Here is a 56,995-nt window from a genome sequence, read left to right on the forward strand (position 1 = left end):
CGGGAACGAGGCGACGAGACGCAAAGCCGGCGGTAGTGGCCGGCCGGTGGTTCCCCTGCATAACGTTCACAATGGTGACGGCGGCCGGGATGAGGACGGGGGACAGGATCATCAGGAAGATGATGAATGGCAGCAACATGGCTTTACCTACATTTCTCCGCAAAGGGCTCGGTTGTGATGTGTTGTCGCATTTGCTAATTCGGGATTAGCTGGTGGTCCAGAACGCTGCGTTGCGTTCGTGATGAAAAGGTATCGGCACTAGGTCGGTGCGGCGACGTCCTCAACCAACCAACTTCCGGCGGATCGTTGTCTTCCGGCGACAAAGCCGCGTCTAAGGCCTGGAATGGCCCTATCGGTCGTGGCGGCGGCTGGTCAGGGCAGGCGCTGCTCGACCTCGAAGGCCAGACAGAGTTCGGACATATCCTTGGGCCGTGAAAGTGACCGGCCGGTCAACTCCTCGATACGGCGAAGACGGTGCCGCACGGTGTTGGGATGACAGAAGATCTTCGTCGCAGTGTCGTTGGCGGAGCCGCCCTCCTGCAACCACGCTTGGAACGTGTCGAGCAGGATCGTGCGTTCCGCGGGCGGCAGTTCGTCTAGTCGCCATAGCACCGACGACCTGATTTTCGCCATGACGTCTGGGGCGCTGACCGCCGCGATGGCGAGAGGGGTGTCGTCGAACACCGTGACCAGCGAGTCCGCCGACGGCCTCCCGGTCACCGCCAGCCGGGCGAATCGCAGCGCGTCGCTGGTTTCGGCCAAGTCATGAAACGGCGGGCTGACGCCGACCCGGACGGTCGCCGCCTGGCGGAGCACTGAAATCAAAGTGCTGACTGTCTCGCGTATCCGCACGTGGACGATGCCGACGTGTAAGTCCGGCAGCAGCCGCCACGCCGACCGGATATCGCGGGTGGCGAGCTTATTTTCGATCGCGGGCAAGCCCAATTTCCCAATGGTCGGCAACTCGGCTGCGACGACGACATACGGTCCGGTGGTGGGCAGCCGGAGCAGGTCGGCCGCCTCCCAGAGGCTCTGGGTGTCGGTGATCCGCCGACACAGCAGCGCTTCGACCAACGCCGACCGTTCTTCCTCCTGCTCCAGGATCTGCGCGGTCAGCTGCTGCCGATAGGCGCTGGCCATCGCCTGAGTGAAGGTGTCCTGCGCAAGGAAGACGCGTGCGGTGGCGTCCTGCACCGATTCGGTGGGTATGCTCGCCGCCCGCGCGGCGTCGAGGGTCTCCTCCCACATGAAGCGGAACCCGATCCGGTAGGCCGTCATCACTGCCGGTAACGGCAAACCGACAAGCGCGCGGGCGGTTCCGGTGTGCTCGGCAGGCGAGACATCGACGTCCGCGTGCCCCGAAAGTGCGTGGAAGACGAACGTCAGGTTTGCCTCACAACTTGCCCGTAGTTCGTCTTTCGTGACGACGGTGCCGTCGCCGTACGCGTCGATCTCGCTGAACAGCCGATCGGCCAGCGTCTGGCCCAGTTCCGGGGCACGGGCCAGCATGAGCTTGCTGAGCTCAACGACATGCGGATCAGGTTCGGCCCCGCGCCGGACGCCGCCGGCGTGCGATACCGCGCTCATACCCCGAAACCTTATGCCCGGGCACCGGCGGATGTGAGTGCTCACCCAAAGCGGTCTGTGGGGCAACAACTGTTTCCCACGCTCAGCCTCACCCGTACGGTCGTTGCGATCAGGCACAGGCGGCAGCCTCAGATCATGTCACGGCGTACATAGACTTCCAGCACGCTTTGCCGCGGTCGTGTTGCGAATGCCTGGTCGTCGACGTCAGCCGATGCGTGCAGCCGAGACGTTGTATACGCCCGCGATCCGTAGCGCGAATTCGCCGTAAAGATAGGCGAGCTGGTTGGCGCATGGGGTCGAATGGCTCATGTAGGGGCGCTCTTGCGGGAGATGATGTAGAAGTAGCCGTCCTCGTCGACCAGGCCGATGTCGCCAGTCGAAAACCAGCCGTCGACAACGGCGCCCGTAGCGACGTCCGGCAGGTTCCAGTAGCCCTTCATCACGTTGCGGCCGCGGACTTGAATCTCGCCGGGTGTCCCGGTCGGTACCTCGGTGGCGTGTTCATTGACCACCCGCATCTGCACGCCGTCGATGGGTGTGCCGATCGAACCGACCTTTCGTATCGCGTTGGGATGGTTGGAGCACGCCACCCCCGACGTTTCCGGTAGCCCGTAGCTTTCGAGGACCACGCACTGGAATTCGTCTTCGAATTTACGTAGCACCTCTACCTGCATCGCAGCGCCCACGGAGATGCACACCCGTAGCGAACCAGAGTCCAGGTTGTGGCCGGCCACGGCCCCGAGTATCGCTGTGTACGTGGCGGGTGAACCCTCGAAGACTGTAACCCGTTCGGCCGCAACCATTTCCAACGCTCTGTTGGCATCAAAACTGGGAAGTAGCGCCAGTGTCGCGCCGGACGAGATCGCCGGCCCCAGACCGTATGCCATCCCGAACGCGTGGAACAACGGGAAGCAACTCAGCACTACGTCGTCAGGCCCAATGTTGAGCAGGCTGCGCGCAATGACGGCTTGGCTGCTTACCAAGTTGCCGTGGGTGAGTTGGGCCCCCCTGGGCACCCCCATCGTGCGTGACGTGTTCAGGATCACCGCGTTGTCGTTGTTCGCGCGGGTCACCGGCCAGGCGCGCCCGAGAAAGTCATCGGTCAGCTGCTCCAGCGTGTGCTTGCCGAGACCGATTGGGAGAACTCCGGCGGTCCGTGCCCCCGCGGTGGCGGCAGGCCAACACGACAGCGCGAAAACCAATAGGCGTGCACCGGCATTGGTTAAGGCGGACGCGACTTCGCGGGCGGTTCGCAGCGGATCCATCGGCACCACAACGGCTCCGGCGTGCAGCACCCCGTAGAAAACCATCGCGAACTCGGGACGGTTGGCCAGCATGACCCCCACCCGGTCACCCGGGCGAAGACCTCGGTGGCCGAGGTAGGCGGCGAACCGTGCGGCGTTGTCGGCCAGCTCCGAAAACGTCGTTGTGGCCCCGTCACAGCGCAGCGCGGGGCCATCGGGGTACATGTCTGCCGACTCGACGAGATACAGGCTCAAATTCGTCATGAAAACATCCCGGGCGGACTACCTCGCATGATTTGACCATGGGGCTGCCGTGGCCACCTGTCGATGGAAGCAGCGACAACGAGCAGCACCAGGTGGTGTTGCATTCAACAACGCCTCCGGTGGCGCCGATCTGGGGGTCGATAACCTCGTCAGGCGGCAACCAGACGTCGACGCCTGAGCTTGCCGTCGACGGGGCCATCTTGGCGCACGAACAACTCGTGCGACGAACCGCTGATGGCGCGTCGGGAGCCACCCGAAATCCAAGAATCTAGCGTCGTATTCACTCAGAGGATCCGAGCGCTTGGGCTTATTGGACGAGGTCTGGGTCGCTGCCCAGGATCTGATCGAACAGCGGTTGGGCCTGGAACCATCCGGCCGCGGGAGTCCCAATGAGCTCGCGAGTGGCGAGGGCCACGTCGTGGGGTATGAATTTCGGTGTTCCCGCCGCCATGGCGACCAGCTGTACCTGACATGAGCGTTCCATCGTGATGAACCACCAAATAGTTTCGGCGACGGTGTGGCCGACGGTGAGAAGGCCGTGGTTTTGCAGAACGGCGGCCTTGTTCGGTCCGAGTGCCTTGGCCAGACGGACTCCCTCGTCCATGTCGTTGACGAGCCCGTGATAGTCGTCGTACACAGCGTGGTCTTCGTAGAACGCACACGCGTCCTGGGTAATCGGATCGAGCTTGATTCCCAGAGTGGAGAATGCCCGTCCGTACATCGAATGGGAATGTGCCGCTGCTAGAGCATCGGGACGAGCCTCGTGCACCCGGGAATGGATCACAAACGCTGCACGATTGACGGCACGAGAGCCTTCGATCACATCGCCTTTGTGATCGACCAAGACAAGATCGGACGCTTTGATTTTAGTGAATGCCATCCCGAATGGATTCACCCAGAAATACTCGGGGTGTTCCGGGTCGCGCACCGTGATGTGGCCCGCGACGCCCTCGGAGAAGCCGAACTTGCCGAAGAGCCGGAACCCGGCGGCGAGCTGCTGCTTACGGTAGTTACGCTCGGCGTCGACCGAGTCAAACACAGGCGGTTGCGGGAGTCCGCTTCCAGCGGGGGCCGGGCCAGTGACGGCGGCTAGGTTGGGATCAAGGATGCTTGTCATCAATTCCTCCTTGCGGAAACGGCCGCCATGACTTGAGTTATGCACCATGCGTTTACGTGTGCAGTCTGGCACCGCGCAGGTCGGGCGTCGATGTGCCGACGCACACGAATGCGGGCACTGCAGTGTGGGCTTGCACAATGCATTACCAGCCGGGTCGCCGCTTACGATGAGAATGCACGCCTGTCTACTGGCCAGGGCGTATACCAGCCGCCGCCCTTCGGCGACCAGTCTGCGACCAGCTGTGCGCCGTCACACCGAAGCGGCCAGGTCGTTGTGCCCCCCGACATTGTTGTGCGAGATCGCCGAGAGGACGATTGTGTTCCTCAGGAAAAGCCCAAGAACCAGGCACCCAATTAGATCCCAGAGGTACACATGACCAGCCTGAGCACCAATCTCATCGCATCCAAAGAACGCAACCCCAACCGCGTTGCGCTGCGTTGCGACGACCTGCAGTTCACCTTCGCTGAGTTCGACGCGGCAGCCGCCCGGGTGGCGACGCTGCTTGAGCAAGCCGGAGTCGAGCCGGGTGACCGGGTGGGCGTGATGCTGCCCAATACGCCCGCATTCGCCATCGTGTTTTACGGGATCATCTATCGTGGTGCCGTCGCGGTCCCGATGAACCCGCTGCTCAAGGCGCGAGAGGTGACCTTCTACCTGTCCAACAGCGGCGCCAAAGCGCTGTTCGGGACACCCGCCTTCGCCAACGAGGCCAGCGCCGGTGCCGACGAAGTGGGCGCCCAGTGCTGGATTGTCAACGATGCTGGGCTGGCCAAGCTGACCGCCGACCTGCCCAGGCAGGACTCACCGGTGGAACGCGACGACAACGACGTCGCGGTCATCCTGCACACCTCCGGCACCACCGGCAAGCCCAAGGGCGCCATGCTCACCCACGGCGGCCTGGGCCGCAACGCCGATATCTGCGTCCGCACCCTGGCCGAGACCGGGCCGGACGACGTGGTGATGGGCTGCCTGCCGCTCTTTCACGTCTTCGGCCTGACCTGCGGGCTCAACGGTTCCGTCCTCGCGGGTGCAACGTTGACGCTCATCCCCCGGTTCGACCCGCGCAAGGCTCTCGAGGTGATCGAGCGCGATGCCGTCACCGTGTTCGAGGGCGTGCCGACGATGTATTCGGCGCTGCTCAGCGTGGCAGACGAAGCCAAACCCGAGGCGACGCACAGTCTGCGGATCTGCATCTCCGGCGGCGCAGCGCTGCCCGTACAGGTTCTCTTCGACTTCGAAAAGGCTTTTGGCTGCGTGGTTCTCGAGGGCTACGGGCTTTCGGAGACCTCTCCGGTCGTGTCGTTCAATCATCCGCGCCGGCCGCGCAAGGCGGGCTCGATCGGCACCCCGATCGAAGGGGTGGAGATGCGGGTGGTCGACCTGGACGGAGTTGAGGTCCCCCAGGGGGAGGTAGGCGAGATCCAGATCCGCGGCCACAACGTAATGAAGGGCTACTGGAACCTCCCCGAGGCCACCAAGGCCGCGATCACCGCCGACGGGTGGCTGAATACCGGCGACATCGGACGCGTCGACGAGGACGGCCATTTCTACATCGTCGACCGCGCCAAGGACATGATCATCCGCGGCGGCTACAACGTCTACCCACGCGAGATCGAGGAAGTGCTCCACGAGCATCCGGCGGTGGCCGAAGCCGCCGTCATCGGCATCCCGCACGAGTCCCTCGGCGAGGAAGTGGCCGCCGCAGTCGCGCTCAAGAAGGGCGCTGCGGTCACGCCCGACGAGCTGCGCGAGTACGTCAAGGCCCGGGTGGCTGCTTACAAATATCCGCGCCTGGTTTGGCTGATCGACGAATTGCCCAAGGGTCCCACGGGCAAAGTCCAGAAGCGCGACATCACCGTTCCGGCGAAGGAAAGCACCAGATAACTATGGCAAGACCCGCGAATCCCCCGACCAAAGCAGCCGATGAGCTGGCTGCGCCGCTGGACCTGCTACTTACCAGCGCTACCAAGCCATTCGCCAGCCGGATGATGCCGAACACCACCTGGGCCCGCTTCGCCGGCAACCTCGCTCAGCACCCCGGCGCGGTGGCCGACCGGGTTGGCGCGCTGACACGTGAGCTCGGCAGTATCGCCGCGGGCAAGTCGCACCGCGCCCCGGCACGCGCCGACAAGCGGTTCAGTGACCCTGCGTGGCAGCAGAACCCGCTGCTGCACAGAATCATGCAGGCCTATCTGGCAGGCTCCGAGACGGCCGAGGGGTTGCTCGCGGACGCGCAGTTGGATTGGCGCGACAAGGAGAAGATGCAGTTCGTTATCCACAACTTTGTGGAGGGCCTGGCGCCCAGCAACAACCCGCTGATCAGTCCGCTCGGCTGGAAGGCGTTGATCGACACCGGCGGTCTGAGCGCAATACGGGGGGTGAGGGCCTTTGCCCGAGACATGCTTTCGAAGCCTCGCGTGCCGGCGATGATCGAGCCGGACGCCTTTGCGGTGGGGGAGAACCTGGCTGTCACCAAAGGGGCCGTCGTACTGCAAACCTCGGTGTTCGAATTGATTCAATACGCCCCGCAGACAGCCAAGGTGTGCGCGATTCCATTGCTCATGGTGCCACCGGTGATCAACAAGTTCTACATCATGGATATCGCGCCCGGGCGCAGCATGATCGAGTACTTCGTGCAGCAGGGCCAGCAGGTCTTCGTGATTTCGTGGCGCAATCCGCAAGCCCGCCACCGGGATTGGGGCTTCGACGCCTATGGCGCGGCCATCGTGGAGGCGATGGACGCGGCGGAGAAAATCACCGGGACCGACAGCACCCACCTGTTGGCCACCTGCTCGGGCGGCATTCTCGCGGCGATGACCGCGGCCCACCTCGCCGACATCGGCGAGGGCGATCGGGTCGCGGGCCTCAACCTGGCGGTCACCGTGCTGGATGAGACCCGCGCGGGGTTCGCGGCGGCGGCGATGAGCGATCGCGCAGCGCAGGCCGCGATTCGAGTTTCGGCCAGGAAGGGCTACCTCGACGGGCGTGACATGGCGGAGATGTTCGCCTGGCTGCGGCCCACCGACCTGGTGTGGCGGTACTGGGTGAACAACTATGTGCAGGGACGGGGGCCGGCGCCGTTCGACGTGCTGTTCTGGAACGCCGACACCACCCGGATGGCCGCCGCGCTGCACCGCGACCTGGTGCTGATGGGGCTGCGTAACGCGCTGGTCACCCCCGGCGGGGTCAGCATGCTGGGCAGCCCGGTCGACCTGTGCAAGATCACCTCCGACGCCTACATCGTCGGCGGCGTGGCCGACCACATCTGCCCGTGGCAAGCCACCTATCGCAGCGCGCGCCTGCTCGGCAGTAAGGACAATCGCTTCGTGCTGTCCACCAGCGGTCACATCGCGGCACTGGTGAACCCGCCCGGCAACCCCAAGGCGTCGTTCCGCACCGGCCCAGTCGACGTCGAGGATCCCCAACAGTGGCTGGAATCTGCGCAGAAGTTCGCTGACTCCTGGTGGCCGGACTACATTAGCTGGCTCGCTGAGCGCAGCGGCCCGGAGGTCGACGCTCCGAAAACGCTTGGCGGGGAGGACCTCCCGCCGCTCGGTCCGGCCCCGGGCAGTTACGTGATGGAGAAGTGACGACATGATCGGAGAAGCCATTACCGCACCGCCCGAGCTCGCTGACCAAGTCGCCACTATCCGTGGCGTGTTCGCAAGCGGACGCACACGGGCGGTCGACTGGCGACTGCGCCAACTTCGAGGAATCGAGCGACTTCTCGACGAGAACGAGGATCAGATCGCAACAGCCCTCGCCCAAGATCTCGGCCGCCAACGAGCAGAAGCTTGGCTGGGCGATATCGCGTCCACGAGGGGCGAAGCGGAGTTCGCGCGAAAGCACTTGCGCAGGTGGATGAAGCGAAAAAAACAACGGGTGCCGTTAAGCCAGCTCCCCGGCACGGCTTGGGTGCAGTACGAACCGCTGGGCGTGGTCCTCGTCATCGCACCGTGGAACTATCCGGTCTACCTCTCGCTCGGCCCTCTAGTGGCCGCCGTCGCGGCCGGCAACTGTGCGGTGCTCAAGCCGTCGGAACTGGCCCCCGCTACCTCGGCGCTCCTTGCCCGGCTGATCCCGCAGTACCTCGACCCGGATGCGATCGCCGTCGTCGAGGGCGCTGCCGACACCACACAGCAGCTGCTCTCATTGGGCTTCGACCACGCCCTGTTCACCGGCGGCACCGCGATCGGCAGCAAGATCATGGCCGCGGCGGCCTCGACGCTTACCCCGGTCACCTTGGAGCTCGGCGGCAAGAGCCCCGTCATCGTCACCGCCGACGCCGATCTCGCTGTGACGGCACGGCGGATCGCGTGGGGAAGGCTGCTGAACTCCGGGCAGACTTGTGTCGCACCGGACTACGTACTGGCCGATAAGTCCATCAAGTCAGAACTCGTTCGGCTGATCGTCGATAACGTGGCGGCTTTCCGTGCCGGAAATGACATGGGTATGCGGATCGTCAACGAGCGCCAATTCGACCGGCTCGTCGGCTATCTCGAAGCCACAAAGGGCGAGATCGCCGTCGGCGGCCACAGCGACCGGGATTCACTCACGATCGAGCCGACAGTCATCGTCGACCCTGATCCTGACGAGCCCGCGATGACCGACGAGATCTTCGGCCCGATCCTTCCGGTGATCGAAGTGGATTCGGTGGATCAGGCGATCAGCTTCGCCAACGGGCGGCCGAAGCCGCTCGCCCTGTATGTGTTCTCCGGCTCGAAGGCCACCGGCCGCAGGATCGTCGATTCGGTTCCGGCTGGCGGCGCGGTGCTCAACCACGTGGCGATGCACCTGTTGGTGCCGCAGCTGCCATTCGGTGGCGTGGGGCACAGCGGCATGGGCTCCTACCACGGTGAGTGGGGATTCCAGGCGCTGAGTCACCGCAAGGCGGTCCTCGCTAAGACGACGAAGCCAGATCTGAAGCTCCTCTACCCGCCGTACACCGACAAGGGACTGAAGATCATGCGCAGGATTTTGGGATGACCCCATACAAGTCACAAGCTGCCGACAAGCGTCAATCGACCCGGGAACGGCGACTTCTTCGTGCGCTACCGGTGAGTCAGTTCGGTGAAGAGTGCTACGTCGCCACCGGTGGACAGCGGATCCGGGTGAACGTGCGGTGGGGAACGGGTGTGCCGCTGGTGTTGTGCAATGGCATCGGGGCGAGCCTGGAAGTGCTGGACCCATTGGTGGAGCAGCTGGATCCGGATACCACGGTGGTCCGATTCGATGTTCCGGGAGCGGGTGGCTCACCCACATCCCTTGCACCGTACGGATTCCCGTATCTTGCCTGGGTGCTGGGCCGGGTGCTGTCCGAGCTGGGAATCGGCGTAGTCGATGTGCTGGGGCTGTCCTGGGGTGGGGCGCTTGCGCAGCAGTTCGCCTTTCAGAACCCGCGCCGGTGTCGCCGCCTGGTTCTGGTGGCGACGGGTACCGGTGCGCTGATGGTGCCTGCTCATCCGCGTGTGCTGGCGAAAATGGCTACCCCCCGTAGGTTTTCGGATCCGGACTACGCCGCATCCATTGCCGGTGAACTATACGGCGGTACTGTCCGCGCTCACGGGGAGGATGTGGCGCGATTGTTTCTTCACCAGTTGCACGCCGGATCGAAGATGGGCTACCTACACCAGCTTCTCGCGGGTTCGGTGTGGACCAGTCTGTTCGCGCTGCCCGCCGTGCGGCAGCAGACGTTGATCGTGGCGGGTACCGATGATCCGATCATCCCATTGATCAACGCGCGCATCATGAACGCCCTGCTGCCGCATTCGCGACTGCACCAACACAGCGGTGGCCACATCGATCTCGTGCACAACGCGGCCGAACTCGCACCCGTCGTCGAGACGTTCCTGCACGAACTTGGCGAGCGGCCGTGAGCGACACCAACATCGATACCTCGGACGTCTGCCTACACACACCCGGGAACAACCATGACAACGACGCCAAAACCGCTCAGCTCGTTTGAGACGCGAGGCGCCAAGGACGCCGATCCAGCCACCGCCTGGCTCGTCGAGGACATCGGCCTTGCCCGGGAGACCGACTACTTCCTGATGAAGGATCAGCTGACCGACCGGGAAAAGGAGATCTTTGCCGAGGTCCGGGTGTTCGGCGAGGCCGAGATCCTGCCGATCGTCAATGAGTATTGGGAACGCGGCGAGTTCCCGTTCGACCTGATACCGAAACTTGCCGCGCTGAACATTGTCGGCGACTACAACCTGGGCGACCACGGGTGCACATCGATGAGCGCGGTCGCCGCCGGCCTCGTCACCTACGAGCTGTCCCGCATCGACGGGAGCATAGCCACGTTCTTCGCCGTACACCTCGGGTTGGCGATGCAATCGATCAACATCCTGGGCTCCGAGGAACAGCGGCAACGCTACCTGCCGGCGATGGCGCGCATGGAAAAGATCGGCGCGTTCGCCCTGACCGAGCCCGAGCACGGTTCGGACGCCGTCATCCTTGAGGCCACCGCGGAGCGGCAAGGCGATGAATGGGTGCTCAACGGCCGAAAGCGCTGGCCGGGCAACGCCGTGTGGTGCGACTACATCGTCGTATACGCCCGCGACACCGCGGACAACCAAGTCAAGGCGTTCGTCGTGGAGAAGGACAACCCTGGATACGCGGCGACCAAGATCGGCGGCAAGATGTCGCTGCGGATGGTACAGAACGCAGACATCACCCTCACCGACTGCCGCGTGTCCGAAGACGCCCGACTGCAGAACTGCAACAGCTTCAAAGATGTGGGCAAGGTGCTCGCGGGCACTCGCAATTCCGTCGCGTGGGGGTCGGCCGGACACGCAGTCGCGGCCTACGACATCGCCCTGAACTACGCCCTGCGGCGAAAGCAGTTCGGCAGGCCAATCGCCAGGACCCAGGTCATCCAGTCGATGCTCGTGGAGATGCTCGGCGATCTCACCTCGATGCAGCTGTACGCCATCCGAATGGCCCGGCTCATCGATGAGGGCAAGGTCGAAGAAACGATGGCCGCGCTCGCAAAGTACTACTGCACAGTCAAGGGCCGAAACGTGTGTCGATTGGCCCGCGACGTATTGGGCGGCAACGGTGTCTTGCTTGACTTCCATGTCATGCGCCACCTGTGCGACATGGAAGCCCTGGTCACCTACGAAGGAACTGCTGAAATCCAGTCCCTGATCGTCGGGCGGCACATCACCGGGCAGAGCGCGTTCGCCTGACCAGGCAATCTCAGGCCGGCGACGGCATACACCCGGTGTAGGCCGGCGCATCGGCCAGCGGATCGAGCCGCCGCCGGTCTGATTCCGTCGATCACCATTGACAGAGGATTCCTCGGTGGCAGTAGATTATTTCTCGTGCCAAGTGCCGATCGTTCTGGCGCGCGGGGGCGGCTGCTGGAGGTGGCCCGCCGCCGGTTTGCGGCCGACGGCGCCATCGCGGCGACGCTCGACGAGATCCGGCGTGACGCCGATGTCAGCGTCGGGGCGATGTATCACCATTTCCCGGACAAACCAGCGCTGGCCGCTGCCGTCTACGCCCAAGTCATGGGCGAATACCAGGCGGGATTCCTCGCCATGTTGCGCAGACACGCCACCGCCGAAGGTGGGATCCGCGGCGGCGTCGCGCATCACCTGCGCTGGGTGGCCGCCAACCGCAGCGAGGCGGCGTTGCTGCTGGGTGATCGGCTGGACAGCGTGGAGCTGCGTGACTGTAACCGGGAGTTCTTCGCCGCCGTGCGGGACTGGTGGCGTCCACACCACAGCTACGGCGCCTTGCGGCCGATGCAGGCCGGAATCACGGCAGCCTTGTGGTTCGGTCCGGCACAGGAATTCAGCCGGCACTGGATTGCCGGTGACGAAGCCAAGATGCCGCGCGGGGTGGTCAAGACCTTCGCCGATGCCGCGTGGAAGGCATTGCGGGCCAACGATATCGAGGAGGACGCGGGATGAGTGCAACAGGATCGCTATACAACAGCATGGTCGCCGATGGTGATGACCCCGAAGCGCCGCGCCGGATCCGGGTCGAGCATCGCGGTGACCGGGCGGTCGTGACCTTCGACGAACCCGACCGGCTCAACGTGCTTTCCGCGCCGTTGGTGCGGCAGTTACGGCGCGCGCTCGAGGCTCTCGTTGCCGATAGTGGCGTTCGCAGTGTGGTGCTCACCGGTGCCGACCCGGGCTTCAGCGCTGGCGGCGACTTGAAGATGATGCGCGCGGCGACCGAGCAGCTGACCCAACCGGAGGGTGTCGCCGACGTCTGGCGCTGGATCCGCCGCGAGTTCGGGGGTATTGCCCGGCTGATCGCCGGTTCGGACACCATCTTCGTGGCCGCGCTCAACGGCGCGGCGGCCGGAGTCGGCCTGGCGTGGGCGCTGACTTGCGATCTCACCATCGCCAGCGAGCGTGCGGTGATCGTGCCCGCGTTCGGTCGTCTGGGTCTGATTCCCGAGGTCGGCACCAGCTGGGCGCTGACCCGCCGGCTCGGCTACCAGGGCGCGCTTGCTTACTACCTGAGCGGAGATCACATCGACGCGCACACCGCACAACGGCTAGGCCTCGTGCAGCAGGTCGTCGAGCACGACAGTCTGCTCGCTACTGCCGACGATTGGTGCTCACGAGTCGCCGCCATGCCGGCACACGCGGTGGCGATGACCAAGCCGTTGCTGCGGGCCGCGGCCGACGCCGGCTGGAACGACGCGCTCACCATCGAGGAATTCGCCGAACCCACCTGCTTCACCACCGCCGCGTTCGCCGACAGTGTGCACACCATGCTGGCCGGTCGTTGATTCGATACGACCGACCCGGACGCACGTATTCGGCGACGCGCCAACCGGATCCACGGATCGGCACGCTCGTCGAGCAGGCGCTACAGGGTATGGCCACGATCGCGAACATCGGCGCCGGGACCGGCTCCTACGAACCGTCGAACACCGTCGTCGCCGTCGAACCCAGCACGGTCATGATCAGGCAACGCAGGGGCGGCGCCGCGCCGGTGGTGCGTGCTGTTGCCGAACACTTGCCTATTTGCGCAAACGCCGTCGATGCCGCGCTCGCAGTCCTGACCGTCCACCACTGGTCAGATGTCGACGCCGGCGTCGCCGAGATGATCCGCATCGCCCGCCGGCGCATCGTCATCCTCACGTGGGACCACACCGTCTTTCGTCAGTTCTGGTTGCTGCGCGAACACCTGCCTGCCGCCGCGGAGATGGACATGCATCTGGCCGTGCCGATTACCAAACTGCTGTCGCTGCTGGGCAATGCATCGATCCAGACGGTCCCGATTCCTTACGACTGCGCTGACGGATTCGGCGGCGCATACTGGCGTCGCCCACACGCCTATCTCGAGGCCGAAGTCCGTGCCGGGATCTCGATGTTCGCACTGATGGCCGAACCTCCACTGCGAGAAGGATTGTCGCGGCTAGGCTCCGACCTCGCCACGGGCGCGTGGACAGATCGCCACGCCGATCTTCTCGACAAGCCGCAGCTCGATCTCGGATATCGCCTTGTCGTCTCGGATCTCGAACTTCCGCTCAAGCCTGAATCTCGGCGGTGACCGCGCCGGTAAGCCGGAGCAGATCAGCGGGCGCAACCGCGACGTCCCATCCGCGTCGGCCCGCACTGCAGTACACCCGGCCCCAGGCCAGCGCGCTGGAGTCGACGACGGTGGGCAGCAGCGCGCGCTGCCCAAACGGCGATACAGCACCGAGCACATAGCCGGTGGCCCGCTGTGCGGCGGCGGGTTCGGCCATGCTGGCTTTGGTCACCCCCAAGGCAGCAGCGGCCGCCTTCAGCGACAATTTCGACGACGCCGGCAGTATCGCGACGCCGAATCCGTCCGGCACCGCGATGATCAGGGTCTTATAGATCTGCCCTGCCGCGATGCCGCCATCCGTGGTCAGCGCGTGGACCGCCTCGACGCCGAACGAGCGTTCTCGCGAATCGTGATCGAACTTCACCAGCTCGTGCGGCACACCGGCAGCGATCAAAGCCGCAAGCGCCGGTGTCGCAGCGCCGGCCGCCACGTCTATTTAGCGTCGTGATCCGCTGCGCCCGGCTTCGCCGCGCTTGCGATCACGACGTATTGATCGTCGTGACCCCGCTGCGCCCGGCTTCGCCGCGCTTGCGATCACGACGTATTGATCGTCGTGACCCGCTGCGCCCGGCTTCGCCGCGCTTGCGATCACGACGAGGCCTGCTTGTACCCCGGCGGGTTGACGCCGTCCACCCAGAAGTCGACGCCGAGTTTCGAACCTGGGATGCAGTCGTACACCGACAAGTCTTTGACACCGGAATCCACCAGCACGTCTTCGCACAGCAGCGTGTTGCCGGTGTACTCACGGGAGGGCTTGTTGAGGATGACGTAGGCCGCGTCGGAGTACACCTCTGGCTTGCGGGCGCGGCTCATCGCCTCGTCGCCGCCGAGCAGGTTCTGCACCGCAGCGGTGGCCACCAGCGTGCGCGGCCACAGCGTGTTGGACGCAATGCCGTCGTCACGCAGCTCCTCGGCCATGCCCAGCGCGCACAGCGTCATGCCGAATTTGGCCATCATGTACGCCGTCGGCTTCAACCACTCTTTTCCGAGCAGCACCGGCGGCGAGAGCGTCAGGATGTGCGGGTTCTCACGGCCCTTCAGATGCGGGATACACGCCTGAGACACCGCATACGTGCCGCGCACCTGGATGCCGTTCATCAGGTCGAACCGCTTCATCGGCACCTCGCTGATGGAGCCCAGGTTGATGGCCGACGCGTTGTTCACGCAGATGTCGATGCCGCCGAACTGCTCGACGGTCTTGGCTACTGCGGCCTCGACCGAGTCCGGGTCGCGGACGTCACCGACGATGGGCAGCGCTTGGCCGCCGGCCTCTTCGAGCTCTTTCGCGGCGGTGAACACCGTGCCCGGCAGCTTGGGGTGCGGTTCGGCGGTCTTGGCGATCAGGGCGATGTTGGCGCCGTCCTGGGCGGCCCGCTTGGCGATGGCCAGGCCGATTCCGCGACTGGCACCCGAGATGAACATGGTCTTGGCTTTCAGCGACATGAGCGTCACAGTAACGCTGCTCACAACCGGCCTGAATCGGCGGCCCTGATTGAGTCGTCGACGCCGGTGGAAACGGACCGGAAATAGCGAGGCGGTTATTGCTGTTGAGTGGTGCGAAGCAGACACTGTCGGTCGCAGCCTTTAGATTGGGGAAGGGGAGTCGGATGTCAACGGCGACGAGCCTCATCGGCGAAGAGCGGTTGGCCCGGTGCCAGACGGGTCCGGTGTTGATGGACCTGTTCAGCGGCATCGCGACAGAAGGGACTGCGTTACTCAACATGGCCGACATCGATGGCGCGACCGAGTCGGAGATCGCGGACGCCTCAGAAGTCTCAGCCGTCTCGGAAGTCTCGGACACCGCTGGGCGTAGCCGCCGGGACGAGACCGACGCGGAGCTGACCGCGCGCTTCGAGCGCGACGCGATTCCGCTGCTGGATCAGCTATACGGCGGCGCGCTGCGGATGACCCGGAATCCGGCCGATGCCGAGGATTTGCTTCAGGAAACCATGGTCAAGGCCTACGCGGGATTTCGGTCGTTCAAAGAGGGCACCAATCTCAAGGCGTGGCTCTACCGCATCCTGACCAATACTTACATCAACAGCTACCGCAAGAAGCAGCGGCAGCCGGCGCAGTATCCGACCGACGAGATCACCGACTGGCAGTTGGCGGCCACCGCTGAGCACTCCTCAACCGGCTTGCGCTCTGCCGAGGTCGAGGCGCTTGAGGCGCTGCCGGACACCGAAATAAAAGAGGCGCTACAGGCATTGCCCGAAGAATTTCGGATGGCCGTGTACTACGCAGACGTGGAGGGTTTCCCGTACAAGGAGATCGCCGAAATCATGGATACACCGATCGGCACGGTGATGTCGCGACTGCATCGCGGCAGACGCCAACTCCGTGAGTTGCTGACCGATGTGGCCAAGGACCGGGGTTTCATCCGGGGCGATCAGGCGCCCGAGGAGGTGTCGTCATGACCGAGTTTTCGCCCACCTCCGGCCCGGGCGACCCCGCGGCGGGTGCTGATGCGCGCATGAAGGCCGAGTGTGCCGAGGTGATCGCCGAGGTATGGACATTGCTGGACGGCGAATGCACCGCGGAGAATCGGGAAAAACTACGGAAGCACCTCGAGGAATGCCCGCCATGCCTGCAGTTCTACGGTCTGGAGGAGCGAATCAAGGTGTTGATCGCGAGCAAGTGCCGCGGCGAGAAAGCCCCGGAGGGCCTGCGTGAGCGGCTACGGCTAGAGATCAGCCGTACCACGATCATCCGATGGTAGCCGCCCCGCCTGACTACGAGTTGGGGCGCTTACCGTGGTTGGCCTTGTTGTACTTGCGGTCACGCTTCTTGCGGCCTCGCTTGGCCATAACTGATCCTCCTCGCAGATGTATCTGCAGGTCAGTCTTTCATGCGTCAGGTGTTGCGTAGCTCGGGGGCTACGCAATCGACCCCGTGCCCACTGGCATGACCCCGGCAGGCTGCACCGGCAAGGGCTGCCCTGGCATCACCGTTGTCTGTCCGGGAATCCCCGCTGTCTGTCCAGGCACCGGCGGCGTCTGCCCAGGTAGCGCGGGCGTCTGCCCCGGTAGCGCGGGCGTCTGGCCGGGCAGCCCGCCGGGCGTCTGTCCTGGGAGGCCGCCGGGGTAACCGGGGGTCTGGCCGGGCAGCCCACCGGGCGTCTGTCCTGGGAGGCCGCCGGGGTAGCCAGGGTTCTGGCCTGGGAATCCGCCGGGGGTCTGGCCGGGGAGCGCGCCGGGGTAGCCGGGCGTCTGTCCTGGGAGGCCGCCGGGGTAGCCGGGGTAGCCGGGCACGCCGCCGAGGGTTTGTCCGGGGAGGCCGCCTGGCAGGCCGCCGGGGTAGCCGCCTGGGAGACCACCGGGCACGCCGCCGGGCATTCCGCCTGGGAGGCCACCGGGCATTCCGCCCGGAAGACCACCGGGCATTCCTCCGAGACCGCCCGGCGTGAGGGCACTGCTGGCCGGCATCAACAGGTCCCCGCTGCCGGGGATGATGTTATTCATCAAACCGCTCAGTGAGCCGAAGAGCGAATTGGCGATGCTCACGGCACTGCCGGCGCCGCCGTCGGCCCCGCCGAGGCCTGGAATGGGCAGTGGGTCGTCGACAAGGAATGGTTGCTGGGGACTGGCCGCGGCGATCCCCGCGCCAAGCCCGATGGTGGCGATCGCTGCCAGCGCAACCCCGATGCCGGCTTTCACTCGGGTCAATGGGCGTCGACCGGTCGGATTCGCAAACATGTTCTCGGACAACGGAATTCCCCTCAAATTCGGCTGAGGCACTAAGTGTGCATCAGGCACTCCAATCACTCTGGAAACAATGCTGCTCAAATGTCACAATAACAACACGACACGATCACAGGACGAACTCTATAGGTTCGCTTAGTAATCTTGGAGTTTGCTTACTGATATCTCCGCGATATCAGCCGGCCCCTTTCTCCCGCGCGCAACAGCGGCCGACCTGCACTGTCGGCGCCGCCACGACCCGACGGTAGGACTCACTCCCTCGCGTCCAGGTGAACTGGTTGTGGTTCGATGGAACGGCAGCATTGCGAAAACACCGGCTGGTTGACGAACGGGGTGATGATGGCCGAGGACGTCCGCGCAGAGATCGTGGCCAGCGTGCTCGAAGTCGTGGTCAACGAGGGCGACCAGATCGGCGAGGGTGACACCTTGGTGCTGCTGGAATCGATGAAGATGGAGATCCCGGTCCTGGCCGAGGTTGCCGGCACGGTCAGCAAGGTCAGTGTTTCGGTCGGAGACGTCATCCAGGCCGGCGACCTTATCGCCGTGATCAGCTAGCCATTGGCTCGTCTGCACGTCTTGGCGGGAGTCGCCGATGTCCACACTTGGTGACCTTCTCGCCGAACACACCATGCTGCCGGGGAGCGCCGTCGACCACTTGCACGCGGTGGTCGGCGAGTGGCAGCTGCTTGCAGATCTTTCGTTCGCTGATTACCTGATGTGGGTCCGCCGCGATGACGGTTCGCTGGTGTGCGTCGCGCAGTGCCGACCGAATACCGCCCCGACGGTTCTACTGCGGGACGCAGTCGGTACCGTCTTCGCCGCCGACGAGATGCCGCTCATCGCAGCGGCGTTTGAGTCCGGCACTATCGGTCTGGAAAGCGATGCAGGCCAACAGTATTCGTGGCAGCAAACTGGACTGAACATCGAAGCCGTGCCGGTGCGGCACGGCGACATGGTGGTCGCGGTGCTGACGCATCAGAAGGCGGTCGGGGACACTCATAAATCCAGCCCATTGGAGACTGCCTACATCGACTGCGCTGCGGACCTCGTCACCATGCTCTCCGAGGGCACCTTTCCCAACGTGGGAGACCTGGTGATGTCGCGCTCCAGCCCGCGAGCCGGTGACGGCTTCATCCGACTCGACGTCAATGGAGTCGTCTCCTACGCCAGCCCGAACGCGCTTTCGGCCTATCATCGGATGGGCTTGACCTCGGAGTTGGAGGGCCACAACCTGATCGCGGTCACGCGTCCGCTGATCTCTGATCCCTTCGAGGCCCGTGAACTCGCCGAGCACGTGCTCAACTCCCTGGCCGGGGGTGCCAGCATGCGTATCGAGGTCGACGCCGGTGGTGCCACCGTCCTGCTGCGGACGCTGCCGCTGATGGTCCACGGCTCGGCAGCCGGCGCTGCGGTGCTGGTTCGTGACGTCACCGAAGTCAAGCGCCGAGACCGCGCGCTGATTTCCAAGGACGCCACGATCCGGGAGATTCATCACCGGGTGAAGAACAACCTTCAGACCGTCGCGGCGCTGCTGCGGCTGCAGGCCCGCAGGACGACCAACGCCGAGGGTCGAGAGGCGCTCATCGAGTCGGTACGCCGGGTGTCGTCGATCGCGTTGGTCCACGACGCGCTGTCGATGTCGGTGGATGAGGAAGTCAACCTCGACGAGGTGATCGACCGGATCCTGCCGATCATGAACGACGTGGCGACGGTGGACACGCCGATCCGGATAGACCGGACCGGCGTGCTCGGCGTCCTGGACTCCGATCGTGCGACCGCGCTGATCATGGTGATCACCGAGCTCGTCCAAAACGCCATCGAGCATGCGTTCGACCCGGCAGCGCGCGAACCTGGGGCCGGCGTGACCATTCGTGCCGAACGTTCGGCGCGTTGGCTCGACGTGGTGGTCCACGACAACGGTCGCGGGCTGCCCGAGGGGTTCAGCGTTGAGCAGTCCGACCGGCTAGGTCTGCAGATCGTGCGGACACTGGTGTCCGCGGAACTGGACGGCTCGCTGCACATGCATGGCGCCCCCGAAGGCGGAACCGACGTGGTGTTACGCGTCCCGATCGGTCGTCGCGTCCGGGCCGCGCACTAGTGCCGCACACAACGGTGCGGCCCCGACAGTTCGTCGGGGCCGCACCGTTGACGCGACTGAAACCCGGGTCAGACCCCGCTTCGGGCCTTTGTCCGGGCATTGCGACGCTTCAGTGCACGTCGCTCGTCTTCGCTCATTCCGCCCCATACACCGGAGTCCTGACCGGTGTTCAGCGCCCAAGACAGGCACTCGGTGGTCACCGGACAGCGGTTACAGACCAGTTTCGCGTCAGCGATCTGCGCGAGCGCCGGTCCGCTGTTCCCGACGGGGAAGAACAGCTCCGGGTCCTCATCGCGACACACCGCGTTGTGGCGCCAATCCATAAGTCGTTACTCCTCACTGTGTGCGCAGCAGGGCGCACGAGTATTTTTCTTCGGCTGTTAACGCAGGCACAAGAAATGTTTCCGTACCGTTGCAAGTGTTCATTCGATCGTTTCACAGGCTCAACAGATGTCAAGAGAGCCCGTTGGTCCGTGGGCAATCTCACTTTGGCGATCTGTTACCAAATCCCTTAATCGTTTGTACTACATTTCGACCCTTCTGACCAGCCTTTTTTGTGTCAGTCCGGTGCTTATCGCAGGTCAGAGCCTTAAGTTGGCCTTATGTTGCGGGGTGGAGTGACGACGTCCAGCGCGTCCGGAACCGCGCGGAACGTCATCTGCTCCCGCACGCCGAGGTAGTCGCCGTCGAACTGGCTGGCCATCGGGGGGTCGGCGCAGGTGACCCGCACGCAGGCGGCATCGTCGTCGCGGACGAGCTGGTTGCCTTCGAGCCTCGGCTGCTTGGAGAACATCTGCCCGACCAGTCGCAGGCTCGGCACCACCTTCAAACGGGTGACGCCGAACACTCCCAGGCCTGACTCGAAGGTGGTGCCGGGATTGGTGTACATCGGCCGGTCGTTGGCGAAGGTCCACGGGCTCGAGTTGGACACGAAGACGAAGTAGACCCCCGAGATCGGCTCCCGCCCGGGCAGATGCACGGTCAGCCGCGGTTCACGACGGGAGTAGGCCACCGTAGCGCGCACCGCCGCGCGGATATAGCGCGCTGGTGTGACCTTGACGCCTTTGTCCCGTTGGGCCTCCACGGCGGCGACTGCTTCGGCGTCGACGCCCATGCCGGCGTTGAGCACCGCCCACTGCTCACCGCAGTCGATCAGCCCGATCCGGCGCCACGCCTTTTGCTGTCCGTATCTGTCCAGCAGCCAGATCAGCTGGTTGGTGGCGTCAACCGGGCCTGGTGGGATTCCCAGTGACCGCGCCGTCACGTTCGCCGAGCCACCCGGGACTATCGCCAGCGCCGGGACATGGCCGTTAGGCAACTCACCGGGAGGGCCGAGCAGGCCGTTGACCACATTGCTGACCGTGCCGTCGCCGCCGTGCACGACGACCAAATCCACCCCGTCCTTCACGGCGGCCTGTGCGATTTCGCCGGCATGGCCGCGGTGCGTGGTGTGCTCGACGGTCAGCTCGAGGCGGCTCTTGAGCGCGTGTGCCAGCAAGTCGCGCCCCGCTGTGGTGGTCGACGTCGCGGTGGGGTTGACGATCAGCACGGCGCGCATGATGCCAAAGCCTACGGGAGGCGGTGATTACGCTGGCGCTGTGCGTATCCGCCGCAAGCAGGTGGGCCCGCCTGCTCCGGCCCCCATCCGAGGCGCCGGACTGATCGTTGCTCTGCAGGGCGCGACCGGGTTGGTGGTGGCCGCGGTTCTGCTATTCCGGGCGCTCGGCGGTGCAGATCAGCGGGTGGTCAACGGCTTCGGCACCGCAGCGTGGTTCGCTCTGGTCGGTGGGGCTGTTCTCGCCGCCGGGTGCGCATTGCTGGTCGGCAGGCGCTGGGGTCGCGGGCTGGCGGTGTTCGCCGAGCTGTTGCTGCTGCCGGTGGCCTGGTACCTGGCCGTGGGTTCTCATCGGGTGCTGGTCGGGATCCCGGTGGGCGTCATCGCGCTGACCGTGTTGGCGTTGCTGTTCAGTCCGGCCGCCGTGCGCTGGGTCTCCGGCGGGTCATAAGCGCCGCTCCTCCTCATCGCTCCGCTCTGCATCGTCGCCGGCGGGTCATAAGCGCCGCTCCTCCCCATCGCTCCGCTCTGCATCGTCGCCGGCGCGAATCAGCGGGGCCCGGCCAGCTCCGACAGTTTCGGGCCGGACAGCCGATAGGTGGTCCACTCGCTCTGCGGCCGACCGCCGACGGCCTCATAGAGGGCAATCGCATCGGTGTTCCAGTTCAGCACCGACCACGACAGCCGGGTGTAGCCGTTGTCCAGGCACTCCCTTGCCAGTGCCGTCAGCAGCCCGCGGGCCAGGCCGAGACGGCGAAATCGTGGACGCACGTACAGGTCCTCCAGATACACGCCGTCGACGCCGTCCCAGGTCGAGAAGCTGAGGAACCACAGGGCCATCGCGGCGACTTCGCCATCTACCTCGGCGACGTGTGCCCGTAGCGTGGAGGTATTACCGAAAAGTGCTGTGCTGATTTGCGTTTCGAGAACAGTGCATTGATCGGCCGCTCGTTCGAAGCGGGCCAGCCCGTGGATCATCGCGGTGATCGCGGCGGCATCGGCAGGTATGGCTCGGCGGATGTGCGCGGTCACGGATCAACTCCCAGCGCGGACAAAATAGTGAGGAATTTCGTTGTGGTCTCCGCAACTTCGTCATCAGGATCGGACTCGGCGACGATGCCGCCACCGGCATGGGCGAGCGCAGTACGGCGGTCAGCTGCGAGCTGCGCGCAGCGGATGGACACCACCCACCGTCCGTCACCGCGCGCGTCGCACCAGCCGACAGCGCCGGCGTAGAAGCCGCGGTCGCCCTCCAGCGTGCTGATCAGTTCGGCGGCGGCGCCGGCGGGCACCCCCCCGACCGCGGGTGTGGGGTGTAGCGCCAACGTCAAATCCATTGCCGTCGTCGATGTGTCGCGCAGTCGCCCATTGATGGGTGTGCTGAGATGCCAGAGCGCCGTGGTGCGGCTCAACTCCGGCGTAGGGGCGATCGTCAACTCGCTGCACAAGGGACGCAAGGCGTCGACCATGGTATCGATCACCAATTGGTGCTCGTGGCGATCCTTGGCGGAAGCGGCCAGTGCGGCGCCGGCAGCAGCGTCGAGCCCGGGATCGGCGGCACGCGGCGCAGAACCGGCGAAGGGCCGACACGTCACCCGGTCGCCGTCGCGTGCCACCAGCAGCTCCGGGCTGGCGCCGACCAAGGCCATGCCGGAGTACTCGCCGCCCGCCGCTGACAGGTCGACCAGATATCCGTAGGCGGCAGGGTCCTGCACGACCAATCGGCGCAGGATGATCCTGCCGTCCAGTGGAGCATCGGCGGCCAGCCGCAACGCGCGAGCCAGCACCACCTTCTGCAGGGTGCTGCCCGCAGCGGTCAGCCGCTCGCGGGCGCGTCGTACTCGGGCGCGGTGCTCCTCGGGCGTGGGAAGCGCCCCGGCGACGTGCACGGCCGGCAGCGGGCCGGTCGGCCAGTCGGGCAGTCCGTCAGTGCGTCGCACCGAATGTGGCACCATCAACGCGGCGGGACTGTGGACGTCAAAAGCTAACGCGCCCAGCACTATTGGCACTGCCCCCGAGCGCAACGCCGATTGCGCGCCGACCACGTCGCTGTAGCAGGTTCGCACGCCGTCGGCGACGACAGCGCCGGTCGGCCCGCACAGCACGAACGGTGGTTCGGTGGTGCTCACCCGGGTGCGATTGCCTGCGGGAGGCCGGTCAATCCGAGCGCAGCGAGCTGTCGCACGCCATGCTCGAACCCGCACAGGGCGATCGAGCCAGCGAGCATCCAGAAGCGGCTGCCCTCGACGAGCGGCAGCTCGACCCAGCGCGTGATTACCGAACGGGAAAAGTGACTATGGCCCACGAACAATACGTCGCGCGAGATCATGTGCTCTAACGCCAATGCGACGGCCCGATCAGCGCGGTCGCTGACTTGCGCCACACTCTCGCCGCCGGGGCACCCGTGGGTCCAGATCAGCCGATCAGGAACCGATTCTTGGATTTGCTGGGTCGTCAACCCTTCGTAGGAACCGTAATCCCATTCGGCGAGCAGGGGAGACACCTCGTCCACGGCGAGCCCGGCCAACTTGGCTGTGGTCAGGGCACGTATACGCGGGCTGCTGATCACAAGCGGGTCAGCGAGTTTCAGTTCACGCAGAACGCGCCCGGCAAGCTCGGCCTGGACTCGGCCGGTATCGGTCAGTTCGATGTCGGTGCGGCCGGTGTGCTGGCCGGATTTCGACCAGGCGGTCTCGCCGTGGCGGAGCAGTACAAGTCGGTGGTTGTGCAAGGCCATGCCGACTGATTCTGCCGGAGACATGCGGGCCCGTCGCCCTTAGCGCACAACCCCGAACATGCCAGGATGGACACTGTGACTAACACCCGGGTACTGGCGGTGGCCAACCAGAAGGGCGGGGTGGCCAAGACGACAACGGTGGCCTCACTGGGCGCGGCGATGGTGGACGCGGGATGCCGCGTGCTACTCGTCGACCTGGACCCGCAGGGCTGTCTGACTTTCTCACTCGGCCAAGACCCGGACAAGTTGGCGGTGTCGGTGCATGAGGTGTTGCTCGGTGAGGTGGAGCCGGACGTCGCCCTGGTCGACACAGCGGAGGGGATGACGCTGCTGCCGGCCAACATCGACCTGGCCGGCGCCGAAGCGATGCTGCTCATGCGGGCCGGCCGCGAGTACGCGCTGAGACGCGCGCTGGACAAGCTCGGTGACCGCTTCGACGTGGTCATCATCGACTGCCCACCGTCGCTGGGCGTGCTTACGCTCAACGGGCTCACGGCCGCCGGCGAGGTCATCGTGCCGTTGCAATGCGAAACGTTGGCGCATCGCGGCGTCGGCCAATTCCTGCGCACCGTCGCTGACGTCCAGCAGATCACCAACCCTGCCCTGCGGTTACTCGGCGCGCTGCCGACGCTGTACGACCCGCGCACCACCCACACCCGCGACGTGCTGCTCGATGTCGCCGACCGCTACGACCTGCCGGTGCTGGCGCCGCCCATTCCGCGCACGGTGCGTTTCGCCGAGGCCAGCGCGTCCGGCTCATCGGTGATGGCCGCGCGCAAGAACAAGGGCGCGTCCGCCTACCGAGAGTTGGCCGAGACCCTGCTCAAACACTGGAAGTCGGGTAAGGCACTGCCGACGTTCACCATCGACGCCTGACGTCGTACGCCTAGCCCGACTCTCCCCCGCAAGCGGGAGGTGCCCCCACCTCGGGCCGTTCCGGCCCGCATCGTCGTCGGGCGCGGCTTAGCCCAGCGCGACGAGGGTGTTGCCGCGCTGCTCGAGCACCTGCGAACCCGAAACGGCGGGAATCACCGGGGAATTGCCCGGCGGCCGGGTCACCGGCAGATAGCCTTCGCCTTCGCCGGTGACCGGATCACAAACGGCGATGCCACCTGTGACGGGGACGAGCAACTTGCCCGCCATCGTCGCCGCGGGCCCCACCGGAACCGAAGGCCCGGCGGCCCCAATGAAAAAGCGGTAGGTCAGCGTTGCCCCGTCGAAGACCATCACCTTGTCGCCGGTCCACCACGTCACCAGGTTGCCGGTCCGCGACACCACGCTCGACGTCGACGGCGGCTTGGGCAGCAGCGTGCTGGCCACGGTCACCCCGGATTCGTCGACCACGTCGACTCTCGGCTGCGGCGCCGGTAGGTAGATGAGGGTCTTGGTCTCGGCCACTGTCAGCACCCGGGCACCAGAACCCACGCCGATCCCCGGTTCGGGCACGTCGCGCAGCTCCGGCTCGTCTTCTTCCTTGCTGGGGCGCAGCAGCGTGAGCCGCAGATCCGCTTGGCTGCCGCACGCGCCGAGCACCGAGACCGCCGCCGAGCTGGCCGCCGCCGAAACGAAGCGGCATCCGGTGTGCAATCCCTTCGAGGAGGGCTTCACGCGGGCGTCGATCTCGCCGTAGGAGAGCATCCGGACCATGTCGGAACGCCACAGTTCCAGCCTGGTGTCCCCGGCCGACAAAATCGTGATGCCGTCGGAGGACAGGTTGACACGATCGTCGGCGTAGCTGCTTCGGGCGGGTCCGCGGCTGCCGGTGGATCCGTCGATCGTGCTGACCTGACCGCAGCCCCGGTCGTCGCGGTAGACCGCGACCGCGTAGCGGTAGACCCCGGCGACCCCGCACAGATCGCTGCCGCGCGAGTAGCTCCACCGCACCTGGCCGGTGACCGGATCACGGCCCTGGACGGCACGCCCGTCGGCGGTGACGACGGTTCCGGCGACCGCGACAGGCTGGTCGGTAGGCGCGTTGGGGGCGGTCCAGAGCTGCTTGAGCGAGGCCGGCACCTCGCGGGCCGACCTCAGGCTGGGCGGGGGCCCCGCCGCGGGCCGGCTGATCGTTGCTCGGGCATCGCTGGTCCACCAGATCAACGCCGCCGCCACGGCAACCACCGCCGCGATCGCTGCCGCGGCCAATACATCGGCCTTGGTGCGGCGTTCCGGTTTGACCATCAGGGGGCAGGCGACACCGGTTCAGTTGGCATTCGCGGCCACGCCCGTCGACTTGCGGGGGCGACGACGGCGGCGGCGCCCGTTGTGAGCGCCGTCGCCGGAGTTCGCGCTCGCGGTACCCGTTGATTGGGTAGCCGACGTGGATGTCGCTGAAGGGGTTGCATCGCCGTTGGTGGCACTGGCCGCAACGGGGTGGCCGGTTGCCGATTTGCCTCCGCGGGTGCGCTGCCGCTGCCGGCTGCTCGTGGGTGACCGCGGCTCGGATCGGTCGCCGTCGCGCTGACCCGATGTGGCGCGTTTGGCCTGCGATTTACGCGGTGTCCCGACTGTGCCGCGGGAGTCGGTCGGGATGTCGAGTTCGGCGTACAGATGCGGCGAACTGGAGTAGGTCTCGGAGGGATCCGGGCAGCCCAGGCCGAGGGTCTTGTCGATCATCGTCCAGCGGGCCAGCTCGTCCCAGTCCACCAGGGTGACCGCGACACCGGTCTTGCCGGCGCGGCCGGTGCGACCGATGCGGTGCACGTAAGCCTGTTCGTCCTCGGGGATCTGGTAGTTGATGACGTGTGTGACGTCGTCGACGTCGATCCCGCGCGCGGCCACGTCGGTGGCGACCAGGACATCGATACCGCCGCTGCGGAACGCTTTGAGCGCCTTCTCACGGGCTATCTGCCCCAGGTCGCCGTGCACGGCGCCCACTGCGAAACCGCGTTCGGCCAACTCGTCGGCGACCTTCTGCGCGGTGCGCTTGGTGCGGGTGAAGATCATGGTCGCGCCGCGTCCGCGGGCCTGCAGGATTCGGCTGACCAGCTCGACCTTGTCCAGCGCGTGTGCGCGGTAGCTGTACTGCTTGGTGAGGTCGTGGACCGCGGAGGAGTGCGGCGCCTCAGCCCGGATGTGGGTGGGCTGGTTCATGAACGTGCGGGCCAGCGTGATGATCGGATCCGGCATCGTCGCCGAGAACAGCATCGACTGCCGCTCGTCGGGGATTTGACGCAAGATGCGTTCGATGTCGGGCAGGAAGCCGAGGTCGAGCATCTCGTCGGCCTCGTCGAGGATCAGCACCGACAGACCGCCCAGCTGCAGATGCCCTTGCTGGGCCAGGTCGAGCAACCGGCCGGGGGTGCCGACCACCACGTCGGCGCCGGCGCGCAGCGCCTCGATTTGCGGCTCGTAGGGCCGGCCGCCGTAAATGGAGACCACCGACAGCCGTCGGTCGTCGTCGGTGGTCAGGTACTTGGCGGCGGTGGCCAGGTCACCAGACACCTGCAGGCACAGTTCGCGGGTGGGCACCACGATCAGCGCCCGCGGAATGCCGGTGAGGGGGCGTTGCGCTCCGGAGGTGGTGATCCGCTGCAACAGCGGCACCCCGAACGCGAAGGTCTTGCCCATTCCGGTGCGGGCTTGGCCGATCAGGTCGTCGCCAGCTAGTGCGAGCGGCAGGGTGAGCTCTTGGATAGCAAAGGGATGCTTGATGCCTTCTTCTGTCAGTGCCTGCACTATCTCATCGCGGACGCCGAGGTCGGCAAAGGTCGATTCGGATGTGGCTCGGGTGGGTGTGATTAATGGGGTCATGCGTGAGACGCGATGCCTTTCGGGTTGTATTCGGTTTGTCAATCGCTGCGTCACGCGCGCATCAGTTGACTGTCGAATACGTTGCCGATTCGCGGGCCCTGCGCTCTCTAGGCGGGCCAACTGCTTGCACGCACATTTCGCCGGTAGCGGCAGTAAGGATCTACAGCCAATACCTGTGTCAATCATAGCTGGTGGGCTGTCAGGGCCGGGGATCGCGGCCCGGGCGGCCATTCGCGTGGCGGTCGCCGGCGCGGTGAAGCCGGGCGCAGCGGGTCGCCACGGACGCCTAGAGTGTTGCCATGACCTCGCTTTCGGGCGCCGACAAGCTGCCCGATCCGCCCCCGTCACGGGTGCCGGCGGACCATCCCGGCGTCAACGAATTGTTCGCGGTGCTGGCCTACGGCGAGGTCGCGGCCTTCTACCGGCTCACCGACGAGGCGAAGATGGCGCCGGATCTGCGCGGGCGAATTTCGATGGCCAGCATGGCGGCGGCCGAGATGGGCCACTACGAGCTGCTGCGCGACGCCCTGGAGAGCCGCGGCGTCGACGTGGTGCCGACGATTTCGAGGTACGCCTCCGCGCTCGACGGCTATCACCGGCTGACCACGCCGAGCACCTGGCTGGAGGCGCTGGTCAAGGCCTATGTGGGCGATGCGCTGGCCGCCGACTTCTATCTGCAGATCGCCGACGAGTTGCCTGACGAGGTTGCCGACGTGGTGCGCGCGACGATGTCGCAGACCGGGCACTCCCAGTTCGTCGTCGCCGAGGTGCGGGCCGCGGTGACCAAGAGCGGCAGACAGCGCAGCCGGCTGGCGCTGTGGTCACGTCGTCTGCTCGGCGAGGCGATCACCCAGGCCCAGTACGTGTTGGCCGAACACGATGAGCTGGTCGACCTGGTGGTGTCCAGGACGGAGGGCCTGACGCAGCTAGCGGGGTTCTTCGACCGGCTGCAGCGCACACACGACGAGCGGATGCGCGATCTGGGCCTGGCTTAGCGGGTGCAGGTCGCGATCATCGCGCTGCTGGTCGACATCGCGACGGGCTGACCCGCGCCGTCGGTGATCGAGCAGTTGAGATGACCGGTCAGGCTTGTCGCGACGACGGACCTGAGCTGCACCCCCGGGTTCATCACCACGGTCCTCGACCATGGCAGTGACACGTTGAAGTCGGTCTGCGGCGCGCCCTGCGCATCGGTGTAGACGACGGTGACCAGATCGAGAAGCCCTTTGGTTCCGGTCACCCGGTAGACGAAGGTCCGGGCGGCCACGTCCGGTGGTACCGAGGGGACAGCCACCGGCGGCGGGATCACCGTCGGCGCGTTAGTGGGACCTGCGGTCGGCGTTGGGCTGGGTTTTCTGGGAGGCGGTGTCACGGTGGTGACGGTCTCGCGGGGTAGCGACGGCACCGGGGGAGCGCTGAGCCGCGGTGACGTCACGCTGCGCGACGGCGGCACCACCACCGTCGCCGAGGTCGAGGCGCTGTCGCCGCCGTTGACGATCACCACCGTGGCGATCACCGCCAGGACGAAGACGATACCGGCGATCATTGCGACCGGACGCCACCGTTCGTCGATGGGCGCAATCACGTCATCGTCGTCGGCGTAGATGTCGTCGACGTCGTCATCTGGGTAGTCCTGGATATCGCTATCCAAGTAATTCATGGTGCTGATGGTGCAGATGTTATTGATGTGGGGATTGTCGCAGGACGCGGCGCGCGGGCGTGTCAGGTCACGATTTGCCAACGGCGGCCGGGTTTACCCGCATACGGAATCCTTGGTGCCGACCGGGTTTCGGCACCAGGCAAGGGCGTCCACTAGCCTGCTTGCTGGAGAACGATTTCCAACGACTACCAGGGAAAGAATGGGAAGGGGCCGACGTGGAGGTCAAGATCGGTATCACGGACAGCCCGCGTGAGTTGGTCTTCAGCAGTGCGCAAACGCCCAGCGAAGTCGAAGCATTGGTCACCGCCGCACTGGGCAAGGATTCCGACGTGCTGGGCCTGACGGACGACAAGGGTCGCCGGTTCCTGGTCCACGCCGCCAAGATCGCCTATGTCGAAATCGGCGTCGCGGACGCGCGCCGGGTCGGTTTCGGACTAGGTAGCAGCGCGGCTAGGAACGGGTGAGCGGCACGTGTGACAGCCCGCCCCAGGCGAACTGCACGGTGCCGTCTACGGCATCTTCCTTGGTAATCGGCCGATCGGTGTCCAACCAATACCGGGCGCAGTCGACGCTAAGTGCGACCAGGGCCACGGCGATCATCCGGGCGCGATGCGGATCCAACCCGGAGTCAGCGCTGATCAGATCGAAGACCGCGTCGATGCACGATTCGGTGGCCACCCGCACCTGCGCGGCGACCTGGGGCTCGGTGACATAGTCGTTCTCGAAGATCAACCGGTAGCCCTGGCCGTCGTGCTCGATGAAATCGAAGAACGCCTGGACCGCCGAGCGCAACCGCTGCCGGTTGTCGGTGGTAGTGCGCAGCGCCTGCCGCACGCCGGACACCAGATTCTCGACGTGTCGCTGCAGGACCGCCAGGTACAACTCCAGCTTGCTGGAAAAGTGCTGGTAAAGAACGGGCTTGCTGACTCCGGCCCGTTCGGCGATCTCGTCCATGCCGGCGGCGTGGTAGCCGCGGTCCACGAAAATCTCGCTTGCTGCGATGAGGAGTTGGCCGCGACGCTCGTCCCGAGGCAGCCGGTTACCGCGCCGAGCGGGTGTGCGATTGCTACCGCGTAGCTTGACCGCACCCCTGTCGGCGGCGTTGGCGAGATCGCTCATCAAGTCCTCAATCTGATTGTTGTACCGCCGGTGCAGCGTTGCGGGGCCTGATCGCAACGACACTACTACCGTCTCGCTTTTGGGATCGCCATCCACGCCCCAAATGTCGGCAGAACCACGTTGCGCCGTTACCTGCGGGCGCGCCGAGAGTCGCAGCTAGTGACGGTTGTGCCATCCTTGGCAAGTGACCTACGACCCGGATCGGCGCGGGGGCAACCGGGCACCGGTGCTCCGCGACGACTGGCGGGAACCGCTGCGCGCGCAGCGCGATCCTCTCGCATGGGGCTCGGGGCGGGTCCGGTCCAATCGGGATAGCAGCCGCTGGCGCAAACAGAGCTGGCTAGGGCGCTTTGTGTCCACCTACGGCTGGCGCGCCTACGCGCTGCCGGCACTGATTGCGGTCACAGCGGTGGTGGTCTACCAGACCGTGACAGGGACCAGCATGCCCGCACCGGCCTCGGGAGAGCCCGTCCAGGGCCCGCCGAAAATCGGCGCGGTGGGCACGTCGATCATCGACGCACCGCCCCGGGGTCTGACTCAGTTCGACGCCAACCTGCCCACCGGGATGCTGCCCAACGGTGGTCCATTCACCGAAGCCGGTGACAAAACCTGGCACATCGTCCCGGGTGGCACGCCTCAGATCGGCCAGGGCACCGTCAAAGTCTTCAAGTACACCGTCGAAGTCGAAAACGGCATCGATCCCACCGCGTTCGGCGGTGACGACGCGATCGCCGGGATGGTCGACCAGACGCTGGCCAACCCCAAGAGCTGGACACACAACCCGCAGTTCGCTTTTGTCAGGATCGACGGGGCCGACAAGAGCAAACCCGATATCCGAGTCTCGCTGAGCTCCCCGATGACGGTGCGAGACGGCTGCGGCTACGAATTCCCGCTGGAGACGTCCTGCTACAACCCGTCCTACGGCCCCGAGGCGCAACCCCGGGTCTTCATCAACGAGGCACGCTGGGTGCGCGGTGCGGCGTCTTTTCAGGGCGATGTCGGTTCGTACCGTCAATACTTGATCAACCACGAGGTCGGCCACGCCATCGGGTATCTGCGCCACGAGCCTTGCGATAAGCAGGGCGGTTTGGCGCCGATCATGATGCAGCAGACCTTTTCGACCTCCAATGACGACGCCGCGAAGTTCGACCCGGAATGGGTCAAACCCGACGGCAAGACCTGCGAATTCAATCCCTGGCCGTACCCGATCGCCTAGCTGGGTACCCGGGCCCGGGAAGCTCCGGCAGCTGTTTGCCGTTGTTGCCCACAGCTGCTGTGATGGGTGTGGCTGACGCCCGCGCAATGTCAACTTCAGTGACGAATCGAGGCGATATCGGTGTCGACGTCGTTGCCACCGCTTGTTGAGCCGGCTGCCGAGCTGACGCGGGATGAGGTCGCGCGCTATAGCCGGCATCTGATCATTCCCGACCTGGGTGTCGACGGCCAGAAGCGGCTCAAAAACGCGCGAGTGCTGGTGATAGGCGCCGGGGGGCTCGGCGCACCGACGCTGCTTTACCTGGCCGCGGCGGGGGTGGGGACGATCGGCATCGTCGACTTCGACGTCGTCGACGAGTCCAACCTGCAACGCCAGATCATCCACGGGGTGTCCGACATCGGCCGATCCAAAGCGCAATCGGCGCGCGACTCGATCGCCGAGGTCAACCCGCTGGTAAACGTGCGCCTGCACGAGGTGCGGCTGGAACCGGACAACGCCGTCGACCTGTTCAAGCAATACGACCTGATCCTCGACGGCACCGACAACTTCGCCACCCGGTATCTGGTCAACGACGCCGCTGTGCTGGCGCGCAAGCCCTACGTCTGGGGGTCGATCTACCGGTTCGAAGGCCAGGTCTCGGTGTTCTGGGAGGACGCCCCCGACGGTCGCGGCCTCAATTACCGCGACCTGTACCCGGAGGCGCCCCCGCCGGGCATGGTGCCGTCCTGCGCCGAAGGCGGGGTGCTGGGCGTTCTGTGTGCGTCGATTGCGTCCGTGATGGGCACCGAGGCGATCAAGCTGGTCACCGGCATCGGCGAGCCGCTGCTCGGCCGGCTGATGGTCTACGACGCGCTGGAGATGAGTTATCGCACCATCACGATCCGCAAGGACCCGTCCACGCGCAAGATCACCGAACTGATCGACTACGAGGAATTCTGCGGGGTGGTGTCCGAGGATGCCGCCGAGGCGGCCGCCGGCTCCGCGATCACCCCGCGCGAGCTGCGGGAGTTGTTGGACTCCGGCAAAAAGGTGGCGCTGATCGACGTGCGCGAGCCGGTGGAGTGGGACATCAACCATATCGACGGCGCGCAGCTGATTCCGAAGTCGTCGATCAACTCCGGTGAAGGCTTGGCCAAGCTACCGCAGGACCGGATACCGGTGCTCTATTGCAAGACGGGTGTGCGCTCAGCAGAGGCCTTGGCCGCGGTGAAGAAAGCCGGGTTTGCCGACGCGGTGCACCTGCAGGGCGGGATCGTGGCATGGGCCAAACAGATGCAGCCCGACATGGTGATGTACTGACTCGGTGATGACGCTGGCTGTCCCCGGGCGGCGCGGGGCAGGTCCCGTCGGAGCGGGCGACCGAATTTGGGCGTATCCGGCTCATCGTGTCTAGTCCCGACAGTTCGCTGGCCCCGATTAGGCTGATCGCGTGACTGTCGAGCCGCCGCCCGAGCACGTGCTGGCGGCGTTCGGTCTAAGTGGTGTACGGCCCATCCCGTTGGGAGCCAGCTGGGAAGGCGGCTGGCGGTGCGGCGAAGTGGTGCTGTCGATGGTCGCCGACAACGCCCGCGCTTCCTGGTCCGCGCGGGTGCGCGAGACGCTGTTCGTCGACGGCGTGCGGTTGGCCCGGCCGGTCCGGTCGACCGATGGGCGTTACGTGGTTTCCGGCTGGCGAGCAGACACCTTTGTGGCCGGTCACCCCGAGCCGCGGCACGACGAGGTGGTGTCGGCGGCGGTGCGGCTGCACGAGGCCACCGGCACACTGGAGCGGCCCCGGTTCCTTACCCAGGGGCCCACCGCACCCTGGGCCGACGTCGACGTCTTTATCGCCGCTGACCGCGCCGCGTGGGAGGAACGGCCGCTGCAGTCGGTGCCCGCGGCGGCACGGGCGGCATCGCCCACTGCGGACGGACAGCGGTCGGTCGACCTGATCAACCAGCTTGCCGGACTGCGGCGGCCAACCAAGAGCCCTAATCAGCTGGTGGACGGGGATCTCTACGGAACCGTGCTGTTCGCGGGTGCCGCCGCCCCCGGGATAACCGACATCACGCCGTACTGGCGGCCGGCGTCGTGGGCGGCGGGAGTGGTCGTCGTCGACGCGTTGTCCTGGGGCGAGGCCGACGAAGGGCTCATCGAACGTTGGAACGCCCTACCGGAATGGCCGCAGATGTTGTTGCGCGCGTTGATGTTCCGGCTCGCTGTTCATGCGCTGCACCCGCGTTCGACAGCGGCCGCCTTCCCCGGTCTGGCCCGCACGGCTGCCCTGGTGCGTCTGATCCTCTAGGCCCTAAAACTCGTGACGGATCTCGCCCAGTGGGACCCTGCCGTCGACGGCGAGAACCCCTTCTGCCCGAAGCAGTTCCAACTGCCGGGTTGTCAAATGCCTTGCGGGACGCCCAGATGCCGTGATCACCCGGTGCCAGGGCAGGTCCGAGGAGTCCGTGCGCATGATCCAGCCGACAATACGCGGGCTGGAAAGCCTTGCCGCAGCAGCGATATCACCGTACGTAGCGACTCTTCCGGCCGGTATCGAGTCAACCAGCGCGCGCACCCGCTCGACCTGCTCGTCGGTCACTGGCGCCACGATCAGGACATCCGCTCTCGGATCAGCGCGGCGACCTCGGCCGGCTTGATCTCCGCGACCATGTGGTCGCATTCGAAAGTGAGCAGCCGAAAATCGGCGCCCAGTCGCTCGTGCAGGCCGGCGATGAGCTGGTCGGTGACATACGGCGGCGATGTCCACGCTGCCCGCACCAACGTCGTCGCGATCCCGTTGGGCGGCAATACGATTTCGCGGGCCAACTGACTCCAATAAGACATCATCGCGGGCAGGCTGACCCGCCAACCATATCGCCCGCCCGGCAGCGCGACGAGGTGGTCGTCGATTTCGGCGTCGAGCACGGCCGGATCCACCTCCGCCCAGGAACCGGTGGCCTTCTCAGCGCGGGCTTCCGCGGCGTCGGGGTAGTCGGGGGAGGCCAGCATGGCGTCCGCGATCGCACGCATCCACCCGCCGTCCAGACCGATCGCCGGGTCAAGCAGCACCAGTGCTGCCACCCGGTCGGGATGTGCGGCGGCCAGGTGCAGCGCGACCGCGGTGCCGAAGGAATGCGCAACCACCACGACCGGGCCTTCGGCCTCTTGCTCAAGCAGCGCGGCCATCGCGGCGACATTGGCCTCGATGGTCCACGGTGCCGCCCACGACGACCTGCCGTGCCCAATCAGATCGGGTGCGGCAACGGTGATCTCGGCCAGGTGCTGAGTCGCCAGCGGTTGCCAGCGTTTTCCGTGTCCGGTCAGCCCGTGGATCGCCAGTAGTCGCACGGGCCCCGAGGGGCCGTAGCGGTGCACGTGCAGCCGGGTCACGCGTTGATGGTGCCAGTTGGGCGGCCCCGCATCGCCGGCCGGGCGGACTTGTCGGACCCCCGTGGTGTCATGCCGCTATGTCTTTCCGCTGGGTTCCCGAGGCGCGCGCCGTGCTGGATCCCGGTCTGCGCGGCGTGGTGCGAGTGCTGGGCGGACCGGGAACCGGTAAGAGCAGCTTGTTGATCGACGCCGCGGCCGCGCGCATCGCCGCCGGGGCCGATCCGGAATCGGTGCTGCTGCTGACGGGTTCGGGCCGGATCGGGTCGCGGGCTCGCAGTGCGTTGACGACGACGTTGCTGCGCTCGCAGCAGGCCGGTTCTTGCGCCCGCCGACGATGCGGGACCTCTGGTCCCGAGGTGGGGGCACCTCCCGCTTGCGGGGGAAAGGCGGGCCATGGGCTCCCGGCGGTGATCCGAGAACCACTGGTGCGCAGCGTGCACAGCTACGCGTTCGCCGTTTTGCGGCTGGCGGCGCAGCGCGCCGGCGGCCCGCCGCCTCGGTTGGTCACCTCTGCGGAACAAGACGCGATCATCGCCGAGCTGCTCGCCGGCGAGATCGAGGACGGCCCCGATGCGACCACGGCGTGGCCGGCTGAGCTGTGGGCCGCGCTGGGCACCGCGGGGTTTGCCGCCGAACTGCGTGAGCTGCTCACCCGCTGCGCCGAACGCGGGGTGGACCCTCAGCGGCTACAGCGGTTGGGCCGGCTGTCCGGTCGTCCGGAATGGGCGGCCGCAGGCCAGTTCGCACGCAAATATGAGCAAGTGATGCTGCTGCGCGCCGCTGTGGGAACGGCTGCCCCGCAGGCGACCACGCCGGCGGTCGGGGCGGCCGAGCTGGTCGGGGCGGCTCTCGAGGCGTTCGCGGTTGACCCGGATCTGCTGGCCGCTGAACGCGCCCGGATCGGCATGCTGCTGGTCGACGACGCCCAGCAACTCGACCCGCAGGCCGCTCTGCTGGTGCGGGTACTGGCTGCCGGCGCTGACGTGACGCTGCTCGCCGGTGACCCTGCTCAGGCGGTGTTCGGCTTCCGCGGCGCCGAGCCGGCGGCGCTGCTGGGCGACGGGACGCCGTCGGTGACGCTGACCACCTCGCACCGCTGCGCTCCCGCGGTGGCGCGGGCAGTCTCGGGCGTCGCCGGCCGACGTACCGACGGCTGCGAAATCGAAGGCACCGGCGAGGATTCGGGGTCGGTAGACGTGCGGCTGGCCGCCTCCGCGGGCGTGGAGGCGGCGCTGATCGCCGATTCGTTGCGACGCGCGCACCTCGTGGACGGGGTGCCGTGGTCGCAGATGGCGGTTATCGTCCGGTCGGTGCCGCGTGCCGCTGCGGGTTTGTCGCATGCGTTGGCGCGAGCCGGCGTTCCGGTTGCCCCGCCCGCGGTCTCGGGGTCGCTCGCCGAGCAGCCCGCGGCGAAAGCGCTGCTGACGGTGTTGGCCGCCACCGCCGACGGACTGGACGGCGGGCATGCGCTGACGTTGCTGACCGGGCCGATCGGGCGAGTCGATCCGATTTCGCTTCGCCAGCTGCGGCGGGCGCTACGCCGGGCCGACATCGACGGGGCGTCAAGGGAATTCGGCGACCTGCTGGTGCAGGCTTTGGACGGCACCGGACCCTCCCGACTGACCCCTCTACAGGCCCGGCCGCTGCGACGGGTACGCGCGGTGCTGGACGCAGCTGCCCGTTGTCACCGAGGCGGCGAGCACCCGCGCGACACCTTGTGGGCGGCATGGCGCCGTTCAGGTCTGCAGCGCCGCTGGTTGGCAGCGTGTGAGCGCGGTGGACAGTCCGGCGTTCAGGCCGGCCGCGACCTCGACGCGGTGACGGCACTGTTCGATGCCACCGACCAATTCCTGTCGCGCACGGCCGGCGCGTCGTTGCCCGGGCTGATCGACCACCTGTCCAGACTGCAAATGCCCGCCGTCGGGCCTGAGGCTACGGCCGCGGCCGAGCAGGTCACCGTGCTCAGCGCGCACGCGGCGCTGGGCCACGAGTGGGACCTGGTGGTGATCGCCGGCCTGCAGGAAGGGCTGTGGCCCAACACCATTCCGCGCGGTGGCGTGCTCGGCACGCAGCGGCTGCTGGACGTCCTCGATGGGGTCACCGAGAACGCGTCGATGCGGGCACCGCTGCTGGCCGAGGAGCGGCGGCTGTTGGTCGCCGCAATGGGCCGGGCGCGCACGAGATTGCTGGTGACGGCGGTAGACGGGGAGGCGAGTGACGGCCGCGAGGCGGCCTTGCCGTCGCCGTTCTTCTCCGAGATCGCGCAATGGGCCACCGGCAGCGCCGATGCCGCACTGCAACCGGTGACGGCGCCGCGGGTGCTGTCGGCGGCCGCGGTGGTTGGCCGGCTGCGAGGGGTGGTGTGCGCGCCGCAGGGCGCGGTGAGCGACGCGGTGCGTGATTGCGCGGCAACGCAATTGGCGCGACTCGCGGCATCAGGCGTGCCGGGCGCCGACCCGGCCGGGTGGTACGGCATGACGCCAGTCAGCACCACCGAACCGTTGTGGAGCGGGGATGATCACGTGGTCACCCTGACTCCGTCGAGCCTGCAGACGCTGACCGACTGTCCGCTGCGCTGGTTGGCCGAACGCCACGGCGGAACCGATACCCGCGATCTGCGCTCCGCGATCGGGTCGGTGGTGCATGCGTTAATCGCCGAACCGGTAGGCAGCGAGTCGCAGCTGCTGGCCACCCTGGAGCGGGCGTGGCAGCATCTGCCCTTCGAATCCCGTTGGTATTCAGCCAACGAGCTGGCCCGGCATCGCGCGATGATCCACGCGTTCTTCGAGTGGCGGGCCCAGACCCGTGGCGAGCTGACTGAGGTCGGCGTCGAGGTCGACGTCGACGGGGTGTTCGATGGCCGTGCCGGCACAAGCGTGCGGTTGCGTGGCCGGGTCGATCGGATCGAGCGCGACGCAGCGGGCCGGCTGGTCATCGTCGACGTCAAGACCGGCAAGACGCCGGTCAGCAAGGACGACGCGCAACGACATGCCCAGCTGGCCGCCTACCAGCTGGCCGTGGCCGAGGGTCTGGTACCACATGGCGACGAGCCGGGCGGCGCGCGGCTGGTCTACCTGGGCAGGACCGGGCCCGGAGGCGCGATCGAACGCGAGCAGGACCCGTTGACACCCGAGGCGCGCGCCGAGTGGCGCAACCTGGTCCGGGAGGCGGCCGAGGCGACGGCCGGGCCGCAGTTCATCGCCCGGATCAACGAGGGCTGCACGCACTGCCCGCTGCGGCCGAGCTGCCCGGCCCATGCCTGCGCCGACGGGGAGGGTCTGCTGTGACGGCGATAGCGTCCAGCTCAGCGCGCTACAGCCCGGCCGAATTAGCTTGTGCCTTAGGACTTTTCGAGCCGACCGCGGAGCAGGCAGCGGTCATCGCCGCGCCGCCGGGGCCGCTGGTGGTCATCGCAGGGGCCGGCGCCGGGAAAACCGAGACGATGGCAGCGCGGGTGGTGTGGCTGGTCGCCAACGGCTACGCCGAACCAGGTCAGGTCTTGGGGCTGACGTTCACCCGCAAGGCCGCCGGCCAACTGCTGCGGCGGGTCCGCTCCCGCCTGGCCCGGCTGGGCGGCATCGGATTGACACTCGGCAGGCACCCGGGACCGTCGCCCGGCGAGCCCGCTGGGACGCCGATGGTCAGCACCTATCACGCCTTCGCAGGCCAGTTGCTGCGTGAATACGGTCTGCTGTCACCCGACACCGGGGAGCACGCGCAGCCCATTGAACCGGATACCCGGTTGCTCAGTGAAACAGAGCTGTGGCAGCTGGCATTCGACGTCGTCAACGGATATCGCGGGGAGCTGCACACCGACAAAACCCCGGCCGCGGTGACCTCGATGGTCTTGCGGCTGTCGGGTCAACTCGCCGAGCATCTGGTCGACACCGGTCAGCTGCGCGACACGCACGTCGAGCTCGAACGGCTGGTGCACACCCTGCCCGCGGGCCGCTACCAACGTGACCGCGGCCCCAGCCAGTGGCTGCTGCGGATGCTGGCCACCCAGGCAGAACGCGCCGAGCTGGTGCCGCTGATCGACGCCTTGCACCGGCGGATGCGCGCCGAGAAGGTGATGGACTTCGGCATCCAAATGGCCTACGCCGCGCGGCTGGCGACGGCGGTCCCACAAATCGGTGAGCAACTGCGCGGCCGCTACCGGGTGGTGCTGCTCGACGAATACCAAGACACCGGATACGCTCAGCGCATCCTGCTGTCGTCGCTGTTCGGTGGCGGAGTCGACGACGAGCTGGCGTTGACCGCCGTCGGCGACCCGATCCAGTCCATCTATGGCTGGCGTGGGGCCTCGGCGACCAACCTGCCGCGGTTCACCACCGACTTCCCGCGACCCGACGGCACCCCGGCGCCGGTCCTGGAATTGCGAACTAGCTGGCGCAACCCGCCGCGGGCGCTGCGCGTGGCCAACGCCGTCTCGGCCGACGCCCGGCGACGATCGGTCGCGGTGCGTGCGCTTCGCTCCCGCCCTGACGCCGCGCCCGGCACCGTCCGCTGCGCGTTGCTGCCCGACGTGCAGGCCGAACGGGAGTGGGTCGCCGATCATCTGCACCGGCGCTATCAGCAGGCCGCTGGGGACGGGGTCGTGCCGCCGACGGCCGCGGTTCTGGTGCGGCGCAACGCCGAAGCCGCACCGATGGCTGCTGCGCTGCGCGCCCGCGGCATCCCGGTGGAGGTGGTCGGACTGGCCGGTCTGCTGTCGGTGCCCGAGGTCGCCGACCTCGTCGCGATGCTGCGGCTGGTTGCCGATCCGACCGCCGGAGCGGCCGCAATGCGGGTGCTCACCGGTCCGCGCTGGCGGCTGGCAGCCTGCGACATCGCGGCGCTGTGGCGCCGCGCGGTGGCCCTCGACGGCGCGCCGGCGACACGCACCGGTGAAACCGCCGAGCGGATCGCCGAGGCGGCCGGCCCGGAGGCCGACACCGCGGGCCTGGCCGACGCGATCGCTGACCCCGGTCCGGCGAGCGACTATTCCGCGGCAGGGTATCGGCGCATCGTCGCGCTCGCAGACGAATTGAACGTGCTGCGAGGCCATCTCGGCCATCCGCTGGCTGACCTGGTCGCCGAGGTGCGCCGGCTGCTGGGCGTCGACTGTGAGGTTCGAGCCGCGCTGCCCGCCGCGTCGGGTTGGGCGGGCACCGAGCAGCTCGACACCTTCGCCGACGTGGTCAGCGGCTACGCCGACCGGGCCGCCACCGCCACGACCGCCGCGCCGGCATCGGTCGGCGGTCTGCTGGCCTACCTGGATGCGGCCACAGTCGTCGAGAACGGCCTGGCGCCGGCGCAGTCCACCGTCGCCCAGAATCGGGTGCAGGTGCTGACCGTGCACGCCGCCAAGGGTCTGGAATGGCAGGTGGTCGCCGTACCGCACCTGACGGCCGGAGTGTTCCCGTCGACCGCACAGGCTCGCACCTGGCTCACCGACGCCGCCGACCTTCCGCCGCTGCTGCGCGGCGACCGTGCGTCGGCAGGTGTACACGGCGTCCCGGTTCTGGACACCTCGGATGTGGCCGATCGAAAGCAGCTGTCGGACAAGATTTCCGCGCATCGGCACCAACTGGAGCAACGGCGGCTCGACGAGGAGCGCAGGCTGCTATACGTGGCCATCACCCGCGCCGAGGACACTCTGCTGCTGTCCGGCCACCATTGGGGCGCGACCGGTATCAAGCCACGCGGCCCGTCGGATTTCCTGGTCGAGCTCAAAGACATCATCGACCTGTCGGTGGCTGCCGGCGAGGCATGCGGTGTGGTCGAGCAGTGGGCACCAGCGCCGGCCGATGGCGACCCTAACCCGTTGCGTGACAGCGTTCACGAGGCGGCGTGGCCCGTCGACCCGGCGGGCGGGCGCCGCGCCGACGTGCAGCACGGGGCGGCGCTGGTAGCCGCGGCGATGTCGCTGGACGCGCCGCCCCCGACGCCCGAGGCCGACACCGAAGGTTGGGCCGCCGACGTCGATGCGCTGCTCAACGAGCGTGCTCGCACCGCGCGCCCGCCCGCGCAAACGCTGCCCACACAACTTTCGGTCAGCAGCCTGGTGGACTTGGCCCGCGACCCGGAGCACGCCGTGCAGCGGCTGATGCGCCGGCTGCCGACGCGTCCGGACCCGCATGCGTTGCTGGGCAATACATTTCACGAGTGGGTCCAGCGATTCTACGGCGCCGAGCGGCTGTTCGACCTCGGCGACCTGCCGGGTGCAGCGGACACCGACACCGCGCAGCGCGACGCTGAGGAGCTGGCCAGGTTGCAGACGATCTTCCTCGCGTCACCGTGGGCGGCCCGCACGCCAGTGGACGTCGAGGTGCCGTTTGAGATGGCCATCGGCGCCACCGTGGTACGGGGCCGCATCGACGCGGTGTTCGCCGACGCGGACGGTGGCGCCACCGTGGTCGACTGGAAAACCGGCGAGCCGCCACGTGGGCCGGAGGCCACCCGACAGGCCGCCATTCAGCTCGGTGTCTACCGGCTGGCCTGGGCTGCGCTGCGCGGGTGTCCGGAATCGTTGGTGCGCACCGCTTTTCATTATGTTCGCACCGGAGTCACCGTCGTCCCCGATGCGCTGCCAGATGCCGACGAGCTAGCCGAGCTGCTGGCCGGGCCGGGGCGGGCTAAGTCTGATTGCGCGGCTCTCCCCCGCAAGCGGGTGGGGGTACCCCCAGCCGCACAGCGGCGAGGGGGCGTGCCCCCACCTCGCGCCGCTTCGCGGCGCGCATCGTCGCCGCGCTAGGCGTTGCGCCGGATCTTGAGCGCCTCGGTGATCATCGGAATCTGCAGCGGCAGCCGGGCCAAAGCGACGATGCGCATCGGCCACGGCTTGTCCCACCAGAGTCGAACCATGTTGACGTTCGCCGGGAATACACCGAGGAACAGTGCGACAGCCGCGAGTGCAGCGTTCCGCCGAGTGCGTCGAGCCAACAGCAGTGCACCGATGGTGACCTCGGCGACACCGGACGCATAGGTGTAGAACCGCGGACTTCCGGGCAGTTCGGCGGGGATGATCCCGTCGAACTGCTTCGGTGCCAAAAAGTGGGTGGTTCCGACGCCGAGCAGCAGCGCCGCGATTCGGTATGCGGCTGTTTGGCTGGTGTCACGTTGAGCGATTGGTGTGATGGGGGTCATGGTTACATTGTGTCGTGCGCCGGGTCGAGCCGATGAACTGTGGTCAAAGCTAGCTGGCGGCGAAGGGGTCTCGACGAGACGCTGACCGCGCAGCCGACGTATGCGCTGGTCGGTGTGCTGCGAATTCCCGAGAGTCGTGACCCTACTCGTGCCATCTGGCGGCGCGTCACCATCGCAGTGCTCGCGATGTTGGTCGCGGCAGCCGTCGTCTACCTCGACCGCGGCGGATACACCGACGTCCGGGGCAAGCCACTGTCGGTGCTGGACTGTGTTTACTTCGCGGTCGTCTCACTGACGACTATCGGCTACGGCGATATCACGCCGGTTACCGAATCCGCGCGGCTGATCAACATTTTGCTGATCACCCCGCTGCGGGTGGCATTCCTGATCGTGTTGGTGGGCACCACGGTGCAGGTGCTCGCCGAACGGCAGCGGAAAACGATCAAAATCGAACGATGGAGGAAGAGAGTGCGCAACCACACCATCGTCGTCGGCTACGGCACCAAGGGCCGCACCGCGATCGGCGCGATGCTCAGCGACGATGTCAATCCGTCCGACATCGTCGTGGTCGACGTGGACCGAGTCGCGCTCGACCACGCCGACGGAGCCGGTCTGGTCACGGTGCACGGCGACGCCACCAGATCAGACGTGCTGCGGCTGGCTGGCGGCCCGCAGGCCGCATCGATCATTATCGCGACCGGCCGTGACGACACCGCGGTGCTGGCCACGCTGACGGCCCGGGAGATCGCGCCCAAGGCAAAGATCATCGCGTCTGTCCGGGAAGGCGAGAACAGGCACTCGCTGCAGCAATCGGGCGCAGACTCGGTCGTGATTTCCTCGGAGACGGCCGGCCGGCTGCTCGGCGCGGCCACCACAACGCCCAGCGTCGTGGCGATGATCGAAGACCTGCTGACGCCGGCCGAGGGATTCGCCATCGCCGAGCGCGATGTTGAGCAGACCGAGGTCGGCGGCTCACCGCGGCATCTGTCCGACATCGTGCTCGGTGTCGTTCGCGACGGCCACTTGCTGCGCGTCGACGCACCCGAGGTCGACGCCATCGAGGCCGGCGACCGGTTGCTCTATGTCCGAAGTGGAGTTAAGTGACATGGACTTCCAGTTACAAAGCGTGCCGTTGCTGTCTCGCATCGGCGCCGACCGCGCCGACCAGGTGCGAACCGATGTCGATGCGGCCACCGAGGGCTGGGCGGAAGCTGCCCTGCTGCGGCTGGATTCGCGCAATCAAGTGTTGGTCGCGGGTGGCCGGGTCCTGTTGGGCAGCGCCAAAACGCTGGCTGACAAGCCGCCGCCGGATGCGGTGTTCCTGGGCCGTATCGAGGACGGTCGACATGTGTGGGCGGTCCGGGGTGCGCTGGAAGCACCCGACGATCCCGACCTGCAAACCGAGGTGGCTGACCTACGCCGGGGCGGCCAGCTCTTCGACGAGGTCGGTGCGCAGTTGGTGTCGTCGGCTGCAGCATTGCTGAACTGGCATGCCAGCGCACGGTTCAGCTCGGTGGACGGCTCGCCCACCAAGCCGATCAGAGCCGGCTGGGCCCGGGTCAACCCGGTCACCGGTCACGAGGAATTTCCACGCATCGACCCCGCCGTGATCTGTCTGGTGCATGACGGCGGCGACCGCGCGGTACTGGCTCGCCAGACGGTGTGGCCGGAGCGGATGTTCTCGCTGCTGGCCGGATTCGTCGAAGCCGGCGAGTCGTTCGAAACCTGTGTGGCGCGGGAGATCCGCGAGGAAATTGGGCTGACCGTCCGCGATGTGCGCTATCTCGGCAGTCAGCCATGGCCTTTCCCGCGTTCCCTGATGATCGGCTTCCATGCGATCGGCGATCCCGATCAGGAATTCTCCTTCAACGACGGCGAGATCGCCGAGGCCGCGTGGTTCAGCCGCGACGAGGTGCGCGCCGCGCTGGCCCTCGGTGACTGGAGCAGCGCCGCGGATGCCAAGCTGCTGCTGCCCGGCTCGATATCGATCGCGCGGGTGATCATCGAGTCCTGGGCTGCGCTGGACTGACGTTACCCGGCCAGCTCAGCAAGCTTCGCCTCGATCTCGTTCGCGGCCGGGTTGGTCAGCGTCGAGCCGTCAGCGAACTTCACCGTCGGAACCGTGTGGTTGCCGCCGTTGACCGAACCGACAAACTCTGCTGCCGCGGTGTCCTGTTCGATGTCGACCTCGTCGTAGGTGATGCCGGAGGCCTCCAACACGGTCTTGAGCCGCTGGCAGTAGCCGCACCAGGGCGTGGAGTACATGATCACCGAAGCATTGTTCATAGTCGCTCAAACATAACGCGCGTCCTCGTTATGCCGCGGCGTGGCGCTGCCCGGGGTTTGTCGGCGACCACTGCCAAGATGGACGCCATGGCGGTGATCACGGACCCATTGGTCGCCGACCTCGATGATGAGCAGCGCGAGGCCGTGCTGGCTCCGCGCGGACCGGTCTGCGTGCTGGCTGGAGCGGGAACCGGTAAGACCCGCACCATCACCCATCGCATCGCCCAGCTTGTCGCCACCGGACACGTGGCCGCGGGTCAGGTGTTGGCGGTGACGTTCACCCAGCGTGCGGCCGGCGAGATGCGGTCCCGGTTACGGGCGTTGGGGGCCGCCGCGCAAACCGGCTCCGGTGTCGGCGCGGTGCAGGCGTTGACATTTCACGCGGCCGCGCGCCGACAGCTTCGGTATTTCTGGCCACGCGTCGTCGGTGATACCGGCTGGCAGTTGCTGGAGAGCAAGTTCGCCGTCGTCGTGCGGGGCGCGAGCAGCGTCCGGTTGCAACTGAGCACCGATGACGTCCGCGACGTGGCCGGCGAGATCGAGTGGGCCAAGGCGTCGCTGATTTCGCCCGAGCAGTATCCGGACGCGGTGGCCGCCGCCGGCCGCGACATTCCGCTGGACGCCACGCAGGTCGCCACGGTGTATGCGGCCTACGAGTCCCTCAAATCCCGCGGCAATGACGGTGCGCTGCTCGACTTCGACGACCTGTTGCTGCACACCGCCGCCGCGATCGAGGACGACGCCGCGGTCGCCGAAGAGTTCCGCGACCGCTACCGCTGCTTTGTCGTCGACGAATACCAGGACGTGACGCCGCTGCAGCAGCGCGTGCTGTCGGCGTGGCTGGGGGACCGCGACGACCTGACCGTCGTCGGCGACGCCAACCAAACCATCTATTCGTTCACCGGGGCCTCACCGCGCTACCTGCTGGACTTCTCCCGGCGGTTCCCCGAGGCGACCGTGGTGCGCCTCGAACGGGACTACCGGTCCACACCGCAGGTGGTGTCGCTGGCCAACCGGGTGATCGCCGCCGCCCGCGGGCGGGTGGCCGGCAGCAAGCTGCACCTGGTCGGTCAACGTGACCCTGGACCGGTTCCGTCGTTTCGTGAACATCCCGACGAAGTTGCCGAAGCGGCGGCGGTGGCAGCGTCGATCTCCCGGCTCGTCGAATCGGGCACGCCGGCCGCCGAGATCGCGGTGCTGTACCGGATCAACGCGCAGTCCGAGGTCTACGAAGAGGCGTTGACAGAGGCTGGCATTCCGTACCAGGTCCGTGGTGGCGAAGGCTTTTTCAGTCGCCAGGAAATCCGCCAAGCTCTGCTGGTCTTCCAGCGGGCGGCCCACCGCGGCGCCGAGGGTGAGGGCACGCTGCCCGAGGTGGTGCGGGCACTGCTCGAACCGCTGGGTTTGACGGCCGAACCGCCGACGGGAACCCGGGCCCGGGAGCGCTGGGAGGCCCTTTCCGCGTTGGCCGAGCTGGTCGACGAAGAGGTGGCGCACCGCCCGGAGTTGGACCTGGCCGGTCTACTGGCCGAGCTGCGGACCCGCGCCGACTCGCGCCACCCCCCGGTGGTGCAGGGCGTCACGTTGGCCTCGCTGCACGCCGCCAAAGGGCTGGAGTGGGATGCGGTGTTCCTGGTCGGATTGACCGATGGCACGCTGCCGATCACGCATGCGTTGGCCCACGGCGCTGAGAGCGAAGCCGTCGAAGAGGAGCGCCGACTGCTCTACGTCGGAATCACCAGGGCCCGAATGCATTTAGCGCTCAGCTGGTCGTTGTCCCGAAATCCGGGCGGCCGGCAGAGCCGGAAGCCGTCCCGGTTTCTCAACGGCCTCGCCCCACAAACGCAACCTGACCCGACCCCGCGCCGGCCGCGTCGGAATCGCGCCGCCGCGTCGCGCTGCCGGATTTGCAACAACCAGCTGACCACACCGGCGGCGATCATGCTGCGCCGTTGCGAGACGTGCGCAGCCGATATCGACGACGAACTGTTGCTGCAGCTTAAAGAATGGCGGCTACAGACCGCCCGCGAGCTGAGCGTGCCCGCGTACGTCGTGTTCACCGACAACACGCTGATCGCGATCGCCGAGATGCTGCCCACCGACGACGCCGCGCTGGTCGCGATCCCCGGTATCGGCGCCCGCAAGCTGGAGCAGTTCGGCCCGGACGTGTTGGGGCTCGTCCGCAGTCGCAGCTAGGGGCGAAACCGCCTGGCGATCGCCAGCGCGGCGAAGCCGGGCGCAGCGCGTCGGCACTAAAACCCCGTGGCGATCGCCAGCGCGGCGAAGCCGGGCGCAGCGGGTCGCCACTAAAACCCCAGGTCAGAAAATCGCTTGCCGGGTCCAGCTGTTAGGATCTAGCCTCGAACCGCGAATTCTGCGCTTGGCGGCAGCTACGACACGAGAGGAGGGAGCCACGATGGTCACCATGAACACGTTCGGTGTATGCCCCGTATTTGCGGCTGGCAACACTGGCTCCCACCACGCTGCCCATGCCGCCGCGGCGGCCGGCTTGGCCGCGGAGCACAAGCGCCGTAACGCCGCCGCCGCCGACGCGTCCGTGGATCGGGGCTCTACCTAGGTAAGAGCGCACGATCTCGCCAAATGGCCACGGACCCGAAGTCAAAGGATCCGTGGCCACAGTTTTTGGGTCGACAGCCCATCACCTGGTCCGGATCTCCGCAAGACCGCCGCCAGATCAGGGAGCAGGTGAACCGGATATGTCGACATCGACAGTCCCCGACGAGCAGCAGCCGGAGTTGCCTTGTCACGTCGGCGATCCCGACCTGTGGTTCGCCGACAGCCCGTCCGATTTGGAGCGCGCCAAGGCCTTATGTGCCGACTGCCCGATTCGAAGCGAGTGCCTGGCCGCGGCATTGCAACGCGAAGAGCCGTGGGGAGTGTGGGGTGGGGAAATCCTCGACCGCGGCTGCATCGTCAACCGTAAACGGCCGCGTGGACGTCCGCGCAAAGATTCGATCGCTGCATAACTCAGAACTCCACGTCGAGATTGACGTTAGTGCAAGTGCGCCCGAGGTTTTCTGCACTGGCGTCGATCTCGGCGCCTTCGCCGATGCGCTCAGACGACGACCGTGTCGGGTTCGGCGAAGCCGGGAATCAGCTCCTCCGACAGCGCCCTGATCGGCACGTGCGCATCCAACTGGCACAGAATCGCGGCCACCGACGCGATAACCCGCATCGGGATTGCCAGCTTGGGCGGCAAGTCCATCTGTCGGGCCGTCTTGATCTGCGACACCGATCGATCCATCTGACTTATCGTCATCTTTTGCAGCCACTTGCGGGTGTAGTGGAAGACCTCAACCTCGACGGGTTGGACATACTGACGCAGCATCTCGTCGATGTCGCGCACCGACACCTGCTGGCCTTTCTGAATGAAGCCGACCTTTTCCATCGTCGGCAGCAACAGGTCGTAGTTCTTTTCGCGGGCCAGCCGGATCGTCATTCCAAGCTCTATCGGGAACCCACCGGGAAGCGGTGCCACCGCGCCGAAATCGATGACACCCATCCGGCCGTCGGGCAGCAGCATGAAGTTGCCCGGATGGGCGTCGCCGTGCATCATCTCCAGCCGGCGCGGCGCGTCGAAAGTGAGCTCGAGCAGCCGGGACCCCAACAGATCACGCTGTTCGACGGTGCCGTCGCGGATGATCTCCGCCATGTGCGTGCCGTCGATCCACTCCTGAACCACGACCTTGGGGGCGCTCGCCACGATGTGCGGGACCAGGAAGTGCGGGTGACCCTCATACGCCTTGGCGAATGCCCGCTGGTTGTCGGCCTCCAGCCGATAGTCGAGTTCCATCTCGGTGCGCTCGATCAGCTCATCGACGACACCCTGCACGTCGGCGCCCGGAGCAAGCTGTTTGACCACACCGACCATGCGCTGCATGGTCTTCAGGTCGGCACGCAGCGCCTCGTCGGCGCCCGGGTACTGGATTTTGACGGCCACCTCGCGACCGTCTGACCACACCGCCTTGTGCACCTGCCCGATGCTGGCCGAGGCCACCGGTGTGTCGTTGAAGTCGGAGAACCGTTGGCGCCACTTGGTTCCGAGCTGGGCGTCGAGCACTCGGTGCACTTTCGCGGCGGGCAGCGGCGGCGCATCCTTTTGCAGTTTCGTCAGCGCTTCCCGATACGGTTCGCCGAACTCGTCGGGAATCGCTGCCTCCATCACCGACAGCGCTTGGCCGACCTTCATCGCGCCGCCCTTGAGCTCGCCGAGAACGGTGAACAGCTGGTTGGCGGCCTTCTCCATAAGTTCGGCGTTGACCTCGTCTTTCGACTTACCGGTCAGCCGCTTGCCGAACCCGAGCGCTGCCCGGCCGGCGAAGCCGACCGGAATGCTGGCCAGCTTCGCGTTGCGCGCGGCGCTCTTACGTTTGATCTCCGACACCTAACCATCATCCATGACGGGTCGCAGCTTGCCGCATCGATCTGGCAACCGGTGCTGTCAGCACGCACACAGGGGATGTCTGGGCCAGTGCCGGGCCACAATCGAGCCGGCGTGGACGTCGAACTCCAGGGTGACGTTCAACGCCGGAGGCGGTCCGGGCTCACGCCCGGCCTCCGATCCGCGCACCGCGCCGATCACCCGGTTGACCTGGCTCAGCGCCAGCGCCGCCGTCGCCAGCAGGGTCGCGCGATCGGCCACACCGACGGTGTCACGCAGCTGTGCGGCGACGGCAGGCCACGCCGCATCGCGGTCCCTGCGGTGCAGATCCGCGCACCCCAAACAGCTGGTGACGCCGGGGATGACCAGCGGACCGACCAGGCCGATGCCGTCGCGCACCCGGACCGCGAGGTGGGCGACGCCCTGGCTGTGCAGGTCGCGCAGCATCCGCGGGTCTGCGACCAGGTTGTCGGACAACACCACCAGGTCGGCTTCGGCGGAAGTCACTGCCGCGTGAGGTTGGCTGCTCTGCTTGACCCGCGCGCCCGAACAGCGCAGCGACTCGACCAGCAGTTCTGACAGCGGGCCGCGACCGTGCACACGGATCGATGCCGACCGGACGGGCCGGGGCCGGTGGCCACGGGTGGCGACCCCGGCCGCGACCAGCTGCGCGACCAGACCGCCCAGCTCGCCGGCGGCCACGCCGCCCTGCCGGTCGGCTTGACGTTGCAGCTCGCTCATCGGTATCGGTGAATGCATCGTCCGCAACAGCATGGCCAAACCCGCGGACGTCAAGCCGCGCGGCGGGCGGACCAGCACGGCGCGGCGCGGACTCCATCCCACCTGAACGGCGCCGTCGGGGCGCAGCAGCACCGGCAAAGCCGGGTCCAGCGCATACAACGGCGGCGTGGGCTGCGCCATTCTGGCACTGTGCCACGGCGGGGCGGGACGGCCGGCTCAGCTATCCACAGAGCCAGCGCCGTCGTCGGGGTCGGCGTGGCCAGCATCTGTGCCCCGCTCGAACTCGGCGATCGCCTCATCGATTCCGCTGGTATCGCCACCGATAACCCGGTCGATGAACGCCGCCGGGTCGTCCAGGTCTTCTGTCTCGGGCAGCAGGTCGGGGTGCTGCCAGACTCCATCGCGGGCGTCGACACCGGCGGCCTGGGTCAGCCGCTCCCACAGCACGCCCGCCTCCCGCAGCTTGCGGGGCCGCAGCTCGAGGCCGACCAGCGTGGCGAAGGTCTGCTCTGCCGGTCCGCCGGTGGCCCGACGCCGGCGCAGCGTCTCGCCGAGGGCGGCCGCGCCGGGGATGCGGTCTCCGAGCGCCGCATTCACCACCGTCTGTACCCAGCCCTCGATCAGCGCCAGCAGCGTCTCGAGCCGTTCCAGCGCCTGGGTCTGCTCCGGCGTGGCCTGGGGCTCGAACACGCCTTGGGTCAACAGCTGCTCGACGGCGGCGGGATCGTTCAGCGTGGCCGGGTTGAAGTCGCGGGCCAACTCCTCGATTCCCTGCATGTCGATCTTCATGCCCTTGGCGTAGGCCTCGACGGCGCCGAGCAGCTGACTGGCCAGCCACGGCACGTGGCTGAACAACCGGTGATGGGCGGCCTCACGAGCCGCCAAGAAGGTGACGATCTCGCTGCGCGACTGCTCGAGCCCGGCCGCGAAGGACTCGATGGCGTTCGGCAGCAGTGCGGCTATTCCCTTGGGCCCCAACGGCAAACCGATATCGGTGGACGTCAAAACCTCGCACGACAACCGGGCCAGCGCCTGGCCCAGCTGCGACCCGAATGCCATGCCGCCCATCTGCGACATCATCGACAGCAGCGGACCGGCCATGTTCTTGGCCTCTTCGGGCAGCGCCGCCGCCCACACCGTCGCGATCTGCTGGGCCATCGGATCGCACAGCCGCTTCCACGTTTCGAGGGTGTTGTCCACCCAGTCGTTGGGGGTCCACGCGATCGCCTTGCTGGTACCGGCCGGCAGCGCGGTCACCCCGTCGAGCCAGGTTTCGGCAAGGTGGACGGCGTCGCCGATCGCCTGGTTGGTGGCGGCCGGGATCGGCGCCACGAATCCGATCGAACTCGACGCCAGCTGCCGGGCCAGCTCGTAGTTCACCGGCCCGGAGGCCTGGCCGCCGGCCATGGCCGAGCCTGCGCCGCTGAACATTTGTCCGAGCCGGGTAAAGATCTGGCCCAGGTCGGCCATGTCGAATTCGCCGCCGAGTCCGCCCAGACCGAACGGGTCGGCGGATCCTTTGCCGGAATCGGGATCGTTTTCCCCGCGCTTTTCGCGGTCCGGGTCGTCTCCGCCGGAGAACCCGAAAGGCAGGTCAGCCATGCCCCTAACGGTACTCACCGGCCGGGCGCGGCGCGCGATCCGCCGTCACGCTCTGAGTGAACCGGCCGCCAATTCGCCCTGACCAGTCCGTCTAGTGTTAGCGAGGTGAACAGGCGGATTCTGACGCTGATCGTGGCGCTGGTGCCGATCGTGGTCTTCGGTCTTCTGCTTGCGGTGGTGACGGTGCCTTATGTGTCACTTGGCCCGGGCCCTGCGTTCGACACGCTCGGCGAGGTCGACGGCAAGCAGGTCGTCGACATCAAAGGCACCCAGACGCACCCGACGTCGGGTCACCTGGACATGACGACGGTGTCGCAGCGTGACGATCTGAGCTTGGCGGAGGCGCTGACGCTGTGGCTTTCCGGGCAGGAACAGCTGATGCCGCGCGACCTTGTCTACCCGCCGGGCCAGTCGCGGCAAGAAATCGACAAGGCCAACGACGCCGATTTCAAGGAGTCCGAACACAGCGCCGAGTACGCGGCCCTGGGATACCTGAAGTACCCGCAGGCCGTCACCGTCGCGGCGGTCAACGATCCCGGGCCGTCGGTGGGCAAGCTGCAGGCGGGCGACTCCGTGCAGGCGGTGAACGGTACGCCGGTCGCCACCGTCGAGCAGTTCACGTCCTACTTGAAGAACACCAAACCCGGCCAGCCGGTCACGGTCGACTTCCACCGCAAAAACGCATCCCCCGGCGTCGCTCAGATCACGTTGGGCAGCAACAAGGACCGCAAGTACGGCTTTGCCGGCCTCTCGGTGATGGACGCGCCGTGGGCGCCGTTCGTGGTCGATTTCAACCTCGCCAACGTCGGCGGGCCCTCGGCGGGTTTGATGTTCAGCCTGGCGGTCGTCGACAAACTCACCACCGGCAATCTCGCCGGCTCCAAGTTCGTCGCCGGCACCGGCACGATCAAGCCCGACGGCACAGTGGGCCGTATCGGCGGCATCGTGCACAAGATGACTGCCGCCCGCGACGCCGGGGCGACGGTATTTCTGGTGCCCGCCGAAAATTGCTATGAGGCAACCTCCGATAAGTTGCCCGGACTGCAATTAGTAAAGGTCGACAACCTCGGTGGAGCGGTGAATGCGCTGCATGCCGTGACCTCCGGCGGCCAGGCGCCGAGCTGCTAACTGATGCGTACAGTTGTGATACGTCGAGGACGACGGCCTAAGAAGAAGGACTGTCCGCTGTCGACATGGAGCAGGGAGCTTAGCTAGTGGGTATGCGGCCCGCCGCGAGAATGCCGAAGCTGACTCGGCGCAGCCGGACTCTCATCACGATCGCCCTGGCGGTGATCTTGCTGCTGCTGGTCGGCCCGCGCTTGATCGACGGCTATGTCGACTGGCTCTGGTTCGGCGAGCTTGGCTACCGGTCGGTCTTCACCACCGTGCTGCTGACCCGGCTGGTGTTGTTCCTGGTGGTGGGGCTGCTGGTCGGTGGCATCGTGTTCGCCGGCCTGGCGCTGGCCTATCGCACTCGGCCGGTGTTCGTGCCGAGCAACGGCAACGATCCGGTGGCCCGGTATCGCACCGTGGTGATGTCGAGGCTGCGCGTGATCGCAGCCGGGATTCCGGTCGCGATCGGCCTGCTCGCGGGGATCATCGCGCAGAGCTACTGGGTCCGCGTTCAGCTGTTCTTGCACGGCGGCGACTTCGGCATCCACGATCCACAGTTCGGCAAGGACCTCGGCTTCTATGCATTCGACCTGCCGTTCTACCGGCTCGTCCTCAGCTTCTTTTTCGTGGCGCTGTTTTTGGCTTTCGTAGCAAATCTGTTGACGCACTACGTTTTCGGCGGTATCCGGCTGTCCGGGCGCACCGGCGCGCTGAGCCGTTCGGCCCGCGTCCAGCTGATTAGCTTGGTCGGCACACTGGTGTTGCTCAAGGCAGTTGCCTACGGGCTGGACCGCTACGAGCTGCTTTCGCACACCCGCGCCGGGAAGCCTTTCACCGGCGCTGGGTACACAGATATCAACGCGGTGTTGCCCGCCAAGCTGATTCTGCTGGCGATCGCGTTGATCTGTGCGGCCGCGGTGTTCACGGCGATCGTGTTGCGCGACTTGCGAATTCCGGCTATCGGCCTGGTGCTGCTGCTGCTGTCGTCGTTGATCGTCGGCGCCGGCTGGCCGCTGATCGTCGAGCAGATCAGCGTCAAACCCAATGCCGCGCAGAAGGAACGCGAGTACATCAGCCGAAGCATCAGCGCGACCCGGCAAGCCTACGGCCTCACCAACGACGTTGTGACCTACCGCGATTACAGTAACGACGGGCGGGCGACCGCCGAGCAGGTCGCCTCCGACCGCGCCACCACCTCCAACATCCGGCTGCTCGACCCGACCATCGTCAGCCCGGCGTTCACACAGTTCCAGCAGGGCAAGAACTTCTACTACTTCCCCGACCAGCTGTCCATCGACCGCTATCTCGACCACGACGGCAATCTGCACGATTACGTCGTCGCCGCCCGCGAGCTCAACCCGGACCACCTGATCGACAACCAGCGGGACTGGATCAACCGGCACACCGTCTACACCCACGGCAACGGCTTCATCGCCTCGCCGGCCAACACCGTGCGCGGTATCGCCAACGACCCCAACCAGAACGGCGGATACCCGGAGTTTCTGGTCAACGTCGTCGGCGCCAACGGCGGAGTGCTCTCCGACGGTCCGGCGCCGCTGGACCAGCCCCGGGTCTACTTCGGGCCGGTCATCTCCAACACTCCAGCCGACTACGCGATCGTCGGAAAGACCGGTGTCGACCGGGAGTACGACTACGAGACCAACACCGAGACCAAGAACTACACCTACACCGGAAGCGGCGGAGTGCCGATCGGCAGCTGGGTGTCGCGGAGCGTCTTCGCTGCGAAGTTCGCGGAGCGAAACTTCCTGTTCTCCAATGTGATTGGGTCCAACAGCAAGATCTTGTTCAATCGCGATCCGGCGCAGCGGGTTGAGGCGGTGGCGCCGTGGTTGACGACCGACAGCAACATATACCCGGCGATCGTCAACAAGCGGCTGGTGTGGATCATCGATGCCTACACCACGCTGGACAATTACCCGTATTCCGAGCTCACCTCGTTGTCGTCGGCCACCGCCGACTCCACCGAAGTCGCCTTCAACCAGCTGGTGCCCGACAAGCAGGTGTCCTACATCCGCAACTCGGTGAAGGCCACCGTCGACGCCTACGACGGGACGGTCACGCTTTATCAGCAGGACGAGCGCGATCCGGTGCTCAAAGCGTGGATGAAAGTCTTCCCCGGGACCGTCAAGCCCAAGAGTGATATCACCGCCGAATTGGCTGCCCACCTGCGCTATCCGGAGGACCTGTTCAAGGTGCAGCGGATGCTGCTGGCCAAATATCACGTCAACGATCCGGTGACGTTCTTCTCCACGTCGGATTTCTGGGATGTGCCGCTGGACCCGAACCCAACCGCCAGCAGCTATCAGCCGCCGTACTACATCGTCGCGAAAGACATTGCCAAAGCTGACAATTCGGCGTCGTTCCAGTTGACGAGTGCGATGAACAGGTTCAAGCGGGACTACCTGGCCGCTTACATCAGTGCCAGCTCCGATCCGGCGACTTATGGCAAGATCACCGTGCTGACCATCCCGAGCCAGGTCAACGGGCCGAAATTGGCCAACAACGCGATCACCACCGACACCGCGGTGTCCCAGGACCTTGGTGTGATCGGGCGTGACAACCAGAACCGGATCAAGTGGGGCAATCTGCTCACGTTGCCGGTCGCCCAGGGCGGGCTGTTGTATGTCGAGCCGGTTTACGCCTCACCCGGCTCCAGCGACGCGGCCTCGTCGTACCCCCGCCTGATCCGGGTGGCGATGATGTACAACGACAAAATCGGATACGGCCCCACGGTCAGCGACGCGCTGACCGGGCTGTTCGGGCCCGGCGCCGGCGCGACCGCGGCCGGGATCGCGCCGACCGAGGCGGGCGCTCCCGCCAGCCCGCCGCCGGGCGCTTCGCCGCCGGCCGACGGTGCGCCGCCGCCGGCGGCTGCGGCCGTCCCGCCGTCGCCGAACGGGGCGGTGACCCTGTCCCCGGGAAAGGCCGCCGCGCTCAAGGACGTCGAGGCGGCACTAGGCGCGGCCCGCGACGCCCAGAAGAGCGGCGACTTTGCCGCTTACGGATCCGCACTGCAGCGGCTCGACGACGCGATTACCAAGTACGACAACACCAAGTGACCTGTCTCCCAGGCGTCGTCGACGCAAGGAGGTATGCCAGATGGCCGATAGGGATCAAATTCCGGTGACGGTTGTGCAGCCCGGGGAAGGACAGTACGTAGCGCTCCCGGGTTTTGGGGCTGTGTTCAAGCTCTCCAGCCGCGCCAACGGCGGCGAGGTGTCCATCGTCGAGCATCCGTTCGAGGTGGGCTTGCTCACCGCGGCGCACCGGCACACCCGCGAGGACGAGCATTCGATCGTGTTGGCCGGCGAGATCGGCTTCCGCTCGGACGACAGCGCGAAGTCGTCCTCGGTCCCGGTGGCTACATCACCAAGCCACGCGGGCAAATGCATGCCATGTGGAACGCCGGCAGCGAGCCCGGCCGCATCATCGAGATCATCACTCCGGGCGGGTTCGAGAATTACTTCCGCGAGCTGGGTGAGCTGCTCGTCGAGCATGCGAATGACCCGCTCGGCAAGGTTCTGCACGAGCTGCCTGAGTTCGGCGAGCTGGCCGACAAATACGGGCTGACCTACGGCTCGCCGGACTGGATGGACGACATCAGACAGCGCTATGGGCTGAACCCGCCGTCGCACTGAACCCGTCACCTCCGCTGAGCGCGGGATTTGGCGGCCTCGCGAGCGTTCGGTAACCTGGTATTTACCCGTCGCGGGGTGGAGCAGCTCGGTAGCTCGCTGGGCTCATAACCCAGAGGTCGCAGGTTCGAATCCTGTCCCCGCTACCAGTCGAAACGGCCCCCGGAGACTCCTCCGGGGGCCGTTTTCATGGTCGTTGGCCACGTCTTTGGCCACATTAGCTAGGCTTTCTAGTTAACTGGATACGCCTTCACGGGGTGGGTCCCCACTCTTTTTTCTATGACGTTTAAGGAATCCTGGCTCTGCGGCTTTTTGGCCGACGTTTGCCAAAATGTGGGTTTTGCGCAGAAGTTCACTGCTAAGCGGCTCAAAAGCCGGTCCTGGTAGGCGTCTTGCTCTGTGCCCTGGCCTCGGGCGATTGCCAGGGCGGGTGTGACGCAAATTCACTTGCTCTGGCAGATGGTACGACGATGTATCAGCTACGCCACCTGTGTGCCACGGAGATTCACGACCAGACGCATGACGTGCGGCTCGTCCCGATACTCCTGGGGTCACCCGTCGTAAGGCACCACGCAGCGCTACACCGCGGTCGACGGCACCAAGGTCGGCAAAGTCATTATGAGGCGCTATGGCCGATCGCAGGGCGACTGATTTCGCCTGGCCATTCCGGTCGACTCACGGCGTCGATGTCGTCCCACCGCGGGCGCGGGCGGCCCCATGCTTGTTGGCGGTGATCGTATCCAGCGTTCGGCTCGGCCGTGATGATTCTTTGACGCCGCCGAGCGGCTGTCCGGTTTCGAGTCTGTGCAATCGCGCCATCACCGTCTCAATCAAGCGTTCGGACGGCCAGCCTTCGGTGATCTCGGTGGGCAGGCTCTGGATGCCTGAGCGGACGAGCGCTGAGAATTCGTCGAGCGCCTGCTCGGCTTCGCGAGCGAGGAGGCCCATGGCCTTCGCCTCGTCGAGAAGCGCCTGCCGATCCACCTTGGCAAGCGTCTGCTGGGCACCGATCTTCGCGCCCATGGTCCCTGATAGCTCGGGGTATTCCAGCGTGCAGAGCGAGTCATACAGGGGCGACGCCTTGACCAC

At 66.5% G+C, this 56,995-nt stretch carries 51 protein-coding genes, 1 tRNA gene and 2 pseudogenes (1 of these 54 cut by a window edge); 30 read left to right on the forward strand and 24 right to left on the reverse strand.

Going from position 1 to position 56,995, the window contains the following annotated elements; genetic code table 11:
- Positions 1-372: 372 nt before the first annotated feature.
- The 3 genes from ACLQI9_RS29885 to ACLQI9_RS29895 all read right to left on the reverse strand — a co-directional run bounded on the left by ACLQI9_RS29885 (position 373) and on the right by ACLQI9_RS29895 (position 4,212).
- On the reverse strand, positions 373-1,587 hold the full coding sequence (locus tag ACLQI9_RS29885; protein ID WP_442378647.1) for a PucR family transcriptional regulator: 1,215 nt from the start codon (positions 1,585-1,587) through the stop codon (positions 373-375).
- 305 nt (positions 1,588-1,892) lie between these two features.
- Positions 1,893-3,095, reverse strand: coding sequence for an AMP-binding protein (locus tag ACLQI9_RS29890; protein ID WP_442378648.1), 1,203 nt, complete (start codon positions 3,093-3,095; stop codon positions 1,893-1,895).
- Between the two features lie 307 nt (positions 3,096-3,402).
- Positions 3,403-4,212 carry a class II aldolase/adducin family protein gene (locus ACLQI9_RS29895; protein WP_442378649.1) on the reverse strand — a complete coding sequence of 270 codons (810 nt, stop codon included), beginning with the start codon at positions 4,210-4,212 and terminating at the stop codon, positions 3,403-3,405.
- Between the two features lie 372 nt (positions 4,213-4,584).
- Here ACLQI9_RS29895 and ACLQI9_RS29900 point away from each other — a divergent pair, with 372 nt between their 5' ends.
- The 8 genes from ACLQI9_RS29900 to ACLQI9_RS29935 all read left to right on the forward strand — a co-directional run bounded on the left by ACLQI9_RS29900 (position 4,585) and on the right by ACLQI9_RS29935 (position 13,737).
- Complete coding sequence (locus ACLQI9_RS29900; RefSeq protein ID WP_442378650.1) at positions 4,585-6,096, forward strand: long-chain-fatty-acid--CoA ligase; 1,512 nt, start codon at positions 4,585-4,587, stop codon at positions 6,094-6,096.
- A gap of 2 nt (positions 6,097-6,098) precedes the next feature.
- A complete protein-coding gene (locus ACLQI9_RS29905) occupies positions 6,099-7,802 on the forward strand; it encodes a PHA/PHB synthase family protein (protein WP_442378651.1) in 1,704 nt (567 codons plus the stop codon).
- Between the two features lie 4 nt (positions 7,803-7,806).
- Complete coding sequence (locus ACLQI9_RS29910; RefSeq protein WP_442378652.1) at positions 7,807-9,198, forward strand: aldehyde dehydrogenase family protein; 1,392 nt, start codon at positions 7,807-7,809, stop codon at positions 9,196-9,198.
- Complete coding sequence (gene phaZ / locus ACLQI9_RS29915) at positions 9,195-10,088, forward strand: poly(3-hydroxyalkanoate) depolymerase (RefSeq protein ID WP_442378653.1); 894 nt, start codon at positions 9,195-9,197, stop codon at positions 10,086-10,088. Before ACLQI9_RS29910 ends, phaZ begins: the two co-directional genes overlap by 4 nt.
- Positions 10,089-10,142: 54 nt before the next feature.
- On the forward strand, positions 10,143-11,405 hold the full coding sequence (locus tag ACLQI9_RS29920; RefSeq protein WP_442392647.1) for an acyl-CoA dehydrogenase family protein: 1,263 nt from the start codon (positions 10,143-10,145) through the stop codon (positions 11,403-11,405).
- A gap of 135 nt (positions 11,406-11,540) precedes the next feature.
- Positions 11,541-12,134, forward strand: coding sequence for a TetR/AcrR family transcriptional regulator (locus ACLQI9_RS29925; RefSeq protein ID WP_442375860.1), 594 nt, complete (start codon positions 11,541-11,543; stop codon positions 12,132-12,134).
- Positions 12,131-12,970 carry an enoyl-CoA hydratase/isomerase family protein gene (locus ACLQI9_RS29930; RefSeq protein WP_442375861.1) on the forward strand — a complete coding sequence of 280 codons (840 nt, stop codon included), beginning with the start codon at positions 12,131-12,133 and terminating at the stop codon, positions 12,968-12,970. The genes ACLQI9_RS29925 and ACLQI9_RS29930 overlap by 4 nt, the downstream gene beginning before the upstream one ends.
- An 89-nt stretch (positions 12,971-13,059) precedes the next feature.
- Positions 13,060-13,737, forward strand: a complete 678-nt coding sequence (locus ACLQI9_RS29935) for a class I SAM-dependent methyltransferase (RefSeq protein ID WP_442375862.1) — start codon at positions 13,060-13,062, stop codon at positions 13,735-13,737.
- Here ACLQI9_RS29935 and ACLQI9_RS29940 read toward each other — a convergent pair.
- Together ACLQI9_RS29940 and ACLQI9_RS29945 are read right to left on the reverse strand one after the other, a co-directional pair.
- Positions 13,715-14,206, reverse strand: coding sequence for a YbaK/EbsC family protein (locus ACLQI9_RS29940; protein ID WP_442375863.1), 492 nt, complete (start codon positions 14,204-14,206; stop codon positions 13,715-13,717). The genes ACLQI9_RS29935 and ACLQI9_RS29940 overlap by 23 nt on opposite strands.
- A gap of 158 nt (positions 14,207-14,364) precedes the next feature.
- The gene (locus ACLQI9_RS29945) at positions 14,365-15,219 is read right to left on the reverse strand and encodes an SDR family oxidoreductase (protein WP_442375864.1); all 855 of its coding nucleotides are present in this window, start codon (positions 15,217-15,219) and stop codon (positions 14,365-14,367) included.
- A 278-nt stretch (positions 15,220-15,497) separates the two neighbouring features.
- Between ACLQI9_RS29945 and ACLQI9_RS29950 the strand changes: the two genes are divergently transcribed.
- Entirely contained in the window at positions 15,498-16,193 is a 696-nt protein-coding gene (locus tag ACLQI9_RS29950) for a sigma-70 family RNA polymerase sigma factor (RefSeq protein WP_442375891.1), read from the forward strand.
- On the forward strand, positions 16,190-16,495 hold the full coding sequence (rsrA, locus tag ACLQI9_RS29955) for a mycothiol system anti-sigma-R factor (RefSeq protein WP_442375865.1): 306 nt from the start codon (positions 16,190-16,192) through the stop codon (positions 16,493-16,495). The genes ACLQI9_RS29950 and rsrA overlap by 4 nt, the downstream gene beginning before the upstream one ends.
- Before the next feature lie 13 nt (positions 16,496-16,508).
- Here the strand turns inward: rsrA and ACLQI9_RS29960 are convergent, their stop codons facing one another.
- Positions 16,509-16,583: a 50S ribosomal protein bL37 gene (locus tag ACLQI9_RS29960; RefSeq protein WP_142308634.1), complete on the reverse strand. Its 75-nt coding sequence runs from the start codon at positions 16,581-16,583 to the stop codon at positions 16,509-16,511.
- A gap of 69 nt (positions 16,584-16,652) precedes the next feature.
- Complete coding sequence (locus tag ACLQI9_RS29965; RefSeq protein ID WP_442392649.1) at positions 16,653-17,432, reverse strand: hypothetical protein; 780 nt, start codon at positions 17,430-17,432, stop codon at positions 16,653-16,655.
- A 384-nt stretch (positions 17,433-17,816) separates the two neighbouring features.
- Between ACLQI9_RS29965 and ACLQI9_RS29970 the strand changes: the two genes are divergently transcribed.
- The gene (locus tag ACLQI9_RS29970) at positions 17,817-18,032 is read left to right on the forward strand and encodes a biotin/lipoyl-binding carrier protein (protein WP_014208824.1); all 216 of its coding nucleotides are present in this window, start codon (positions 17,817-17,819) and stop codon (positions 18,030-18,032) included.
- A gap of 37 nt (positions 18,033-18,069) precedes the next feature.
- Complete coding sequence (locus ACLQI9_RS29975; RefSeq protein ID WP_442375867.1) at positions 18,070-19,575, forward strand: sensor histidine kinase; 1,506 nt, start codon at positions 18,070-18,072, stop codon at positions 19,573-19,575.
- Positions 19,576-19,643: 68 nt separating this feature from the next.
- Here the strand turns inward: ACLQI9_RS29975 and whiB1 are convergent, their stop codons facing one another.
- Positions 19,644-19,898 carry a transcriptional regulator WhiB1 gene (gene whiB1 / locus ACLQI9_RS29980; RefSeq protein WP_324855696.1) on the reverse strand — a complete coding sequence of 85 codons (255 nt, stop codon included), beginning with the start codon at positions 19,896-19,898 and terminating at the stop codon, positions 19,644-19,646.
- A gap of 266 nt (positions 19,899-20,164) precedes the next feature.
- The gene (locus ACLQI9_RS29985; RefSeq protein ID WP_442375868.1) at positions 20,165-21,133 is read right to left on the reverse strand and encodes a diacylglycerol/lipid kinase family protein; all 969 of its coding nucleotides are present in this window, start codon (positions 21,131-21,133) and stop codon (positions 20,165-20,167) included.
- 61 nt (positions 21,134-21,194) lie between these two features.
- On the opposite strand from ACLQI9_RS29985, the gene ACLQI9_RS29990 reads away from it, so the two are divergent.
- On the forward strand, positions 21,195-21,581 hold the full coding sequence (locus tag ACLQI9_RS29990) for a hypothetical protein (protein WP_442375892.1): 387 nt from the start codon (positions 21,195-21,197) through the stop codon (positions 21,579-21,581).
- A gap of 98 nt (positions 21,582-21,679) precedes the next feature.
- On the opposite strand, the gene ACLQI9_RS29995 is transcribed toward ACLQI9_RS29990, so the two are convergent.
- The 3 genes from ACLQI9_RS29995 to ACLQI9_RS30005 are packed head-to-tail and all read right to left on the reverse strand — an operon-like array spanning position 21,680 to position 23,867.
- Positions 21,680-22,162 (reverse strand): GNAT family N-acetyltransferase, encoded by a 483-nt coding sequence (locus ACLQI9_RS29995; protein WP_442375869.1) that lies wholly within the window; start codon positions 22,160-22,162, stop codon positions 21,680-21,682.
- Positions 22,159-23,259, reverse strand: a complete 1,101-nt coding sequence (locus ACLQI9_RS30000; RefSeq protein WP_442375870.1) for an isochorismate synthase — start codon at positions 23,257-23,259, stop codon at positions 22,159-22,161. Before ACLQI9_RS30000 ends, ACLQI9_RS29995 begins: the two co-directional genes overlap by 4 nt.
- Complete coding sequence (locus tag ACLQI9_RS30005) at positions 23,256-23,867, reverse strand: acid phosphatase (RefSeq protein WP_442375871.1); 612 nt, start codon at positions 23,865-23,867, stop codon at positions 23,256-23,258. Before ACLQI9_RS30005 ends, ACLQI9_RS30000 begins: the two co-directional genes overlap by 4 nt.
- A 75-nt stretch (positions 23,868-23,942) precedes the next feature.
- Here ACLQI9_RS30005 and ACLQI9_RS30010 point away from each other — a divergent pair, with 75 nt between their 5' ends.
- Positions 23,943-24,743, forward strand: a complete 801-nt coding sequence (locus tag ACLQI9_RS30010) for a ParA family protein (RefSeq protein ID WP_442375893.1) — start codon at positions 23,943-23,945, stop codon at positions 24,741-24,743.
- 87 nt (positions 24,744-24,830) lie between these two features.
- Here ACLQI9_RS30010 and ACLQI9_RS30015 read toward each other — a convergent pair whose 3' ends face one another.
- Both ACLQI9_RS30015 and ACLQI9_RS30020 read right to left on the reverse strand, forming a co-directional pair.
- Positions 24,831-26,045 carry an Rv3212 family protein gene (locus tag ACLQI9_RS30015; RefSeq protein WP_442375872.1) on the reverse strand — a complete coding sequence of 405 codons (1,215 nt, stop codon included), beginning with the start codon at positions 26,043-26,045 and terminating at the stop codon, positions 24,831-24,833.
- Positions 26,046-26,066: 21 nt separating this feature from the next.
- Positions 26,067-27,617: a DEAD/DEAH box helicase gene (locus ACLQI9_RS30020; protein WP_442375873.1), complete on the reverse strand. Its 1,551-nt coding sequence runs from the start codon at positions 27,615-27,617 to the stop codon at positions 26,067-26,069.
- 299 nt (positions 27,618-27,916) lie between these two features.
- Between ACLQI9_RS30020 and ACLQI9_RS30025 the strand changes: the two genes are divergently transcribed.
- Positions 27,917-28,612, forward strand: a complete 696-nt coding sequence (locus ACLQI9_RS30025; protein ID WP_442375874.1) for a ferritin-like fold-containing protein — start codon at positions 27,917-27,919, stop codon at positions 28,610-28,612.
- Here ACLQI9_RS30025 and ACLQI9_RS30030 read toward each other — a convergent pair.
- Positions 28,609-29,277: an MmpS family transport accessory protein gene (locus ACLQI9_RS30030; RefSeq protein ID WP_442375875.1), complete on the reverse strand. Its 669-nt coding sequence runs from the start codon at positions 29,275-29,277 to the stop codon at positions 28,609-28,611. The genes ACLQI9_RS30025 and ACLQI9_RS30030 overlap by 4 nt on opposite strands.
- A gap of 215 nt (positions 29,278-29,492) precedes the next feature.
- On the opposite strand from ACLQI9_RS30030, the gene ACLQI9_RS30035 reads away from it, so the two are divergent.
- Complete coding sequence (locus ACLQI9_RS30035) at positions 29,493-29,741, forward strand: DUF3107 domain-containing protein (protein ID WP_442375876.1); 249 nt, start codon at positions 29,493-29,495, stop codon at positions 29,739-29,741.
- Here ACLQI9_RS30035 and ACLQI9_RS30040 read toward each other — a convergent pair.
- Positions 29,728-30,396, reverse strand: coding sequence for a TetR/AcrR family transcriptional regulator (locus ACLQI9_RS30040; protein WP_442375877.1), 669 nt, complete (start codon positions 30,394-30,396; stop codon positions 29,728-29,730). The genes ACLQI9_RS30035 and ACLQI9_RS30040 overlap by 14 nt on opposite strands.
- A 184-nt stretch (positions 30,397-30,580) precedes the next feature.
- Between ACLQI9_RS30040 and ACLQI9_RS30045 the strand changes: the two genes are divergently transcribed.
- The 3 genes from ACLQI9_RS30045 (at position 30,581) to ACLQI9_RS30055 (ending at position 33,896) form a co-directional block, all read left to right on the forward strand.
- Positions 30,581-31,612 (forward strand): DUF3152 domain-containing protein, encoded by a 1,032-nt coding sequence (locus ACLQI9_RS30045; RefSeq protein ID WP_442375878.1) that lies wholly within the window; start codon positions 30,581-30,583, stop codon positions 31,610-31,612.
- Between the two features lie 120 nt (positions 31,613-31,732).
- On the forward strand, positions 31,733-32,911 hold the full coding sequence (gene moeZ / locus ACLQI9_RS30050) for an adenylyltransferase/sulfurtransferase MoeZ (RefSeq protein ID WP_442375879.1): 1,179 nt from the start codon (positions 31,733-31,735) through the stop codon (positions 32,909-32,911).
- A 130-nt stretch (positions 32,912-33,041) separates the two neighbouring features.
- The gene (locus ACLQI9_RS30055; protein WP_442375880.1) at positions 33,042-33,896 is read left to right on the forward strand and encodes a TIGR02569 family protein; all 855 of its coding nucleotides are present in this window, start codon (positions 33,042-33,044) and stop codon (positions 33,894-33,896) included.
- Between the two features lie 3 nt (positions 33,897-33,899).
- On the opposite strand, the gene ACLQI9_RS30060 is transcribed toward ACLQI9_RS30055, so the two are convergent.
- Together ACLQI9_RS30060 and ACLQI9_RS30065 are read right to left on the reverse strand one after the other, a co-directional pair.
- Entirely contained in the window at positions 33,900-34,196 is a 297-nt protein-coding gene (locus ACLQI9_RS30060; RefSeq protein WP_442375881.1) for an MGMT family protein, read from the reverse strand.
- Between the two features lie 2 nt (positions 34,197-34,198).
- Positions 34,199-34,978 (reverse strand): alpha/beta fold hydrolase, encoded by a 780-nt coding sequence (locus ACLQI9_RS30065; protein WP_442375882.1) that lies wholly within the window; start codon positions 34,976-34,978, stop codon positions 34,199-34,201.
- A gap of 77 nt (positions 34,979-35,055) precedes the next feature.
- On the opposite strand from ACLQI9_RS30065, the gene ACLQI9_RS30070 reads away from it, so the two are divergent.
- Both ACLQI9_RS30070 and ACLQI9_RS30075 read left to right on the forward strand, forming a co-directional pair.
- Entirely contained in the window at positions 35,056-38,265 is a 3,210-nt protein-coding gene (locus ACLQI9_RS30070; protein WP_442375883.1) for an ATP-dependent helicase, read from the forward strand.
- A 5-nt stretch (positions 38,266-38,270) separates the two neighbouring features.
- Positions 38,271-41,606 (forward strand): annotated as a pseudogene (locus ACLQI9_RS30075) (ATP-dependent helicase); the annotation flags it as partial.
- Between the two features lie 104 nt (positions 41,607-41,710).
- Here ACLQI9_RS30075 and ACLQI9_RS30080 read toward each other — a convergent pair.
- Positions 41,711-42,106 (reverse strand): DoxX family protein, encoded by a 396-nt coding sequence (locus ACLQI9_RS30080; protein WP_442375884.1) that lies wholly within the window; start codon positions 42,104-42,106, stop codon positions 41,711-41,713.
- Between the two features lie 39 nt (positions 42,107-42,145).
- Between ACLQI9_RS30080 and ACLQI9_RS30085 the strand changes: the two genes are divergently transcribed.
- Positions 42,146-43,210, forward strand: a complete 1,065-nt coding sequence (locus tag ACLQI9_RS30085) for a potassium channel family protein (RefSeq protein WP_442375885.1) — start codon at positions 42,146-42,148, stop codon at positions 43,208-43,210.
- A complete protein-coding gene (gene nudC, locus ACLQI9_RS30090) occupies positions 43,188-44,135 on the forward strand; it encodes an NAD(+) diphosphatase (protein WP_442375886.1) in 948 nt (315 codons plus the stop codon). The genes ACLQI9_RS30085 and nudC overlap by 23 nt, the downstream gene beginning before the upstream one ends.
- A 2-nt stretch (positions 44,136-44,137) precedes the next feature.
- Here the strand turns inward: nudC and mrx1 are convergent, their stop codons facing one another.
- The gene (gene mrx1 / locus ACLQI9_RS30095; protein ID WP_442375887.1) at positions 44,138-44,392 is read right to left on the reverse strand and encodes a mycoredoxin Mrx1; all 255 of its coding nucleotides are present in this window, start codon (positions 44,390-44,392) and stop codon (positions 44,138-44,140) included.
- Positions 44,393-44,479: 87 nt separating this feature from the next.
- Between mrx1 and ACLQI9_RS30100 the strand changes: the two genes are divergently transcribed.
- The 3 genes from ACLQI9_RS30100 to ACLQI9_RS30110 all read left to right on the forward strand — a co-directional run bounded on the left by ACLQI9_RS30100 (position 44,480) and on the right by ACLQI9_RS30110 (position 47,379).
- Positions 44,480-46,588: an ATP-dependent DNA helicase UvrD2 gene (locus ACLQI9_RS30100; RefSeq protein WP_442375888.1), complete on the forward strand. Its 2,109-nt coding sequence runs from the start codon at positions 44,480-44,482 to the stop codon at positions 46,586-46,588.
- Between the two features lie 220 nt (positions 46,589-46,808).
- Positions 46,809-46,970: a hypothetical protein gene (locus ACLQI9_RS30105; protein WP_442375889.1), complete on the forward strand. Its 162-nt coding sequence runs from the start codon at positions 46,809-46,811 to the stop codon at positions 46,968-46,970.
- A 139-nt stretch (positions 46,971-47,109) separates the two neighbouring features.
- Positions 47,110-47,379 (forward strand): WhiB family transcriptional regulator, encoded by a 270-nt coding sequence (locus ACLQI9_RS30110; protein WP_442375890.1) that lies wholly within the window; start codon positions 47,110-47,112, stop codon positions 47,377-47,379.
- Between the two features lie 89 nt (positions 47,380-47,468).
- Here ACLQI9_RS30110 and ACLQI9_RS30115 read toward each other — a convergent pair whose 3' ends face one another.
- The 3 genes from ACLQI9_RS30115 to ACLQI9_RS30125 are packed head-to-tail and all read right to left on the reverse strand — an operon-like array spanning position 47,469 to position 51,155.
- On the reverse strand, positions 47,469-48,797 hold the full coding sequence (locus ACLQI9_RS30115) for a macrolide-binding ATPase MABP-1 (RefSeq protein ID WP_442392651.1): 1,329 nt from the start codon (positions 48,795-48,797) through the stop codon (positions 47,469-47,471).
- 57 nt (positions 48,798-48,854) lie between these two features.
- Complete coding sequence (locus ACLQI9_RS30120) at positions 48,855-49,715, reverse strand: cyclodehydratase (protein ID WP_442376209.1); 861 nt, start codon at positions 49,713-49,715, stop codon at positions 48,855-48,857.
- A gap of 36 nt (positions 49,716-49,751) precedes the next feature.
- Positions 49,752-51,155: a zinc-dependent metalloprotease gene (locus ACLQI9_RS30125; RefSeq protein WP_442376207.1), complete on the reverse strand. Its 1,404-nt coding sequence runs from the start codon at positions 51,153-51,155 to the stop codon at positions 49,752-49,754.
- A gap of 87 nt (positions 51,156-51,242) precedes the next feature.
- Here ACLQI9_RS30125 and ACLQI9_RS30130 point away from each other — a divergent pair, with 87 nt between their 5' ends.
- From ACLQI9_RS30130 to ACLQI9_RS30145, 4 genes and pseudogenes are all read left to right on the forward strand, one after another.
- Entirely contained in the window at positions 51,243-52,265 is a 1,023-nt protein-coding gene (locus ACLQI9_RS30130) for a YlbL family protein (protein ID WP_442376205.1), read from the forward strand.
- A gap of 86 nt (positions 52,266-52,351) precedes the next feature.
- Positions 52,352-55,330, forward strand: a complete 2,979-nt coding sequence (locus tag ACLQI9_RS30135) for a UPF0182 family protein (protein WP_442392653.1) — start codon at positions 52,352-52,354, stop codon at positions 55,328-55,330.
- Between the two features lie 40 nt (positions 55,331-55,370).
- Positions 55,371-55,909 (forward strand): annotated as a pseudogene (locus ACLQI9_RS30140) (cupin domain-containing protein).
- 69 nt (positions 55,910-55,978) lie between these two features.
- Positions 55,979-56,055: transfer RNA gene (locus ACLQI9_RS30145), tRNA-Met, on the forward strand.
- A gap of 526 nt (positions 56,056-56,581) precedes the next feature.
- Here the strand turns inward: ACLQI9_RS30145 and ACLQI9_RS30150 are convergent.
- Positions 56,582-56,995: the 3' portion of a HipA domain-containing protein gene (locus ACLQI9_RS30150; protein WP_442376201.1), read on the reverse strand. The gene runs 957 nt beyond the window's last position; only the last 414 of its 1,371 coding nucleotides appear in the window; its start codon lies off the right edge, out of view — the gene reads right to left on this strand; the stop codon is at positions 56,582-56,584.

Source organism: Mycobacterium sp., assembly GCF_052143115.1.
GTDB lineage: Bacteria > Actinomycetota > Actinomycetes > Mycobacteriales > Mycobacteriaceae > Mycobacterium.

Bases quoted from the DNA above. Each gene is read 5' to 3' on its own strand.
- ACLQI9_RS30105 (WP_442375889.1), top strand. From the start codon at position 46,809: ATGGTCACCATGAACACGTTCGGTGTATGCCCCGTATTTGCGGCTGGC.
- phaZ (WP_442378653.1), top strand. From the start codon at position 9,195: ATGACCCCATACAAGTCACAAGCTGCCGACAAGCGTCAATCGACCCGG.
- ACLQI9_RS30005 (WP_442375871.1), bottom strand. From the start codon at position 23,867: ATGGCCTTGCACAACCACCGACTTGTACTGCTCCGCCACGGCGAGACC.
- mrx1 (WP_442375887.1), bottom strand. From the start codon at position 44,392: ATGAACAATGCTTCGGTGATCATGTACTCCACGCCCTGGTGCGGCTAC.
- ACLQI9_RS30020 (WP_442375873.1), bottom strand. From the start codon at position 27,617: ATGACCCCATTAATCACACCCACCCGAGCCACATCCGAATCGACCTTT.
- ACLQI9_RS30040 (WP_442375877.1), bottom strand. From the start codon at position 30,396: ATGAGCGATCTCGCCAACGCCGCCGACAGGGGTGCGGTCAAGCTACGC.
- ACLQI9_RS29905 (WP_442378651.1), top strand. From the start codon at position 6,099: ATGGCAAGACCCGCGAATCCCCCGACCAAAGCAGCCGATGAGCTGGCT.
- ACLQI9_RS29930 (WP_442375861.1), top strand. From the start codon at position 12,131: ATGAGTGCAACAGGATCGCTATACAACAGCATGGTCGCCGATGGTGAT.
- ACLQI9_RS29885 (WP_442378647.1), bottom strand. From the start codon at position 1,587: ATGAGCGCGGTATCGCACGCCGGCGGCGTCCGGCGCGGGGCCGAACCT.
- ACLQI9_RS30110 (WP_442375890.1), top strand. From the start codon at position 47,110: ATGTCGACATCGACAGTCCCCGACGAGCAGCAGCCGGAGTTGCCTTGT.
- ACLQI9_RS29975 (WP_442375867.1), top strand. From the start codon at position 18,070: ATGTCCACACTTGGTGACCTTCTCGCCGAACACACCATGCTGCCGGGG.
- ACLQI9_RS30070 (WP_442375883.1), top strand. From the start codon at position 35,056: ATGTCTTTCCGCTGGGTTCCCGAGGCGCGCGCCGTGCTGGATCCCGGT.
- ACLQI9_RS29970 (WP_014208824.1), top strand. From the start codon at position 17,817: ATGGCCGAGGACGTCCGCGCAGAGATCGTGGCCAGCGTGCTCGAAGTC.
- ACLQI9_RS29920 (WP_442392647.1), top strand. From the start codon at position 10,143: ATGACAACGACGCCAAAACCGCTCAGCTCGTTTGAGACGCGAGGCGCC.
- ACLQI9_RS29945 (WP_442375864.1), bottom strand. From the start codon at position 15,219: ATGTCGCTGAAAGCCAAGACCATGTTCATCTCGGGTGCCAGTCGCGGA.
- ACLQI9_RS29890 (WP_442378648.1), bottom strand. From the start codon at position 3,095: ATGACGAATTTGAGCCTGTATCTCGTCGAGTCGGCAGACATGTACCCC.
- whiB1 (WP_324855696.1), bottom strand. From the start codon at position 19,898: ATGGATTGGCGCCACAACGCGGTGTGTCGCGATGAGGACCCGGAGCTG.
- ACLQI9_RS29950 (WP_442375891.1), top strand. From the start codon at position 15,498: ATGGCCGACATCGATGGCGCGACCGAGTCGGAGATCGCGGACGCCTCA.
- ACLQI9_RS29985 (WP_442375868.1), bottom strand. From the start codon at position 21,133: ATGCGCGCCGTGCTGATCGTCAACCCCACCGCGACGTCGACCACCACA.
- ACLQI9_RS29910 (WP_442378652.1), top strand. From the start codon at position 7,807: ATGATCGGAGAAGCCATTACCGCACCGCCCGAGCTCGCTGACCAAGTC.
- rsrA (WP_442375865.1), top strand. From the start codon at position 16,190: ATGACCGAGTTTTCGCCCACCTCCGGCCCGGGCGACCCCGCGGCGGGT.
- ACLQI9_RS30030 (WP_442375875.1), bottom strand. From the start codon at position 29,277: ATGAATTACTTGGATAGCGATATCCAGGACTACCCAGATGACGACGTC.
- ACLQI9_RS30120 (WP_442376209.1), bottom strand. From the start codon at position 49,715: ATGGCGCAGCCCACGCCGCCGTTGTATGCGCTGGACCCGGCTTTGCCG.
- ACLQI9_RS29900 (WP_442378650.1), top strand. From the start codon at position 4,585: ATGACCAGCCTGAGCACCAATCTCATCGCATCCAAAGAACGCAACCCC.
- ACLQI9_RS29935 (WP_442375862.1), top strand. From the start codon at position 13,060: ATGGCCACGATCGCGAACATCGGCGCCGGGACCGGCTCCTACGAACCG.
- ACLQI9_RS30100 (WP_442375888.1), top strand. From the start codon at position 44,480: ATGGCGGTGATCACGGACCCATTGGTCGCCGACCTCGATGATGAGCAG.
- ACLQI9_RS29895 (WP_442378649.1), bottom strand. From the start codon at position 4,212: ATGACAAGCATCCTTGATCCCAACCTAGCCGCCGTCACTGGCCCGGCC.
- ACLQI9_RS30080 (WP_442375884.1), bottom strand. From the start codon at position 42,106: ATGACCCCCATCACACCAATCGCTCAACGTGACACCAGCCAAACAGCC.
- ACLQI9_RS30015 (WP_442375872.1), bottom strand. From the start codon at position 26,045: ATGGTCAAACCGGAACGCCGCACCAAGGCCGATGTATTGGCCGCGGCA.
- nudC (WP_442375886.1), top strand. From the start codon at position 43,188: ATGTCCGAAGTGGAGTTAAGTGACATGGACTTCCAGTTACAAAGCGTG.
- ACLQI9_RS30025 (WP_442375874.1), top strand. From the start codon at position 27,917: ATGACCTCGCTTTCGGGCGCCGACAAGCTGCCCGATCCGCCCCCGTCA.